Genomic DNA, 55,067 nt, shown 5'->3' with positions numbered 1-55,067 from the left:
CGCGCAAGCTCGGCGCCGAGCTGGTGCTGCGGCTGGACGACACCGATACCGGCCGCAGCAAGGCGGAATTCGCCGATGCAATCGAGGAGGACCTACGCTGGCTTGGCCTCGACTGGGACAGCATGTTCCGCCAGTCCGACCGGCTGCCCCTCTACGCCGCCGCCGCCGAGCGCCTCAAGAAGAGCGGCCACCTCTACCCCTGCCTCGAGACCGAGGAGGAGCTGAACTACAAGCGCGAGCTTCGCCTGAAGCAGGGCCGCCCGCCGATCTACGACCGCGGCGCCCTGAAGATGACGGCCGAGCAGCTGGCCCGCGCCATGGAGAACGGCAAGCGCCCGCACTGGCGCTTCAAGCTCTCCATGACGACGATCGAGTGGCAGGACGGGGTGCTCGGGCGCCGGGGCGTGAAGCTCTCGGCCATCAGCGACCCCGTGCTGATCCGCGCCGACGGCTCGCCGCTCTACACCTTCACCTCCGTGGTGGATGACCTCGAGACGCGCGTGACCCATGTGGTGCGCGGCGAGGACCACGTGACCAATACGGGCGTGCAGCTCGACATCTGGCGCGCGCTCGGCGGCAAGGGGCTGGAATTCGCCCATCTGCCGCTGCTGACCGATGCCGATGGCGGCCCGCTCTCCAAGCGCATCGGCTCGCTCTCGCTCCGCCAGCTGCGGCGGGACGGCGTGGAGGCGGCGGCCATCACCGGCTATCTCGGCGCGCTCGGCACCTCGCACGATCCCTTCCCGGCGCGGCCGAAGGAGCTGCTGGAAGGCTTCGACCTCGGCGCCGTCTCGCATTCCTCGCCGCGCTTCGATCCGCGGCAGATGCTGGCGCTGAACCGCAAGCTGCTGCACGCCATGTCCTTCGAGGAGGCGCGGGCGCAGCTGCCGCCGGGCGCCGATGCCACCTTCTGGGAGGCGATCCGCGAGAACCTCGACCTCATGCCCGAGGCGAAGCATTGGTGGGACGTGGTGCGCGGCCATATCGCGCCGATCGATCAGCCCGAAGAGGCCGGCTTCCTCGCCCAGGCGCGCGAGCTGCTGCCGCAGGAGCCCTTCGACGGCGCCACTTGGACCGCCTGGACCGACGCCGTGAAGGCCGCCACCGGCCGCAAGGGCAAGGCGCTCTTCATGCCGCTTCGCCTTGCGCTGACCGGCGAGGACCATGGCCCCGACCTCAAGACGCTCCTGCCCCTGATCGGGCGGGCGAGGGCCGTGGAGCGCCTGCGGGCCGATTTTCCGGCTTGAACACCGGCCATGTCGTGGCGCATAGGACAGACATGGTCACGGCTCCCTTCTGTCACATCGGCTGACGACCCGCGCGCGGCGCGGGGCTCGCGCCTGTTTTCTCTTCGCCGGATGGACCATCCCGAATGACTCAGCTTCGCTTCCACAACAGCCTGACGCGGCGCGAGGAAGAATTCCGCCCGCTCGATCCGGAGCATGTGAAGCTCTACGTCTGCGGCCCCACGGTCTATGACCTGGCGCATCTGGGCAACGCCCGCCCCGTCGTGGTCTTCGACGTGCTGGCGCGGCTGCTGCGGCGCGTCTATCCGCGCCTGACCTACGCCCGGAACATCACGGACGTGGACGACAAGATCAACGCGCGCGCCCGGGAATCCGGCGAGCCGATCTCGGCCATCACCTCGCGCACCACGGCGGATTTCCACGCCGATATGACGGCGCTGGGCAATCTCCCGCCCGACGTAGAGCCGACGGCCACCAGCCACATCGCCGAGATGATCGCGATGAACGAGAAGCTCATCGCCAAGGGCCATGCCTATGCGGCGGAGGGCCACGTGCTCTTCAGCGTCGGCAGCTTCCCGGATTACGGCAAGCTCTCCGGCCGCAACCAGGACGAGCTGCTGGCCGGCGCGCGCATCGACGTGGCGCCCTACAAGCGAGATCCCGGCGACTTCGTACTCTGGAAGCCGAGCCCCGAGGGCGTTCCGGGCTGGGACAGCCCCTGGGGCCGCGGCCGGCCGGGCTGGCACATCGAGTGCTCGGCCATGTCCTGGAAGCATCTGGGCGAGCAGTTCGACATCCATGGCGGCGGGGCGGACCTGCTCTTCCCGCACCACGAGAACGAGGTGGCGCAGTCGCGCTCGGCCTTCGGCACGCCCTTCATGGCTCATACCTGGCTGCACAACGGCATGCTGCTCGTGAACGGCGAGAAGATGTCGAAGAGCGTGGGCAATTTCTTCACGCTGCGCGACATCCTGGCCCAGGGCCCCTGGGTCGGCGAGGCCTTCCGCGTGCTGCTGCTGCGCACGCATTACCGCTCCGCGTTGGACTACAACCAGGCGGCGCTGGAGGAAGCCAAGCAGGAGCTGGACGACAGCTACGCCATGCTCGGGCGCGCGCCCGCCGTCTCGGAAGCGGCCATCATCGCGGAGATGGCGGCCTGGGCGCTGGAGCCGCTGCATGACGACCTCAACACGCCGCTGACGCTTTCCCGCCTGCGCGACCTGCGCACGCTGGAGAATGCCGCGACGGTGGGCGGCTCGGCCGCCGCCGTGCTGCACCGGATCGGCAAGTCCTGGTCGCTGGTGCCGGGCCAGGCGGCCGCGGCCTTCCGCGAGGCCGCCGCCGTGCTGGGCGTGGCCCAGGGCGAACCCCAGGCCTGGCTGCAGGGCGGCGTGGACCCGGCCGCCATCGAGGCCGCGATCGCCGCGCGCGCCGCCGCCCGCAAGGCGCGCGACTTCGCCGAGGCCGACCGGATCCGCGCGGCGCTGCTGGCGGACGGCATCGTAATCGAGGACAGCGCCGCCGGCACCGTCTGGAAGCGGGCCTGATCCCATGAGGGAAGAGGGCGCCGCGCCGCTCGTGGCGCCGGTGGGCGAGACGCCCATCGTGGTGCTTGTGCGGCCGCAGCTGGCGGAGAACATCGGCACCACCGCCCGCGCCATGGCCAATGGCGGGCTCTTTCATCTGAGGCTGGTTGCGCCGCGCGACGGCTGGCCGAAGGAACGCGCCTGGGCCGCGGCCTCTGGCGCGGACCGCATCCTGGACGCGGCGCAGCTCTTCGACACGGTGGACGCCGCCGTCGCCGATTGCCACCGCGTGATCGGGACCTGCCCGCGCCCGCGCCACGTCGTGGTGCCGGTCCTGACGGCCCGCGCGGCGGCGGCCGAGCTGCGCGCCATCAACGGCCGCGACGAGCGCGTCGCGATCCTCTTCGGGCCGGAGCGCGCGGGGCTGGAGGCCGAGGACCTAGCGCGGGCCGACACGCTGGTGCGCTATCCGCTCAACCCGGAATTCAGCTCGCTCAACCTCGCCCAGGCGGTGATGGTGATGGCCTATGAATGGTGGGTCGCCGCCGACGAGACGCCGCCGCGCCGCCTGCAGACCCACAAGACCGAGGTTGCCACCAAGGGCTCGCTCGACAATTTCATGGGGCATCTGGTCGACGAGCTCGACGCCTGCGGCTTCCTCCGCAACGCGCCCAAGCGGCCGGGCATGATCCGCAACCTGCGCCACTGGTTCCAGCGCGGCGAGGTGACCGAGCAGGAGCTGCGCACGCTGCACGGCGTGGTGGCCGAGCTCTCGCGCGGGCGGATGCGGCACGGCCGGCCGGAGAAGACGGCCGAGCCCGACGACCAGGACTGAGCCTGCGATCAGGATTGGGCCGGCCGCACCTGGTCGAGCAGCCAGCCGCGGAAGGCCTGGAAGGCCGGGTCGGCGGCGAGTGCGGGCCGATAGGTGAGGTGATAGCCGGCCTCCCGCCGCAGCACGGCCGGGACGGGCTCGAAAAGCGTGCCTGCCGCGAGGTCCCGCGCCAGGTGGCGGCGCTGGCCCAGGGCGATGCCATGCCCGGCCTCGGCCGCCTCATAGGCGACGCTCAGTTCTTCGAAGACGCTGCGCGGGCGGGGCGGCGCCCCCGCCAGGCCGGCGCTGGCCCACCATTCGGGCCAGTCGCGCGGGAACCAGCGCAGGGCGATCAACGGCAGGTCGCGCAGGATCTCGGCCGGGTAGGGGGCGCCCTTCGGATCGAGCAGCGCGGGCGAGCAGACGGGGCAGAGCTCGTCGCGGAACAGCAGGTCGGCGGCCTCGCCGCGCCAGGGCGCGCGACCGTAGCGGATCCGCGCGTCGAAATCGGCGGCGCCGGGGCCGGACCGGTCATGCGCCGAGGCAAGGCGGAGATCGACCTGCGGGTGCAGGGCGTGGAACGCCGGCAGGCGCGGCAGCAGCCAGCGCGAGGCGAAGCCGGAATAGGCCTGGAGCAGCAGGACGCGGCCGCCCGCGCGCTGCGCCGAAAGCGCGGCTGCCGCCTCGGACAGCCGGTCCAGCTGGGTGCCGACCTGCCGTGCGAAGGCGGCGGTGCCCTCGCAGGGGCGCAGGCCGCTGCCCGTCCGCTCGAAGAGCGGAAAGCCGAAATGGGCCTCCAGCGTCGCGACGGCGCGGCTGACCGCGCCCTGGGTCACGCCCAGCTCCTCGGCGGCGCGGGTGAAGCTGCGATGACGCGCCGCCGCCTCGAAGACCCGCAGCGGATTGAGCGGGGGAGGGCGGCGGAACGTATGAGTTTTCCTCATGATGGGCTGACTATTACTGGTTTGCAGCCGTCGGCAAGGGGTCTCAGAAACCTCTCGGCGACGCGGCCGCCGAACCGGGCGCGGGCCGCTGCCCGAGGAGGGAACGAGAATGAAACGGCGGACCATGATGGCGGCTGGCCTGGGGACGCTCGCCGCCCCTTCGCTCGCCGGGGCGCAATCCGCGCCGAGCCTGCGGCTGATCGTGCCCTATGCTGCCGGAGGGCCCACCGACATCCAGGCGCGCATCCTGGCGGAACAGATGGTGGCGCCGCTGGAGCAGCGCGTCGTGGTCGAGAACCGCACCGGCGCCGGTGTGATGGTCGGCACCGAGGCCGTGGCAAAGGCCGCGCCGGACGGCAGCACGGCGCTGCTGACCACGGTGGCGCATGCGGTGAACCCTTCGCTCTTCCCGAACCTGCCCTACGACACCGAGCGCGACTTCGCGCCGGTGGCGCTGATCGCGAAGGTTCCGCTGGTGGTGCTGGTCCGCAAGGACCTGCCGGTGGCCGACATGCGCGGCTTCCTCGACTGGCTGCGCGCGCGCAATGGCCAGGCGGTCTACGGCTCGGCGGGCGTCGGCAGCGCGCCGCATCTGGGCACCGCCCTGCTGCTGATGATGGCGGGGCTGCAGGCGGTCCATGTCCCCTATCGCGGCTCCGCGCCGGCCATGACCGACCTCGCGGCGGGGCGGATCGACTTCTACCTCGATGCGGCGGCGAGCGGCCTGGCCCAGGTGCGGGCCGGCAACGGCCGTGCCCTCGCCTGGTCGATGCGGACGCGCGGCGCGGTGGCGCCCGATCTGCCCACGGTCGCCGAGAGCGGCGTGCCCGGCTACGAGGCCTATACCTGGAGCGGCGTCTTCTTCCCGGCGGCGACGCCGCCGGCAGCGGTGCAGCGGCTCAACGCCGCTTGCCGGCAGGCCATGGGACATGCGGGGCTGCGCGCGCGCTTCGCGGAGCTCGGCGCCGAGCTGGCCGAGCCCGCCCCGCCCGAGGCGCTGGGCGAATTCCTCCGCGCCGAGATCGCCAAGTGGCGTGAAGTCGTCCGCCAGTCAGGTATGAGCACCCAATGAGCACCTCCGAGACCCCCTTCGATCCCCGCCAGCACCGCATGGTGGCCGAGCAACGCTGGTTCGAGGATTTCGTCCTGGGCGAGCGCTTCCCGCTGCCCAGCCGGACCATGACCAGCGCCATCTTCCTCGCGTTCCAGGCGGCGAGCGGCGACAACCACCCGATCCATTACGATCGCGAATTCTGCCGGGCCCATGGCCTGTCGGACATGCTGGCGCATGGCTACCAGATCGCGATCCAGACGGCAGCGGGGGCGGGGATCTTCCCGCATCTGGTGGAGGATTCGCTGAAGGCCTTCCTCGAGCAGTCGAGCCGCTTCCTGCACCCGGTGGTGCTGGGCGACACGCTCTACCCCTGCCTCGAGGTGGACGAGCTGACCAGCAACCGCACCACCGGCGTCGTCGGGCTTCGCAGCACCGTTCACAACCAGAATGGCGTGCAGGTGCTGGACGGCCGGCACCGCTATCTGCTGCGCCGCCGCGTGCCCCTGGCGCCGTGACCCGGGGGACGCGACCCGCGCTCAGCGGAGCGGGCGGCGGTCCTCGTTCTCCGGCTTCCTGGTCAGCTTGCGCGCCAGCAGATAGCCCAGGCCGCCGCTGACGGGCGCCGCGGGCAGGACCAGCAGCCAGCCCATGTGGATGCCTTCCGCCACGGCGATGAGACCGAGGCCGAGCATCAGGCCCCCCACCAGGCTGCCGACGATGCCGGCCGTCAGGCCGAGGATCAGGATTTCTTCGCGCGTGACCATGGGGCGGGAGTAGGGGGGCGGCCCCTGGTTTGACAAGCCCGCCTCCCCCCCCTATCACCCGGCCCATTCCTGGGAACGAGGACGCGCCTTCGGGGCGTGCGCCCGCTTTGCCCACCAGGGCACGGACTACCGGGACAACCCGCAGACCTGAGAACGGGTCGGCACCAAAGAAGGTCCCGCGCCGAAAGGCTGCCGGGAAAGCCGCGCATGACCAAGCGCCTCGCTTCCAAGTACAAGATCAATCGCCGCCTGGGTGAAAACCTCTGGGGCCGCGCGAAGAGCCCCGTCGCCAAGCCCCGCAAGGGCGAGCAGGGTGCCCGCACCTACGGCCCCGGCCAGCATGGCCAGCGCCGGAAGAACAAGCCGACCGACTTCGGCATCCAGCTCATGGCGAAGCAGAAGCTGAAGGGCTACTACGCCAACATCGGCGAGAAGCAGTTCCGCAAGTATTACGACGAGGCCGTGCGCCGTAAGGGCGACACCTCCGAGAACCTGATCGACCTGCTGGAGCGCCGGCTGGACACCATCATCTACCGCCTGAAGTTCGCCGTGACGCCCTTCGCCGCGCGTCAGTTCGTGAACCACGGCCATGTGCTGGTGAACGGCAAGCGCCTGAACATCGGTTCCTACTCGGTGAAGGACACCGACGTGATCGAGGTCAAGGAGAAGTCGAAGCAGCTGACGATGGTGCTCGACGCCGCGCAGGAAGCCGGCCGCGACGTGCCGGAGTACCTCGAGGTCGATCACCGCGCCATGAAGGGCCGGATCCTGCGCACGCCGAAGTTCTCCGACGTGCCGTACCCGGTCCAGATGGAACCGAACCTGGTCGTCGAGTTCTACTCGCGCTAATCCGGGTCATACCGAAGAAGCCTCCCTCGGGAGGATGGGCGGTGCGAGGGGAGACCTTCGCACCGCTTTTTCTTTATCCGCCGCGTCAGAAGGTCATGCGGAAGCGGCGCCCTTTGAGGGGCGGTGTGCGGCGATGAAAGCTTGTGGGGTGGAGAGGCCGGGTGCGGCAGCGCGAAGGCCCTCCAGGGGCCTGTCAGCGGCTTTTCAGGCGTCCCAGTGGCGGAACGCCCCCGGTCACGCGGCACCGCATGACCGGGTAAGGATGCGCGGGGAGCGAAAGCTCCCCGGCGAGGCTCAGGCCTCGGCCTTGGTGGCGATGCCCTTGTCCTGCAGCAGGGTCTGCAGCTCGCCCGACTGGAACATCTCCATCACGATGTCGCAGCCGCCGACGAACTCGCCGTCGACGTAGAGCTGCGGGATGGTCGGCCAGTTGGTGTAGGCCTTGATGCCCTCGCGGATCTCGGGATCCTCGAGGACGTTCACGCCCTTGAAGGGCACCCCCACATGGCTGAGGATCTGCACCACCCGGGCCGAGAAGCCGCACTGCGGGAAGACCGGCGTGCCCTTCATGTAGAGCACCACGGGGCTCGCCTTGATCTCGGACTCGATGCGCTCGGTAACGGTCGTCATCTGCTGCTTCCTTGTCGAATGATCTACTCGGGCGCGCTGGTCTGCAGCGCGAGGGCATGCAGCACCCCGCCCATGCGGCCCTGCAGGGCCGCGTAGACGAGCTGGTGCTGCTTCACGCGCGACAGGCCGCGGAAGGACTCGGAAATGACCGTGGCGGCGTAATGATCACCGTCGCCGGCCAGGTCCTCGATCGCCACCTGCGCGTCTGGCATGGCGGATTTGATCAGGGCCTCGATTTCGGCCGGCTGCATCGGCATAAGTTCACGTCCCTCGCATCAGTTCCGGCAACGTCGCTTCGTTCGCTGCCGTGAGTTCATCCACCGATATGGCATCGCCACCCGGAATCTCCAGAGTGTTCCCGCCCGAACGCCCGAGGGCAAGGGCCGGCACGCCAGCCGACTTCGCAGCTGCGAGAAGCGCCGCGCCGTCCGTCACCGCCAGCACGTAGCGGGACTGGTCCTCGCCGAACCAGAAGCCGTGGTCGCCGGTGGGCGTCAGCCTGGCGCCGACGCCCGAGGCCATGCACATCTCGGCCACCGTCACCAGCAGGCCGCCATCGGCGCAGTCGTGGCAGGCGCCGACGCGCCCGGCCAGGATCTCGGTGCGCACGAAGTCGCCGTTGCGGCGCTCGGCAGCGAGGTCCACCGGCGGGGGCGCGCCCTCCTCGCGGCCGGCGATCTCGCGCAGCCAGAGGGACTGGCCGAGCCAGCCGGCCGTCTCGCCGATCAGCACCAGATCGGCGCCCTGCGGCATCGCGAGGCCCACGGCCTGCGCCACATCCTCCAGGACGCCCACGCCGCCGATCGCCGGGGTGGGCAGAATCGCCTTGCCCTCGGTCTCGTTATAGAGCGAGACGTTGCCGCTGATCACCGGGAAGTCGAGCGCGGTGCAGGCCGCCGCCATGCCGCGCACGGCCGAGGCGAACTGGCCCATGATCTCGGGCTTCTCCGGATTGCCGAAGTTCATGTTGTCGGTGATGGCGCGGGGCAGGGCGCCCACGGCCGTCAGGTTGCGCCAGGCTTCGGCCACGGCCTGCTTGCCGCCCGCCTCGGGATCGGCCTGGCAGTAGCGCGGCGTGCAATCCGTGGTCATGGCCAGCGCGCGGACATGGTCCTCGATGCGGACCACGGCGGCATCGGCCTGGCCGGGGCGCTTGGCCGTCTGGCCGCCCACCTGGGCGTCGTACTGGTCCCAGATCCAGCGCCGCGAGCAGAGGTCGGGGCTCGCCACCAGCGTCTTCAGCGCGGCGGCCAGGCCCACGGGGTCCGCCACGTCCTTGGTCACGATCACGGGCAGCTTCGGCGTCTCGGCGGTCGGGCGGCGATAGAGCGGCGCCTCGGATTCCAGCGGGGCCAGCGGGATGTCGGCCTCGACCAGCCCCTTGTGCTTGATGACGATGCGGCCCGTATCGGTCAGCCGGCCGATGACGGCGAAGTCCAGCTCCCACTTGCGGAAGATGGATTCGGCCAGCGCCTCGCGGCCCGGCTTGAGCACCATGAGCATGCGCTCCTGGCTCTCGGACAGCATCATCTCGTAGGCGGACATGCCCTCCTCGCGCTGGGGGACGTGGTCCATGTCGAGCTCGACGCCCATGCCGCCCTTGCCGGCCATCTCGACGCCGGAGGAGGTGAGGCCGGCCGCGCCCATGTCCTGGATGGCGACGATGGCGTCGGTGGCCATCAGCTCCAGGCAGGCCTCGATGAGCAGCTTCTCGGCGAAGGGGTCGCCGATCTGGACGGTGGGGCGCTTCTCCTCGCTGTCCTCGGAGAACTCCGCGGAGGACATGGTGGCGCCGTGGATGCCGTCGCGCCCCGTCTTGGAGCCGACATAGACCACGGCATTGCCGAGGCCCGTGGCGGCGGCGGTGAAGATGCGGTCGGCCTTCAGGATGCCTACGGTCATCGCATTGACCAGCGGGTTGCCGTTATAGGCCGGGTGGAAGTTGACCTCGCCGCCCACGGTGGGGACGCCCACGCAATTGCCGTAGCCGCCGATGCCGCGCACGACGCCATCCATCACCTGCCGCGTCTTGGGCAGCTTGGGGTCGCCGAAGCGCAGCGCGTTGAGGTTGGCGATGGGGCGCGCGCCCATGGTGAAGACGTCGCGCAGGATGCCGCCCACGCCCGTCGCCGCGCCGTTATAGGGCTCGATGAAGCTCGGGTGGTTGTGGGATTCCATCTTGAAGACGGCGGCCAGGCCCTCGCCGATCTCGATGACGCCGGCATTCTCGCCGGGGCCGACGAGAACCCAGGGCGCCTTGGTCGGCAGCTCCTTCAGCCAGACGCGGCTGGACTTGTAGGAGCAGTGCTCGCTCCACATGACGGAGAAGATGCCGAGCTCGGCCAGGGTCGGGTCGCGGCCGAGGATGCCGAGAGCGCGGGCGTACTCGTCGGGCTTCAGGCCGAACTCGGCGGCGAGCTGGCGGGCGCGTTCGGGGGCGAGGGGAGGGACGGAGGCCATGGGGCGGTTTTCGGGTCCGGTGAGGGGCTTGTCCAGCGAGGTTCCGGTCATATCCAGCACGCTTTCACTGCACGTGGGATGGAGCGTCTGCCGGCTATCTGTCGGCGCCGCTCGATCCCGGCGACTGAGGAGAAGGTCCGGGGAAACGGGTTCCCCGGCAGAGGGTGCGGGAGGCGTCGCCTCCCACGGGTCAGGCCGCGGCGAAGCTTTCCGCGAGGCTGGTGAACATGGGCAGCCCGTCGGTCCCGCCCACCAGCGGGTCCACGCAGTTCTCGGGGTGCGGCATCAGCCCGAGCACGCGCAGGTTCGGCGAGAGGATGCCGGCGATGGCGTTGAGGCTGCCATTCGGGTTCTCGCCCTCGTAGCGCAGGGCCACGAGGTTCTCGCCCTCCAGGCGCTTCAGCGTCTCGGCGTCGCAGAAGTAATTGCCGTCGCCATGCGCCATGGTGGCCTGGAAAGTCTGGCCGCGCTGGAAGTGATGGGTGAAGGCGGTGTCCGCCCGCTCGACGCGCATGGTGCAGTTCATCGCCAGGAAGCGCAGCGAGGCGTTCTGCAGCAGGGCGCCCGGCAGCAGGCCGGCCTCGGTCAGCATCTGGAAGCCGTTGCAGACGCCGAGGACGAGGCCGCCGCGCTCCGCATGGGCGCGCACCGCCGCCATGATGGGCGACTGCGCGGCCATGGCGCCGCAGCGTAGGTAGTCGCCGTAGGAGAAGCCGCCGGGCAGCACGACAAGGTCGGTGCCGGCCGGCAGCTCGGCGTCGCGGTGCCAGAGCATGGTCGGCTTGCGGCCGGTCGTGCGCTCCAGGGCGATCGCCATGTCGCGCTCGCGGTTGGTGCCGGGGAAGACGACGATGGAGGCCTTCATGGGGTCAAGTCCTCAAGGCTGCGGGAGCGGAGGGGAAGGGCGGGCGGCATGTCAGCCTCGCCAGACGCGGAGCCAGTGCAGCCCGCCGAGCAGCACGGTGGTTCCGATGGCGGCGATGGCCGCCGAGGTGATCCAGCGGTCCGCCTGGGCGCGCTGCCGGGCGAACCAGCCGAGGCGCGAGGCGGGCTTGGCGATGCTCAACCGCTGGTCGCGCCAGCGCAGGCCCATGAAGACCAGGACCGTCAAGGCGGCCATGAGCAGCACCGAAGCCTTCACCATGGCGGGCAGAGCCAGGAGAGCGGGCTTTGCAGCGCCTCGATGAAGAAGCTGATCGGCCAGAACAGCCCGCCCAGGACGGCCTTGGACAGGTAGTAGGCGATCTGCGTGAGCCTGTGGGGCGGCTCCAGCCCGGGACCGAAGAGGAGCCAGGCGATCGTCGTCATCAGCCGCCAGGCCGTGAAGGCCAGCGAGATGATGACGAAGTAGCGGAGCGATGTTTCGCGCCTGGTCACAGGATCTCCACGGTGAAGCTCTCGATGACGGTGTTGGCGAGCAGCTTGCGCGCCATCTCCTCGCCCTGGGCCTTGGCCCGGGCGGCGTCGGTCTCCGCGACCTCCACGATCATCACCTTGCCGGTGCGGACCTCGCCGACGCCGGCGAAGCCGAGGCCGCCGAGCGCGCGCTCGATGGCCTTGCCCTGGGGGTCGAGAACGCCGGCCTTGGGGAAGACAGTCACACGGAGTTTCATGTCGGAACGCTCGCCTTGCTCAAAGGATCCGGCCGCATGACGGCCGGCGTCGCCAAACCGCCCTCGATGCCCAGGCCGCGGAAGCGGCCGCCCGGCGTCCGAGGGCCGGAAATCATTGCATCTGTTCCGGGCCCTTGACGTCCCGGATGCCGGCCTCGGGCAGGATGCCGAGGCGGCGCGCCACTTCCTGATAGCCTTCCTCGACCTTGCCGAGGTCGCGGCGGAAGCGATCCTTGTCCATCTTCTCGCCGGTGCGGCTGTCCCAGAGGCGGCAATTGTCGGGGCTGATCTCGTCGGCGAGCACGATGCGCATCTCGTCGTTCTCGTAGAGCCGGCCGAATTCCAGCTTGAAGTCCACCAGCGCGATGCCGACGCCGAGCATCAGCCCGGTCAGGAAGTCGTTCACGCGCAGCGCCAGCTGCACCATGTCGTCCAGGTCGTGCGTCGCGGCCCAGCCGAAGGCGGTGATGTGCTCCTCGCTCACCAGCGGGTCCTGCAGCGCGTCGTTCTTGTAGTAGTATTCGATGATGGAGCGGGGCAGGCGCGTGCCCTCCGCGATGCCGAGGCGCGTCGCCAGCGAGCCCGCCGCCACGTTGCGCACCACGACCTCGAGCGGAATGATCTCCACCTCGCGCACGAGCTGCTCGCGCATGTTGAGGCGGCGGATGAAATGCGTGGGGATGCCGATCTCGCCCAACCGCGTCATCAGGTATTCGCTGATGCGGTTGTTGAGCACGCCCTTGCCCGTGATGATGCCCTTCTTCTGGGCATTGAAGGCGGTCGCGTCATCCTTGAAGTACTGGACGATGGTGCCCGGCTCGGGGCCTTCGAACAGAATCTTGGCCTTGCCCTCGTAGATCTGGCGGCGGCGAGCCATGGTGGTGGTCCTTCAGGTCGTGACTTGGGCATATAGCAGGCTTGCCCATGCGTGCCACGCACATCAGGGCAGCGTCGCCCTGCGTGCGGGAATGCCCGCCCCGCTTCAGGGCAGGGGGAGGGAGGCGAAGGGCGTCCGGTCGGGCGGGCCGGGGGCGAAGCGCCACTCCCTCCGCCCCGCCGGCCCGAGGGCGAGCAGCGAGGCGCAGACCGTCCCGAAGCCGCCGAGGGGCGGGACGTTCAGGGCCTCGGCCGCCCCGCCCGCCGAATCGGCGAGGAGCGCCGGCCATTCGCCCCAATCCGGCGGTGCCGGCTCCGATGCGGCCCGGAACCGCGGGAGGTGGCGCGCCGTGCGGGGGCTCGTGAGGTCATTGGGCGGATGGGCGGTGACCATGGTGATGCCCTCCGGCAGCGCCGCGACCTCGGGCACACCGGAGCCGAGCCCCGCGACGAACCAAGCCGTCTCGGCATCGGCGATGACGAGGTTGAAGGTCCGATAGAGCCCGGCATCAAGCCGCCCGATCGCCTGCGCGGCTTCGGCGGCGGAGCCAGCTTCGAGGGCCAGGAGAGGAAGCTCGCCGCGGGAGCGCTTGTCGGGCGCCGGGCCCAGGCTGCCGGGGCGGTTCAGCACCGCGGCCATGACGCCGGCCCGGTTGAGGGCCATCCAGGTCCCGCCCGCCGTCGCGTCGCGGCCGCCGAGGATGCCGGGCCAGTACTCGGCCGGCGGGTCCCAGCGGCGATCGAGCCGCTCGTCGCGATTGGCGGCCAGGAGCAAAGGCCAGGCGGCACCGGGACGGCGCAGCAGGATCACGGTGCACATGCACGAGCCATAGGACAGAAAGCGCCGGCGCGGTATCGGGGCAGCGGCGCGGGGCGCGTGCTACCAGCGGCGATAGTGCGGCCGGTAGTAGGGGCGATAGCCGTAGTAAGGCCGCGGCCCGTAATAGGCTGGCGGGCCGTAATAGCGGGGCGGCGCCACCACGACCGGCGGCACATAGACCGGCGGCGGCACGTAGACAGGCACCGGCGGCGCGTAATAGCGCGGAGCCGGCACATAGACCGGTGGCGGCTTCTCCATCCACTGGGCCTGCGCCGAGCCCATGCCAGCGCCGAGCGCCGCAAAGCCCGCGATCATCACAGTCCGGAAAATCCGCATGGGACTGCCCTCCTTCATGCCGCCGAATGTAGCGCAGGATTGGTGGCGGAAGCGTGGCAAATTGTCACGTCAGTGACGGCCGTGCCGGCCACCACCGCCGCCGCCCCGCTGGCCGCCGCCGGACTGGCCGCCATACTGGCGCTGGATGTTGGTGAAGATGTCTCCGCCGCCACCCCCGCGTCCGCCGCCGCCACCCCCGCCACTCCAGTTCCCGCCGCGACCGCCACCGCCACCGCCACCGCCTCCGCCGCCGCTCCATCCACCGGACCGGCCGCCGCCCCAGCCATAGGCGCGCGGGGGCGGGGCGTAGCGGGCAGGGGGCGCGTAGTAGCGCGGGGCGGCATAGCCGCGGCCGTAATAGCCCCCGGCATAGGCCGGCCGGCCATAATAGCCGCCACCGCCGACATAGGCGGGGCCGCCGTAGTAGCCGCCGCCGCCATAGACCGGGGTCGAATAATATCCGGGCGTGCAACCGGCGAGCAGGGCCACGAGGCCCACGGCCGTGAGTGCGCGAAACATTCGCATGGCAGCTTCCCTCCGGTTTGCGGTGCCTGCCGATCGGCCCGGGGCGGGCTGGCGGCAGGCCATCACATCATGAACGTTTGGAAACCCTGCCGGTGTCACGTCTTCGGTGAGGATCTCCTGAGCGTCCAGAAAACCCCGGCCGCGTGGCGGAACCGCGCCAGGATTGCGCCCGAAAAATGATTTCGTCAGAAGCCGCCGGGGGGGATGCGCATTCGCGGCGCCGGACCCCGCTGCGCGGCGAGCAGCAAGGTGTCGAGCGTGGAGAGGAAGCGCGAGCGGTCGGCCTGGGTCATCGCCGCGGGGCCGCCGGTGGTCTGCCCCGTGGAGCGCAGATGCTCGGCCACGGCCCGCCCGGCCAGGGCGCCCCCGATATTGTCGTGGGTCCAGGGGCGGCCCTTGGAGTTCAGGGCGGCGGCCCCCTTTTCCAGGCAGCGCGCCGCGAGCGGGATGTCCTGCGTGATGCAGACGTCGCGGGCGGTGATGCGATCGGCGATCCAGTCGTCGGCCACATCGGCGCCCTCGGTCACGATCACCTGGTGCAGGAGCGGATGCTCAGGCACCCGCAGGCCCCGTGCGCCATTGGACACGATATGGACATGGACGCCGATCCGCAGCGCGACCTTATAGGCCTCGTCGCGGACCGGGCAGGCGTCGGCATCGATATAGAGCTCGGTCACGCGGGCGGGGCCGCGTGACCATGGCCCGGACGGGCGGGGAGCGGGCTCAGCCGAAGACCCGCGCGAAAATGGTCTCCACGTGGCGGAAGTCCCGCTGCGGATCCATCGCGGCGTCGAGCTCGGCGCCGCTCATCACGGCCGAGACCTCGGGCTGCACCAGCAGGTTCTCGCGGAAGCGCTGGGCGTCCGGCTTGCCGAGCTTCAGCCAGGTGGCCATCGCCGCCTGCTGGACCGCCGAATAGGCGCCCTCGCGCGACATGCCCGCCTGCGTCAGCGCCAGCAGCACCTTCTGGCTGTGCACGACGCCGCCGAGGCCCTCCAGGTTCTCGTCCATCCGCTCCGGATAGACGGTCAGCTTCTCCATCATGCCGGCCAGGCGCATGAGCGCGAAGTCGAGCGCGATGGTGGCGTCCGGGCCGATGACCCGCTCCACGCTGGAATGGCTGATGTCGCGCTCGTGCCAGAGGGTGATGTTCTCCAGCGCCGGCATGGCATAGCCGCGCACCAGGCGGGCGAGGCCGGTCAGGTTCTCGGAGAGCACCGGATTCCGCTTGTGCGGCATCGCGGAGCTGCCCTTCTGGCCCTTGTGGAAGAACTCCTCCGCCTCGCGCACCTCGCTGCGCTGCAGGTGGCGGACCTCGGTGGACAGCCGCTCCACCGCGCCGGCGACCACGGCCAGGGTGGCGAAAAAGGCGGCGTGGCGGTCGCGCGGGATGACCTGCGTGGAGACCGGCTCCACCGCGAGGCCGAGCTTGGCCGCGACATGCTCCTCCACCCGCGGATCGACCGAGGCGAAGGTGCCGATGGGGCCCGAAAGGGCGCAGGTGGCGACTTCGGCCCGGGCCGCGATCAAACGCTGCCTGTTGCGGGAAAACTCGGCATAGTGGTTGGCGAGCTTGAGGCCGAAGGTGGTGGGTTCCGCATGAATCCCGTGGCTGCGACCGATCGTGGGCGTGAACTTGTGCTCAAGAGCACGCGTTTTCAACGCGCTCATGACGGATTCGACATCCGCGATCAGCAAATCCGCCGCCCGTGTCATCTGGACGGCGAGGCAGGTGTCCAAAACGTCACTGCTCGTCAATCCTTGGTGCATGTAGCGGGCGTCTTCGCCGATGCCCTCGCCGAGCCAGGTGAGGAAGGCGATGACGTCATGCCGCGTCACGCTCTCGATCTCGTCGATCCGGGCGACGTCGGCGGCGCCCATGGCGGCGACCTTGGGGCCGCCTCCGGCACGGATCGCGGCGGCGGCGCCGGCCGGGATTGTGCCGAGTTCCGCCATTTTCTCGGCGGCGAGGGCCTCGATCTCAAACCAGATGCGGTAGCGCGCCTCGGGCGACCAGATCTCGGCCATGGCGGGGCGGGTGTAGCGGGGGACCATCGCAGCCTCTCTAGGAACTTGGGGCGTCATGTCGCGCGTCATGACAGCCGCTGCAAGCGGGCTTGGCGCGGCACCCCGTTTCTGTCAAACGTGCAATGATTGGGGGTAGAAGCCCCCTCCAAAACGACTTCAACGCGAAGGAAACCGCTGATGCCGGAATGGGTAGTTCCACTCCTACAGGTACTGATGATCGACATCGTCCTGGCGGGCGACAATGCGATCGTCGTCGGCATGGCGGCAGCGGGTCTACCCGCGGAACAGCGACGCAAGGCCATCTTCTGGGGCATCGTCGCCGCGACCATTATGCGCATCGGCTTCGCCAGCATCACGGTCCAGCTGCTCTCGATCGTGGGCATCACCCTGGCCGGCGGCGTGCTGCTGCTCTGGGTCTGCTGGAAGATGTACCGGGAGCTGCGTGACGGCGGCCAGCACGATCACGGGAACGAGGAAGAGGGGAGCCTGAACGCCGATGGAACCCCGCGCAAGACGATGCGCCAGGCCATCACGCAGATCCTCGTGGCCGACATCTCGATGAGCCTGGACAACGTTCTCGCCGTCGCGGGCGCCGCCAAGGACCATCCCTATGTGCTCATCGTCGGCCTGGCCATCTCGGTCGTGCTGATGGGCGTGGCGGCGACGCTGATCGCCAACCTGCTGAACAAGCACCGTTGGATCGCCTGGGTCGGCCTGCTCATCATCCTCTACGTCGCCGGCGACATGATCTGGTCCGGTACGCATGAGGTCGCCGAGCGCGTGCCCGGCTCCTATGCCTTCCTGCTGCTGCCGCTGGGCTACCTGGCGATGCCGGGCGTCTTCCCGGCCTGGCTCTGGGCGGGGGCGACGATGCTGCAGGTCGCGGTCCTGGCCATCGTGGTAACGCTGGTGGCGGATGCGGTCCTCAGGGCCGTCCGCCGCACTGCTCCTCCGCCGGCCGTGGCCGTGGTGCCGGTAGCTGCACCGCAGGAACCGGGCCATTAGGTGTCCGAAACATTACTGAGGTGAAAAGACAGGGCGGGCCGGGACGACTAGCGTCCCGGCTCCACCCCTGGAGACCACCTAGTCATGGACCTCGCCTCTTTCACTGCGAGTTGGAACTGGTTGACGCTGTCGGAAATTCTCGGCGTCAACCTCATCCTTTCGGGCGACAACGCCGTTCTGATCGCCCTTGCGGCGGCCGGGCTTCCTGCCGCGCAGCGCGGCAAGGCCATCCTCTTCGGCATGGTTCTCGCCGTCTTCCTCCGCATCATCCTCAGCCTCGGCGCGGTCTACCTGCTGGCCATTCCCGGCATCATGCTGGCCGGCGGCCTCGTGCTGCTCTGGATCGCCTACACCTTCTTCAAGGAGCTCCGCGCCAAGGATAAGGACGCGGAAGACGGCCATGTCGACAATGCGCCGAAGACCATGGCGGTCGCCCTGCGGCAGATCGTGATCGCCGACGTGTCCATGAGCCTGGACAACGTGCTGGCCGTCGCCGGCGCGGCGAAGGGCAACATGGAGATGCTGATCATCGGCCTCGCCATCTCGATCCTGCTGATGGGCGTCGCGGCCACGCTGATCGCCAAGCTGCTCGAGAAGTTTCCGGTCATCGCCTATATCGGCGTGGCGCTCATCGTCTATATTGGCGTGGAGATGATTTACCACGACATTCAGCACTTCACCGCCCACGCCGCCGAGGCGCCGATCGGCCTGATGGCCCCCGTCGCTTCCCCGGTGCCCCTCACCTGATGCGGGGGCTCGCGCTGCTCGCAGCCCTCGGTCTCGGGGCCTGCGCGATGGATGGAGCGACCCCGGAAGGGGGCGCCTCCGCCCCCGCGCCGGTCCCCGTCGTTTCCGCGCCCGAGGCGCTGGCTCAGCGCTTGCCCTCCCAGGCGGCTGGCTTCCAGAGGGGGGCCACCGTGCCGACCTCCCAGCCTCTGCCAGGTGTGGAGGTGGCCTATGCGACGCCGAGCCGCACCGCGGCCGGCTTCGTGCAGGTTCTTCGCGCACCTTCCCAGGTGACGGACGGAATCGGCTCTCCCGCCGTGGAGGCCGAGTACCAGCGTTCCATCGCCGATGCCGCGCGGGGCGCGGGGCCGCACCGGCGGCTCCAGGTCGTCCGCGAGGCCAACCGGCCGGAGGGCGGCGCGCTCTTCCGCTGCGCGGACCTCGAGGGCACCTATGGCCGCCAGCCGGTCCAGAGCACGATCTGCGTGGGCGCGGCGGGCGGGCAGCTTCTGCGCCTGCGCGTCTCCATGCCGCGCCGCGACCCGGCGCCCGCCGATGCCCGCGGCTTCCTGAACGAGATCGTGGCGGCGCTCAGGACCGCCCCCTGATCCTCTCGTAGATCGGCTTCAGCAGGAACGGGCTGAGGAAGAGCGGGAACTGGAACAGCACGAAGGTCAGGATGATGTGCGGGTCCGCCGTGGCGGGGATCACCGCCAGGTAGAGCGCCATGTTGCGGTTGCCCGCCATCAGCCCGGCCGAGAGCGTCACCCGGCGGCCGAAGCCCGCGAAGGCGGCCGCCGTCATGGCATTCATCGCGAGTGAGCCGGCGAAGGCCGTGAGGATGCCGCCCAGCACCAGCGCCGGCCGGGCGAGGAGCTGGCCCAGCACCCCGTCCATCACCCCGAAGCCGTAGAGCACCACCAGCAGCACCACCGCGCCGTCCACCGCGCGGCCCCAGCGCTCGAGAACCGCGGGGCCCATCAGCCGGCGCAGGCCGATCGAGATGATCAGCGGCAGGCCGACCAGCAGCGCCAGACGCAGCATCAGCCCCGGGATGGAGATGGCGAGGTCGATGCCCAGCAGCCCCAGCGCCAGCGGCGGCGCGGTGAAGGGCAGGATCAGCGTGGAGAGGATGGCGACCACGAAGGCGATCTCGCCGTCCAGCCCGACCAGCCGGGCGAAAGCCGGCGAGGAGGTGGCCGCGCAGCCGGTCGCCACGATCACCAGCCCGGCCGCGAAGGGATGCGTGATGCCGAGCGACCAGAGCACGGCCCAGATGATCAGCGGGCTCACGATCAGCAGCCAGGCGAGCAGCGCCGTCACCAGCGCCGGCCGGCGCAGATAGGCGATCACCTGCCCGAGATCGACCCGCAGCAGCACCAGCACCATCAGCAGGAAGACGATCGGGGTGATGATGTCGCGCGCGGCGGCGGCCAGGGGCGGGACGAAGAGCCCCGCGAAGATGCCCCCGGCAAGGAGCGCGGCGCCGCGCAGGGCCGACCATTCGAGAAAACGACGAATCCGGTCCAAGGGCCGCGTACCCATCCCCATTCATCGCGCGAGGCCTGCGGAGCCCGCGGTTGGTTGGCCTGAGGTGATGTTCTATAGGCTGATGGGTGTCCGTACCATCAGCACCTCCCCCGCCCGGCGACTATCTCGCGCGGCTGAATCCTGAGCAACGTGCCGCCGTCGAAACGCTGGACGGGCCGCTGCTCGTGCTCGCCGGCGCCGGCACGGGCAAGACCCGGGTGCTGACGACGCGCTTCGCCCATCTGCTCGTCACCGGCCGGGCGGCGCCGCATCAGGTCCTCTCCGTCACCTTCACCAACAAGGCCGCGCGCGAGATGCGCGAGCGGGTGGGCGCCATCCTGAACCGCCCCGCTGAGGGGCTGTGGCTCGGCACCTTCCACGCGCTGGCGGCCCGCATGCTGCGCCGGCACGCCGAGCTGGTGGGGCTGACCTCCTCCTTCACCATCCTGGACACGGATGACCAGACGCGGCTGCTGAAGCAGGTGATGGAGGCCGAGGGCATCGACCTCAAGCGCTGGCCGCCCAATGGGATGATGGCCATCATCCAGCGCTGGAAGGATCGCGGCCTGACGCCGGACCGCATCCCCGTCGCGGAAACCACGGACTACGCCAACAACAAGGGCGAGAAGCTCTACGCCGCCTACCAGGCCCGGCTGGTCGCGCTCAACGCCTGCGACTTCGGCGACCTGCTGCTGCATGTGACCGAGATCCTGCGCACCAATGCCGAGGTGCTGGAGCGCTACCACAACCTCTTCCGCTACATCCTGGTGGACGAGTACCAGGACACCAACCTGGTGCAGTACCTCTGGCTGCGGCTGCTGGCGCAGGGGCACAAGAACATCTGCTGCGTCGGCGACGACGACCAGTCGATCTATTCCTGGCGCGGCGCCGAGATCGAGAACATCCTCCGCTTCGAGCGCGACTTTCCCGGGGCGGCCATCGTCCGCCTGGAGAGCAACTACCGCTCCACCCAGCCCATCCTCAACGCGGCCTCCGGCCTCATCGCCCGCAACGAGGGCCGGCTCGGCAAGACCCTGCGCTCCGGCCGCCAGGATGCCTCGGGCGAGCGCGTGCGCGTCGTCTCCCTCTGGGACAGCGAGGAGGAGGCCCGCATGGTCGGCTCCCGCATCGAGGAGGCGCGGCGCGGCGGCCAGAACCTCGGCGAGGTCGCCATCCTGGTCCGCGCCGGCTTCCAGACCCGCGCCTTCGAGGAGCGGCTGATCACGCTCGCCATCCCCTATCGCGTCTATGGCGGCGCCAAGTTCTACGAACGGCTCGAGATCCGCGACGCCATCGCCTATTTCCGCGCCCTCTCGCAGCCCAATGACGACCTGGCCTTCGAGCGCATCGTGAACACGCCCAAGCGCGGCCTGGGCGATACCGCGATGGCCGCGCTGCACCGCCTGGCGCGCGAGGAGCAGCTGCCGCTGCGCTTCGCCGCCGCCCGGCTGATCGAGACCGACGCCATCCGCCCCCGCCCGCGCGCCGCCCTGCGCGAGCTGCTGGAGGGCCTGGCCCGCTGGAGCGCCGGCCTCGAGAAGGAAGGCCATGTCGTCACCGCCGCCCAGGTGCTGGAGGAGAGCGGCTATATCGACATGTGGAAGGCCGACCGCAGCCTGGAGGCCCCCGGCCGGCTCGACAACCTGAAGGAGCTGCTCCGCGCCATGGCGGAGTTCCCCACGCTCGGCGCCTTCCTGGAGCACATCGCCCTCGTCATGGACACCGACGACGCGGCGGAGGGCGAGAAGGTCAGCCTCATGACGCTGCACGCGGCCAAGGGGCTGGAATTCGACATGGTCTTCCTCCCCGGCTGGGAGGAGGGGCTGTTCCCCAGCCAGCGCAGCCTCGACGAGGGCGGGGCAAAAAGCCTCGAGGAGGAGCGCCGCCTCGCCTATGTCGGCATCACGCGCGCCAAGCGGCTCTGCACCATCAGCCATGCCGCCAACCGGCGCATCTACGGCAACTGGACCAGCAGCATCCCCTCGCGCTTCCTGGACGAGCTGCCGGAATCCGAGATCCTGCGCGAGGGCGGGGTGCAGCAGGCGCCGCGCATTCCCTCCTCGGTCTTCGGGGCGGGCGCGCTCACCAGCACGCGGCGCCCGCGGGTGATCGAGGCCGGCGCCTGGGAGGTGGACCAGCGCCCCGAGCACGAGAAGGGATTCTCGCGCGGCATGCGCGTCTTCCACCAGAAATTCGGCTATGGCCGCATCACCGGCGTCGACGACGACAAGCTGGACATCGAATTTGAAAAGGCCGGGGCAAAGCGCCTCTTCGCCCGCTTTGTGGAGCCCGCATGAAGAAGCAGCCCGCCCAGCTCGAGACCCTGGTGCTCGATCAGCTGCCGGAGGAGGCCGTGCCCTCCTACGAATCCGCCCTGCTGGCGGTCAGCGCCACCGTGGCCCTGTTCCGCGACGAGGCGACGGACACCTGGCGCATCGAGGCCGTGCGCGAGGCGCTGGCCGACCAGGACGCGCTGACCACGGCCCTGGCGCTCGCCGCCGGCCTCTCCGGCTACGAGGCGGTGCTGGAGCGCGCGCCGGTGGAGGCGGAGGGCTGGCTGGCCCGCACCGTGGAGGCCTTTCCGGAGCAGGAGATCGGCCGGCGCTTCCTCATCCGGCCGACGCATGTGGAGCCGCGCCTGACCTATGGGCGCATCCCGCTGACCCTGGATGCGGGCCTGGCCTTCGGCTCGGGCGAGCATTCCTCGACCCAGGGGTGCCTGATGGCGCTGGAGGGGCTGCACCGCCGGCCGCGCTACGTGCTGGACGTGGGCTCGGGCAGCGGCATCCTGGCCATGGGCGCGGCCAAGATGTTTCGGGGCGCCCGTGCGCTCGCGACGGATATCGAGCCCTGGTCGGTGCGCGTGGCGGAAGAGAACGTCACGATGAACGGGCTGAAGCGGCGGATGCGGGTGATCCTGGCGGATGGGTACCGGCATGCGGCGATCCGCACGGGCCAGCCCTTCGACCTGATCTTCGCGAATATTCTGGCAAGGCCGCTCTGCGCGATGGCGGCGGATCTGGGCGCGCATCTGGCGCCGGGGGGGCGGGCGATTCTGGCGGGGCTGCTGGGGACGCAGGCGCGGATGGTGCTGATCGCGCATCGGCGCGCGGGCCTGGTGCTGGAGAGGCGGATCGATCTGGCGCCGTGGTGCACGCTGGTGTTGAGGAAGGATTCCTGATCGGAATTCGTTTCTTCGATTGGTTCGTTGCTAAAAATAAAGCCGTAAAGTCAAGTTGATCAAATATCGCAACCTCTTCTGCTGAGTATTTTGATGGCATCGGCAATGCAACGCGCCCGCACCCTCCACATCGCCCCCGGCATCCTCCCACCCGGCCCGCTCAACGCCATCACCGACGTCGCCGGCGTCACGGTCGGCCATGTCACGCTCATCGAGGGTGACGCCGTCCGCACCGGCGTCACCGCCATCCGCCCGCACCCCGGAAACACTTTCCAGGACAAGACCCCGGCCGGCTTCGTCTCCGGCAACGGCTACGGAAAATTCGCCGGCTCCACTCAGCTGCTCGAGCTCGGCGAGATCGAGACGCCCGTGATCCTGACCAACACCCTCTCCGTCGCTGAGGGCATGGCGGGCCTTGTGGAATGGACCCTGGCCCAGCCGGGCAACGAGCGCGTCCTCTCCGTCAACGCCGTGGTGGGCGAGACCAATGACGGCGTCCTCAACGACATCCGCGGCCGCCACGTCACGAAGCAGCATGTGCTCGACGCGCTGGCCGCCTGCGCCCCCGGCCGCGTCGCCGAGGGCTGCGTCGGCGCCGGCACGGGCACCCAGGCCTTCGGCTGGAAGGGCGGCATCGGCACCAGCTCGCGCGTACTGCCGCGCGGCCTCGGCGGCTACACGCTCGGCGTGCTGGTGCAGACCAATTACGGCGGCGTGCTGACCGTGAACGGCGCGCCGGTCGGCCAGGCGCTCGGGCAGTACTACCTGAAGGACCGCCTGGACGACCGCGGCGGCGACGGCTCGATGATGATCGTGCTGGCGACCGACGCGCCCCTGTCGGACCGCAACCTCACCCGCCTGGCGCGCCGCACCTTCCTCGGCATCGGGCGCACCGGCTCCTCGATGTCGAACGGCTCGGGCGACTATGCCGTGGCCTTCTCGACGGCCGAGGCGGTGCGCCGCACGCCGGCCCAGCGCCGGGGCGTGGCAGCGGTGCTGGACCTGCCGAACGAGCAGATGTCGCCGCTGTTCCAGGCGGCGTCCGAGGCGACGGAGGAGGCGGTGTACAACGCCATGCTCCAGGCCGTGACCATGACCGGCCATGGCGGCCGCAGGCTGGAGGCGATCCCGGCCGAGGAGGTGGCGCGGCTGATCCGCCACCACCGGCTCGAAGCGCCGCGCTGAGGCGGGTGCGCCCGGCGCCGTGGGGCGCCGGGGCGGCAGGCGTCAGTAGGGCAGCTTGCCGCTGAGCGCCTTGTAGATCTTCTCGCAGGCGACGGGGTCGAGCTTGCGGAAAGCCCTCCGCAGGAAGATGGGGCTGTCCGGCATCCCCTTGTCGTCGATGTGCATGAAGCCGCAGACCTGCCACCAGGGGATGGGGCCGTAATGCGCGATCTCGGATTCCGCCGTTCCCCACTCGACCTCGTTCCTCGAGGCATGCGGCACGACGTAGCCGCCGAAGACCCGGGTCACGTAGAGCCAACCCGGCGTGAACTGAAAGTTGGCGAATTTGACTGAGACATCCAGGCAGCGCGCCGTCGAGATCCAGGCCTTGAGCAGCTCGTTGTCGACCATGCGGCCGAGATGCGCCGATTCCTTTCTCACGATCGACAGCCAGACGATGTACTCGTTCAGGATCTCCTTGGCGTCGGGCGTCACCAGCCCCTTATCCACCACGGCCAGGAAGAGGTGCTGGTCCAGGGGGCGATTGAACCGCCGCTGCATGTAGTTGTTGAAGCCCTGGTAGATGTTCTTCTCGAGATAGGCGCGATCCTTGCGGCTCGCCGGCGGGTGGAAGCCGTCGGCGCGCTGGATCTCCACCGGGCTGCGCTTGTCGCCCCGGTAGGTCACGGCATTCGTGCGGACGAGGTCCATGGAGAGGGCCCAGTCCGAGGCGATGGCGGCGTCATTCCCCTGCTTCACGACGACGGGCTGCGTCGGGCGGACCTGCGGGTTGTAGCCCCCCGGCCGCACGAGCTGATTGGCCGGGCCCTGCGCCATGCCCCGCGCGCCGATGACGATGGAGTTCGGATTTCCCGTGCCGGCATGGGTGCGCACCGCGCCGTCCCGGGGCTCGACCTGCTTCCAGTCGATCGAGACCATCTTGCGGATGATCTCGGGCAGCTCCTTCGGAACCGGCGGCCCACGGTCCGGGACGATGATGGGCCACTCGTGGGACCTGTCCCGGTTGGCGTCGCCGTTGCGGTTCTTCCAGTTGTAGTTCGAGTAGGGGAGGAAGCCCTCGAAGTCGCCCTCCATGTTCGCCGGCTCCCACTCCGGGTGGTTGGCGACCTGCTTGGGCCAGCCTGCCCGGGTGACGTGCCTGTAGGTCAGCAAGATCTTTCTCCTTCTGGATGGATGTCCGCCGGCGTCTCGCCGCGGCCTATGGGGGGAAGCGATGGGAAATCGGCGGGCGGGCCGGCCTCGAGGGCGGTCGGCGCCATTCCCGTCTCGTCGGAGGCAACCGCGGAGGGTTGCGGGGACTTCATGTCCCGGGACCGCGCCGCGCGGGGCGCGCGATCCGCCATGGAGAGAGGGTTGCCGCCATGCATGTCGCACTCATCGGCGCCACCGGTCAGGCCGGTTCGCGCATCCTGGCGGAGCTTGCCCGGCGCGGGCACCGCGTCACGGCCATCGCCCGGGACATCGCGAAGCTGCCCGCCTTGCACGGCGTCACCACCCAGGCAGGCGATGTCTTCGACGAGCCCGGCCTGGCGCGGCTGCTGGCCGGGCACGACGCGGCCATCAGCGCCGTCCGCTTCACGGGCAGCGATTCGCGGCTGCTGATCCAGGCGGTGCGGGCCTCGGGCGTGCGGCGCTATATCGTGGTGGGCGGCGCCGGCAGCCTGGAGGTGGCGCCCGGCACGATGCTGGTCGACACGCCCGATTTTCCGCCGGCCTATCGGCCCGAGGCCGCGGCCGGCACCGCCTTCCTCGACCTGCTGCGCGACGAACGGATGCTGGACTGGACCTTCCTCTCGCCCTCCGCGCTCTTCGTCGCCGGCGAGCGCACGGGCAAGTTCCGCCTCGGCGCGGACCGGCTGCTGGTGAGCCCCGAGGGCAGCCGCATTTCCTTCGAGGACTTCGCCGTGGCGCTGGTCGACGAGCTCGAGACGCCGATGCACATCCGCGAGCGCTTCACCGTCGGCTATTGAACCGCCGGGCCCGTTGGCCGCGAGCGGGCCGCGCCCTAAGCAAAGGACGGAACAAGGAAGGTCCGACCGATGCCGACACGCAGCCACACCGTCACCTGGGATGTCGAGGAGGGGCCGTCGCCCCATGCCGGGCTGCCGGGCCTTGAATCCATGCGCGCGGGGATCGCGGACGGCGTGCGGCGCAGCCCGATCTTCTCGCTGATGGGCATCCGCCTGGCGCGGGCCGAGCCCGGCCTCGCCGTGATGGAGGGCGAGATCGGCGAGCAGCACTACAACAGCATCGGCATCGCCCATGGCGGCTACGCGGCGACCATCCTGGACGCGGCGCTGTGGAACTCCGTGCGGACGACGATCGAGCCCGGCTACGGCCACACAACGCTGGAGCTCAAGGTGAACTACGCCAAGGCCCTGACGGTGAAGAGCGGCCGGGTGAGCTGCGAGGGCAAGGTGGTCCATCGCGGCGGCCGCATCGCCATCGCCGAGGCGCGGCTGACCGGGGATGAGGGCCGGACGCTCTACGCCTATGCCTCCTCCACGCTGATGATCGTGAAGGCCTAGCCGCGCGGGCCCTCGCCGCCAGAGCGTGGCCGGGGAGGGGGCGTTCAGCCCTGCCGCTTTCGCCCCCCCGGATCGCATCCTAGTCGATCCGGACGGCTTCGACGCGGCGGTTCAGTGAACGCCCGGCCTCGCTGGTATTCTCCGCGATCGGCTCGGCCTGGCCGCGGCCATCGGCGCTCAGCCGCGCGGCCGGAACGCCGTTCTGCACGAGCCAGGCCTGCACCGACCGCGCCCGACGCTGCGACAGCGGCACGTTGATGTTCGGGCCGCCCTGGTTGTCCGTGTGGCCGACCAGCCGCAGCTGCAGCGCCGGGTCGGCCTGCATCGCGTCGCGCACCTGGCTCAGCACCGGCGCCGCCGAGATGTCGAGGTCGGCCGAGTTGGTGCGGAAGGTGATGTAGAGCGCGACATGCCCCTGCTGCCGCAGCGCGGCGGCCACGGGCGCCTGCACCGGCGCGCCGGCCGTCACGTTCTGGGCGCCGCGGAAGCGGAAGCCGGCCGGATATTCCTGCCAGTTGGCGCTCGTGACGCCGTTGCGCGTCGTGCCGGGATAGCGAGCCTCGCCGGGCAGCATCTCGAGCTCGACGAGGCCTCCCGTCATCGGCACCACGCCCGCATGCCGCGCCGCACGGCAGGTGCCGCTATCGGCCGTGTAGCTGTTGCTGCCCCAGACGGAGCTGCTGCGCATCACGGCCTCGCCCGTGCACAGGCACTGCAGCACCTCGGTCGAGCCGGCATAGGCGGACATGTTGTCGGGGCAGAGCTGCGGGCCGCTCGCCTCCAGCCCGTCGAAGCGGAAGCTCGCCTCGTAGGCGGGGTAGTTGGTGCTCGCGATGCCGTTGCGCGTGGTGCCGACGTAGCGCGGCAGGCCGGTCAGCATGCGGATGGAGACCGGGCCGCCCTGGCGGCGCACCGCGCCGGCGTGGAGCGCGGCCCGGCACGTCCCGCTGTCGGCGGTATAGGCATCCGTTCCCCAGACCGAGCCGCGCTGCGTGGCCTCGGCCGGGCAGGCGCAGCGGATGACCTCGTCCGAGCCCGCATAGGCCCGCATGTTGTCGGGGCAGGCCTCGCTGCCGGCGGCGGCCGGCGCCTGGCTGCCCGCCACGCGCTCGCCCTCGAAGCGGAAGGTGGCCTCGTAGGCGGGGTAGTTGGAGGAGGAGATGCCGTTGCGCGTGGTGCCGATGTAGCGCGGCAGGCCGCTGCTCATGCGCGCCACCACCGGGCCGCCCTGGCGGCCGACCATGCCGGCGTGGAGCGCCGCCCGGCAGGTCGAGCTGTCGGCGGTATAGGCGTCCGTTCCCCAGACCGAACCGCGCTGCGTGGCCTCGGCCGGGCAGGCGCAGCGGACGACCTCGTCCGAGCCCGCATAGGCCCGCAGATTGTCAGGGCAGACCTCGTTGCCGGAAGAAGCCGGGCTGGCGGCAGTGGCCTGTCCTCCTGCGGCTTGTCCCGGCGCCGCGCCGTCGCCGTCGAAGCGGAAGGTGGCCTCGTAGGCGCCATAGTTGGAGGAGGATATGCCGTTGCGCGTGGTGCCGATGTAGCGCGGCAGGCCGCCGCTCATGCGCACCGTCACCGGCCCGCCCTGGCGGCGCACCGCGCCGGCATGCAGGGCCGCCCGGCAGGTCGCGCTGTCGGCGGTATAGTTGTTCGAGCCCCAGACCGAGCCGCGCTGCGTCGCTTCGGCCGAGCAGGCGCACTGCACCACCTCGTCCGAGCCGCTATAGGCGCTCATATTGTCGGGGCAGATGTCGAGGGCGGGTGCCGCCGGTGCTTGTGCCGAAGCGGCGCCTGACCAGGCGAGCAGGAGCAGGGACAACAGCATTCGGCGCACGGCGGATCTCCCCTTTTCTTGAGCCTCAACATGGATGACGCGAATGATCCGCGACAAGCTTCTGAGGGCTGGGGGATTGTCTTGTCTGTCGCGTGGGCACGCCGCGCCGCCCTGCGTCAGGCGATCATGACGTCGCCCGGTGACCGCGCGGCGGACGCCCCGAACCCGCCGGCGCATCTGCTGCTCGGCCCGGATGCGGTGCAGGCGGTGGGCGTGAAGCTCGCCGCCCTCCAGGCGGAGATCGAGGCCTGGAAGCCGGTCTCGCTCGCGACCGATTTCGATTGAGGCGCGGGCCGCCCGCTTCTCCGGCAGGCGTCGCCCCGGGGCGGGGATTCCGCCCCGAAACGCCTTGCCTCCGGCGCGATCCCAGCGCATGTAGGCCCCTGCCTGTGCATCCCGCGCGGGAGAGAACCCGGTCCCTCGGACCGGGTCGCCGAAGGCGCAACCGGCCCCCGGAAACGCTCAGGCAAAAGGGCCGCGTGGGATTGGGCGCTCTGGAAAGTTCGGCCTCCGCAAGGAGGGCGACGCCGACGGAGTAAGGTGGCCGCGCTTGCGTCCCGTCCCTGGAGGCCGAATGGCCGGAAGGGTGAACGGGCCGCGCAGCACATCCACTGAATCTCTCAGGCTCCGTGGACAGAGGGGGGTCACAAACTCAACGCCGCGCGAAGCGGCAGGGGGATGCGTGACCGACTCCGAAGTTCTGCTCGAAACACCCTTGGCCTCGCTGCACCGTGAGCTGGGCGGCCGGATGGTCCCCTTCGCCGGCTACAGCATGCCCGTGCAATACCCCGCCGGCATCATGGCCGAGCACCTGCATTGCCGCGCCCAGGCCTCGCTCTTTGACGTGAGTCACATGGGCCAGGCCGAGCTCGTCGGCGAGGGTGCGGCCGCCGCGCTCGAGAAGCTGACGCCGGCCGACGTCCAGGCGCTCAAGCCCGGCCGCCAGCGCTACGGCCTGCTGCTGAACGAGGCCGGCGGCATCGTCGACGACTTCATGTTCGCCAATCTGGGCGACCGCCTCTTCCTCGTCGTGAATGCCAGCCGCAAGCACATCGACCTGCCGTTGATCGAGAGCGTGCTGCCCGCCGGCGTCACGCTGCGCCCGCTGCCCGACCGCGCGCTGATCGCGCTGCAGGGCCCGGCCGTCGCCGCCCTGGTGCCGACCACGCTCACCTTCATGGGCATCGCCGAGATCGAGATCGCCGGCATCAAGGTCCTGGCCAGCCGCAGCGGTTATTCGGGCGAGGACGGGCTGGAGATCTCCGTCCCGGCCGACCAGGCCGAGGCCCTGGCCCGTGCGCTGCTCGCCATGCCGGGCGTCCTGCCCGCCGGCCTCGGCGCGCGCGACAGCCTGCGCCTGGAGGCCGGGCTTTGCCTCTACGGCAACGATCTCGACGAGACGACGAGCCCGATCGAGGCAGCGCTCACCTGGTCGATCGGCAAGCGCCGCCGCACCGAGTGGAACTTCCGCGGCGCCGACGTCGTGCGCGACCATCTCGACAACGGCGTGAAGCGCCTGCGCGTCGGCATCCGGCCGGAGGGGCGCCAACCCGCGCGCGGCCATACCGTCATCCAGAAGGACGGCGCCGTGATCGGCGAGGTCACTTCCGGCGGCTTCGGCCCGACGATCGGCGCGCCGGTCGCCATGGGCTACGTGGCCCGCGACGCCGCCGCCGACGGCACCGCCATCGACCTCATCGTGCGCGACAAGCCGCTGCCGGCCCGCATCGCGCCCATGCCTTTCCAACCCCATCGCTACGCCCGCTGAGGACACCTGCCATGACCGAGCTGAAATTCTCCAAGGACCACGAATGGGTGCGGCTGGAGGGTGGCGTGGCCACCATCGGCATCACCGACCATGCGCAGAGCGCGCTGGGTGACGTGGTGTTCGTGGACCTGCCCGAGGTCGGCCGCGCCGTCACCATCGGCGAGGCCATCGCGGTGGTCGAGAGCGTGAAGGCGGCGTCCGACGTCTATGCGCCCATCGCTGGCAAGATCGTCGAGGTGAACTCCGCCCTCGTCGACAACCCCGGCCTGATCAACACCGAGCCCACGGAAGGCGGCTGGTTCTTCCGCATCGAGCTGGACGGCGCCCTGCCGGACGACCTGCTGGACGCCGACGGCTACGCGGCCTTCGTGGACACGCTTGCGTGAGCACGTCCGACCTGAAGCGCACGGGTGCGCTGGCCGAGCTCGCCGCCCTCGAGGACCAGGGCGAGTTCATCCGCCGCCACATCGGCCCGACCGAGGCTGAGGTGGCCTCCATGCTGCAGACCATCGGCTGTGCCGACCTGGAGCAGATGACGGCGCGGACCATCCCCGCCGATATCCGCGGCATGACCCTCGAGGGCCTGCCGGAGCCGATCAACGAAGCCGGCGCGCTGGCCGAGCTGCGCGCGCTCGCGGACCGCAACATCCGCAAGCGCAGCCTGATCGGCATGGGCTATCACGGCACGCACACGCCGCCCGTGATCCTGCGCAACATCCTGGAGAATCCGGGCTGGTACACGGCCTATACGCCCTACCAGGCCGAGATCGCGCAGGGCCGCCTCGAAGCCCTCGTGAACTTCCAGACGATGGTGGGCGAGCTGACCGGCCTGCCCATGGCCGGCGCCTCGCTGCTCGACGAGGGCACGGCCGCCGCCGAGGCGATCACGCTCGCCCACGCCACGCATCGCGGCAAGGGCAGCACGATCGTCGTGGCCAATGACTGCCACCCGCAGACCATCGCGGTGGTGCGCGTGCGCGCCGAGCCCGTCGGCATCAAGGTGGTGCTGGCCGCACCCGCCGATCTCGCCGCCACCATCGCGGCGGAAAAGCCCTTCGCCGTGCTGACGCAGTATCCCGGCACGACGGGCGAGGTGCGCGACATCGCGCCCGAGATCGCCGCGGCCCAGGCGGCCGGCGCCATCGCCATCGTCGCGGCCGACCTGCTGGCGCTGACGCTGCTGACGCCGCCTGGCGAGATGGGCGCGGACATCGTCGTCGGTTCCTCGCAGCGCTTCGGCGTGCCGCTGGGCTATGGCGGCCCGCATGCCGGCTACATGGCGGTGAAGGACGCGCTGAAGCGCTCGCTGCCGGGTCGCCTGGTGGGCGTCTCCATCGACGCGGCCGGTGCGCCGGCCATGCGCCTCGCGCTGCAGACGCGCGAGCAGCATATCCGCCGCGAGAAGGCCACCTCCAACATCTGCACCGCGCAGGTGCTGCTGGCCGTGATGGCGAGCATGTATGCCGTGTGGCACGGGCCGGAAGGCCTGAAGAAGATCGCGCGCCGCGTGGCGCTGCAGGCCCGGCTGGTCGCCGCGGCGGCGGAGGAGGGCGGCTTCCGGCTGCGCCACACCGCCTTCTTCGACACGGTCTGCATCGAGACCGGCGCGAAGACCGGCGCGATCATGAAGGCGGCGCTCGATGCCGGCTTCAACCTGCGCCGGGTGGATGACGGCGCGGTCGCCCTCGCGCTCGACGAGACGGTGAACCGCGCGGAGCTGAAGGCGCTGGTCGGCCTGTTCCACGGCGGCGACATCGCCACGCTGGAGCCCGCCGGCGGCGAGCCCGTCGCGCTGGCGCGCACCACGCCCTTCCTCGAGGCGGAGGTGTTCAACACGCACCACGCCGAGCACGCCATGCTGCGCTACATGAAGCGGCTGGAGGACAAGGACGTCGCGCTCAACCGCTCGATGATCCCGCTCGGCTCCTGCACGATGAAGCTGAACGCGACGGCGGAGATGATCCCGATCACCTTCCCGGGCTTCGCGGACATCCATCCCTTCGTGCCGGTCGACCAGGCGCAGGGCTATATCGCGATGATCCGCCAGCTGGAGGCGTGGCTCTGCGGCGTCACCGGCTTCGCGGCCGTCTCGCTGCAGCCCAATGCCGGCAGCCAGGGCGAGTATGCGGGCCTGCTGGCCATCCGCGCCTATCACGCGGCGCGCGGGCAGGGGCATCGCGACATCTGCCTCATCCCCGCCTCGGCGCATGGCACCAACCCGGCCTCGGCCGTGATGGCGGGCATGAAGGTCGTGGTGGTGGCGAGCGATCGCGACGGCAGCGTCGACCTCGCGGACCTGCGGGCGAAGGTGCAGCAGCACGCGGCGAACCTCTCCGCGCTGATGATCACCTATCCGTCCACGCATGGCGTCTTCGAGGAGAGCATCCGCGAGATCTGCGAGCTCATCCACGGCCAGGGCGGGCAGGTCTACATGGACGGCGCCAACATGAACGCGCAGGTGGGGCTGACCTCGCCGGCGTCGATCGGCGCCGACGTCTGCCACCTCAACCTGCACAAGACCTTCTGCATCCCGCATGGCGGCGGCGGGCCGGGCGTGGGGCCGATCGGGGTCGCGGCGCACCTCGCGCCGCATCTGCCCAACCACCCGCTGGTGGCGGAAGCCGGTCCGGCCACGGGCTTCGGCCCGGTCTCCTCCGCGCCCTTCGGCTCGGCGGCGATCCTGCCCATCAGCTACACCTATATCCGCATGATGGGCGGCGAGGGGCTGACGCGTGCCACGCAGGTCGCCATCCTCAACGCCAACTACATGGCGGTGCGGCTGCGCGACCACTTCCCGATCCTTTACCGGGGCGGGCAGGGCATGGTGGCGCATGAGTGCATCCTGGACTGCCGCGGCTTCCAGCAGGGCGGCGGCGTGATGGTCGAGGACATCGCCAAGCGCCTGCAGGATTACGGCTTCCACGCGCCGACCATGAGCTGGCCGGTCACCGGCACGCTGATGGTGGAGCCGACGGAGAGCGAGACCAAGGCCGAGCTGGACCGGTTCTGCGAGGCCATGATCTCCATTCGCGGCGAGATCCGCGCGGTGGAGCAGGGCCGCATGGACCGTGCCGACAACCCGCTGAAGAACGCGCCCCACACGGCCGCCGAGGTGCTGGCGACCGAATGGACGCATCCCTACACGCGGGAGGAGGCGGCCTTCCCGCTGCCCTACGTGAAGGCGCACAAGTACTGGCCGCCGGTGAAGCGCGTGGACAACGTCCATGGCGACCGCAACCTGGTCTGCACCTGCGCGCCCCTGGAAGCCTATGCCGAAGGCATGCAGCTCCAGGCTGCCGAGTAGCGTGAAATGCGGGAGGGCTATGCCCTCCCGCGCCCCCCGGGGCCAAGGCTTCCACCCGGTGCCTTCTTCTTGTGCCGCCGGCCGCGGGCCGGATAGGCTTTCCTCTCCGCGATCGCACCGCTGCCGATCGAAGCATCGGGCAGTCCGGAACGGGGAAAGCGGCGCATGGCCATGCGCCTCGAGGCCCAGCTGGGCCCGCGTACCTTCTCCGTCTTCAACGAAGGAGGTCACGATGAGCAGCCAGACCACGATGCCCCCGCCCGCGGGTGCCGCGCCCGTCAAATTCGCGATGGCGACCGGGGAGAATACCGCCTTCGTTCCGGGGCGGCGCCCCTTCTTCAAGTACCGGGATCTCGGCGTCGCGGAGGCCACGAACGGGCGGATGCGCGCCCAGGTGATGACGGCGATCACCGGCATGACGGAGCCCACCGGCTGGCATGTCCATATCTGCGACGCGCAGTTCGTCTACGTGCTACGGGGCTGGGTGGAGCTGGGCTTCGAGAACGGTGTGCGCCGGCGCTTCGGGCCGGGTGACGCCGTGCTCATTCCCGGCGGCATGAAGCACAACGAATTCGCGACCTCGGATGATGTCGAGATTCTCGAACTCTCGATCCCCGGGCCGATGGACACCAAGCCCTGCGATCCGCCGCCGGCGGGATGAGAGATCCGATCGTGGCCCAACGGGGCCACGGTCGGTCTTCCGCGGAGAGGCGGGCCTCTCCGCGACGTCGGTCAGGCCGGCGGGCGGACGAAGGCCTGGCGGGCGAGAAGGCGCCAGTTGCTGCCCTGCTTCGTCCAGACCTGCAGGATGCCGATGCGCACCGGGGTCACGCGGCCGCCGCCGGTGGTGTTGCCCGTGAAGTTGTGGCGCACGATCGCCTGGTCGCCCACGATGGCGATGGTCTGGTCGCTGATGTTGATCTCGCCGAACGGATTGCTCCGGCTGACGAGGTTGTCGACGAACTGCGCCTTGGTCTCGATCCGACCGGCCGAGTGGCCGTAGCTCAGTGCGTCATGCGCCAGCGCGTCCAGCGCGGCGCGGTCGGGGTTCAGCATGGCGCGGGTCAGGGACTCCACGGCATGCGCGACGGCCCTGTCATCGGCGGTCTGTGCGGCGGCGGGCAGAACGGCGGCCACGGCGACAGCCGTGCCGAGAAGCGCCATGGGGCGACGGCTCAGAATCATTGTATCCTCCCTGGCCGGGGTTGTCCGGCCAGGGGCAGGCTAACACGGGTTTTTGTGACGAAGCATCAGCTCTCGGGCGCTTCGTACAGGGCCCGTGCGACCACGCCGGCGATGAGCGCGCCCGCGATCGGCGCCAGCCAGAAGAGCCACAGCTGGCCGACATATTCGCCCCCCGCGAAGAGCGCCGGCGCCGTGCTGCGCGCGGGATTCACCGAGGTATTGGTGATGGGGATGGAGATGAGGTGGATCAGCGTCAGCGCCAGCCCGATGGGAATGCCCGCGAAGCCGACGGCCGCGCCCTTCGACGTCGTGCCGGTGATGATCATCAGGAAGATGAAGGTGAGGATCAGCTCGGCCAGGAAGCAGGCGGTCATGCTGTAGCCTCCGGGGCTCAGCGCGCCGAAGCCGTTCGAGGCGAAGCCGCCGGGCACCCAGTCCGGCTTGCCGGAGGCGATCGCCCAGAGCGCGGCGGAGGCCACGATGGCGCCCGCCACCTGCACGATGATGTAGGGGATGACGTGCCCGTTGGCGCAGCGCCCCGCGGCCCAGAGCCCCAGCGTTACGGCCGGATTGAAGTGCCCGCCGGAGATATGGCCCACTGCATAGGCCATGGTGAGCACGGTGAGGCCGAAGGCGAAGGACACGCCCAGGAAGCCGATTCCGAGCTGGGGAAAGCCGGCGGCGAAGACGGCGGCGCCGCAGCCGCCGAAGACCAGCCAGAAGGTGCCGATGAACTCGGCCGTCAGCCGGTGTTGCAGCGTTATTTTCATGATCTTCTTGCAGCTCCTTTTCGGTATAAGTAAACGAAAACGAAAACTGAGGGTCGTGTTGGGCGTCACGAAGTAACCACCTGTCGGTAGTTGATTTTTCGTTCAGTTGAAAGAAAAATTCCGGCAATCCCGGGGTGCCCTACCCGGCGCGGCCGCAAGGACCTAAACAGGGCCCATGCGTTACGTTTCGACCCGTGGAGAGGCCGCCCCGCGCGGCTTCGAGGATGTCCTTCTCGCCGGCCTCGCCGAGGATGGCGGGCTCTTCCTGCCGGAAACCTGGCCTGTCCTGACGCCCGAGGAATGGCGCGCCCTGCGCGGCCTGCCCTATGCGGAGCTCTCGGCTCGGCTGATCCACCGCTTCGTCGGCGATGCGCTGACGCTCGACGAGCTTCGGGCCCTGACCACGGAGGCCTATGCCGGCTTCCGCCACCCGGCCGTGGTGCCGCTGGTGCAGCTCGGCACCAACGAATTCGCGCTGGAGCTGTTCCACGGCCCGACGCTGGCCTTCAAGGACATGGCGCTGCAGCTGCTCGGCCGGCTGTTCGACCACGTGCTGAAGAAGCGCGGCCAGCGCATCACCATCGTCGGCGCCACCAGCGGCGACACCGGCAGCGCGGCCATCGAGGCCTGCCGCGACCGCGAGGCGGTGGACATCGTGATCCTGCACCCGGAGGGCCGCACCAGCGAGGTGCAGCGCCGGCAGATGACCACGGTGCTCTCGCCCAATGTCGCGAACATCGCCGTCCAGGGCAGCTTCGACGACTGCCAGGACCTGGTGAAGGCCATGTTCGTGGACGCGCCCTTCCGCGACGAGATGCGGCTGGCGGCGGTCAACTCCATCAACTGGGCCCGCATCGCGGCGCAGATCCCCTACTACGCCTATGCCGCGCTCAGCCTCGGCGCGCCGGATCGCGAGGTGGCGGTCTCCGTCCCCACCGGCAACTTCGGCAATGTCTTCGCGGCCTGGGCCGCCCGGCGCATGGGCCTGCCGATCGGCAAGTTCCTAATCGGCTCCAACCGCAACGACATCCTGGTGCGCTTCCTGGACGCGAACGACATGAGCGCGCGGCCGGTGGAGCCCTCGCTCTCGCCGTCGATGGACATCCAGGTCAGCAGCAACTTCGAGCGGCTGCTCTTCGAGCTGCTGGGCCGCGACCCCGTCGCGACCGCGCGGCAGATGAAGGAGTTCCGCTCCGCCGGCCGCATGCCGGTTCCCGACGCGGCCTGGCGCGAGGCGACGAAGCTCTTCTCCGGCTTCACGCTGGACGATCCCGGCACGCTGGCCGAGATCCAGCGCCTGAACCGGGACGTGGGCTACCTGGCCGATCCGCACACCGCCGTGGCCACGGCTGCGGTGCGCACGCTGATGCCGGACGGCAGGCTGCCCGTGATCATCGCGGCGACGGCGCATCCGGCGAAGTTCCCCGATGCCGTCGAGCGCGCCACGGGCCTCCGCCCCGCGCTTCCGCCGGCGCTGGCCGACCTCTTCTCCCGCGAGGAGCGCTTCACGGTGCTGCCCAACAACCTCGGCGAGATCGAGGCGCGGGTGAAGGCGCATGCGCGGCGGAACAGCGTCGACGCCTGAAGACGACCGCCCGGGCTATCTCGAGGCGATCGAGCGCGTCGGGGTCCTGCGGGCCCTGGCGCCTTTCGACCCGCGCATCGCAGGCACGCCGCCGCTCGGCCTGGATCTGCCGTCGAGCGATATCGATATCCTCTGCCATGCGCCCGATGCCGCGGCTTTCACCCTGGCCGCCTGGGAGGCCTTCGGTGGCTATTCGGGCTTCCTGATCCGGCAATGGACGGGCGCGGACCGCCCGGTCGTCTGCAACTTCACCGCCCAGGGCTGGCCCTTCGAGATTTTCGGCCAGGCCCTGCCGGTCGACCGCCAGCAGGGGTGGCGGCACTTCCTCGTGGAGCGCCGGCTTCTCGAATGGGGTGGGCCGGCCTTCCGCTCGGCCGTCATGATCGCCCGATCGGAAGGCGCCAAGACCGAGCCGGCCTTTGCCGCCGCGCTGCGCCTGCCCGGCGATCCCTACGAGGCCTTGCTCACGCTGGAGGCCGGCCCGGACGATGCCCTGCGCGGGCTCTTGGGCGCCGCGGGCTATCGCGCCTGATAGCTGGCGCCCGCGACGGGAGCGCGGCGCTGCGGCGCCTTCAGGCGTCGGGCAAGGCCATGGGCCGGCATCTCCACCCAGCGGTACATGAGCGCCGCCGCCGGGAAGGACAGCACCACGGCGATCAGCGCCGCGAGCTCGGGCACGCGCTGGTCGCGGAGCAGATGCGTCGCGGCGAGGAGCAGAGGCATGTGGATCAGATAGAGGCTGAAGGAGATCCGCCCCAGCCAGACCAGCGAAGGCCGCCGCATCTGCCAGGCGAATGGGCCGTCCCGCTGCGCCAGCAGGATGAGCAGCACGGAGGCGAGGATCACGCCGTAGTCATGCGCCGCCATGGCCATGACCAGCACCGCGATGCCGGCCGCCCAGGCCTGGGCCGGGTCCAGCCGCGGCACCCGGCCGAGCGCCAGCGCCGCGCCTGCCGCGAAGGCCGGCAGGAAGCCGGCGCTGGCCGCGAAGGTCTTCAGCAGGCTGCTGCCCAGCGCCACGTCGCCCTCCGGCATGCCGGCGAGCCGCGCGATGCCCGCGCCCAGCAGCGCCACCGCCATCAGCAGCGCCAGTCGGCCGCGGAACAGCAGCACGAAGGGCAGCAGCAGGCTGATCCGCCATTCGTGCACCAGGCTCCAGAGCACGGGGTTCAGCTGGAAGCCGTTGCCCGCGCTCAGCAGCAGCGCCTGCTCGGTGAGGCTCTTCCAACTCCACATCTTCGCCCAGGTCGCGACGCCCACGAGGCCGGGCGTCTCGGCGGGCAGGGGGGCTTCCCAGATCAGGAGCTGCAGCGCGGCCGAGACGAGCAGCGAGGCCAGAACGGGCAGGCCGAGGCGCACCGCGCGCTGCGCGGCATAGCCGGCCCAGGCGGGGCCGTTCATCACGCTGCCGGGCTGCCGCTCCTCCTGCGCCGCCAGGGCGCGGGTCAGCACATAGCCGCTCAGCACGAAGAAGAAGATCACCGCCGGCCGTCCCGCGCCGATGAGGCGCAGCGGCGTGGCGTCCAGCGTCCAGTGCACCCAGTCCGGCAGGTAGGGCAGGGAGAGGTAGGCGTGGTGGAGCACGACGATCAAAGCCGCGATTCCACGAAGCGAATCGAGCTCGATCAGCCGGTTTGTGCGTGCCGTCATGGGCTTCCTGATCCGACTGGCCCAAGGCACGACGATGATGCCTTTGCGACCCAAATGGGGCGTGCCCGGCCCTGTGGCGTGTGAGGGGGCGGGCACGCGTCGCGGCCGCCGGCAGGCGCGCGGCGGCGCTTGTGCAACCGCGAAGACGGCGCGCGGTTGCACAGGGCGGATGGCCGGGGAAGGTTGAAAGATTGGGGAGGGCGTTCCGATATCTGGCCCTGCGCTCCGACGCCAAGGTTTCAGCCCGTCCCGAAGCCGGCTAGGACTATTCCCTGCCTGACCAGCCCTGAAAGCCCCCCTCACGACATGACCGACACCGTCCGCGTCACGCGCCTGCCCAGCGGCCTCCTCGTCGCGAGCGAGACCATGCCGCGCGTGGAGACCGTCTCCATCGGCGCCTATGTCCATGCCGGCACGCGCAACGAGACCGCGGCGGAGAACGGCGCCTCCCACTTCCTCGAGCACATGGCCTTCAAGGGCACGGCGCGGCGGGACGCAGCCTCCATCGCGCGCGAGATCGAGAATGTGGGCGGCCACATCAACGCCTACACGGCGCGCGAGCAGACCGCCTATTACTGCAAGGTCCTCAAGGAGGACACGGCGCTGGCGGCCGACATCATCGGCGACATCCTCTGCCACTCCACGCTGATCCCCGAGGAGCTGGAGCGTGAGCGCGGCGTGATCCTGCAGGAGATCGGCCAGGCGAACGACACGCCGGACGACATCGTCTTCGATCACTTCCAGCACGCCTGCTTCCCCAATCAGGCGATGGGACGGCCCACCCTCGGCACCGAGGAGATCATCGAGAAGATGCCGCGCGACGTGCTGTCGACCTACATGGCGCGGCATTACGGCCCCTCGCGCATGGTGGTCGCCGCCGCCGGCGCGGTGGAGCACGAACAGCTGCTCTCGCTGGTGAACCAGCACTTCGCCGACCTGCCGGCCGTGACCCCGCATGAGCCCGAGGCCGCGGTCTATGCCGGCCAGGAATACCGGGAGGAGCGCGACCTGGACCAGGTCCATATCGTGCTCGGCTTCCCCTCGGCGACCTATACCGACCCGGACCACTACCCGGTGCAGCTGCTCTCCACGCTGCTCGGCGGCGGCATGTCCTCGCGCCTCTTCCAGGAGATCCGCGAGAAGCGCGGGCTGGTCTATTCGATCTATTCCTTCGCGAGCCCCTATCACGACACGGGCGTCTTCGCGCTCTACGCCGGCACCGGCGAGGAACAGGTGGCCGAGCTCGTTCCCGTCGCCGTTGAGGAGCTGCGCCGCGTGCAGCTCGACGTCACGCAGGAGGAGCTGAACCGCGCCAAGGCGCAGCTGCGCGCCTCGCTGCTGATGTCGCTGGAATCCACCGGCAGCCGCTGCGAGCAGATCGCCCGGCAGCTCCAGGTGCATGGCCGCATCATCCCGACCGAGGAAACCAAGGCCCGCATCGCCGCGGTGACGGTGGAGGACATCCAGCGCGCGGCGGCGCGGCTCTTCCGCGGCCGGCCGACGCTGGCGACCCTCGGCCCGATCGCGAAGGTGCCGACGCTGGCCGATATCGCGGAGAAGCTGGCGGCATGAGCGGAATTCCGGACGCCGACATCCTGGCCGCGCTGCTGGAGGCCGCGCGCCGCGCCGGCGCCGACCAGGCGGATGCGCTGCTGGTGCACTCGGCCTCGCTCGCGGTGCAGCGCCGCCTCGGCGCCATCGAGCAGCTGGAGCGATCCGAGAGCACGGATGTCGGGCTGCGGGTCTTCCTCGGCAACCGGATGGCGATCGTGAGCGGCACCGACGCCTCGCTTTCTGGCTTTGCCGCGCTTGCCGAGCGCGCGGTCGCCATGGCGCAGGTCGTGCCCGAGGACAGCTACGCCACGCTGCTCGACGCGCCGGAGCCCATCGACGCCGCGTCGCTCGACCTCGCCGACGAGGCCGAGCCCGATGCCGATGCGCTGCTCGCCCGCGCCGCGCTGGCGGAGGAAGCGGCGCTCGGCGTGCAGGGTGTGACCAACAGCGAAGGCGGCTCGGCCGGCTGGTCGCGCGGCTCGCGCGCGCTGGCCACCAGCCGCGGCTTCTTCGGCGCCTATACGCGCTCCTCGCATTCCGTCTCCGCCACGGCGCTCGCCGGCGAGGGCACGGGCATGCAGCGCGACTACGACTATGCCAGCACGGCCTTCCTGTCCGACCTCGAGGATGCGGTCGCCGTCGGGCGCCGCGCCGGCGAGCAGGCGGTGGCCCGCCTGAACCCGGTGCGGCCGAAGAGCACGAAGCTCAGCGTCGTCTATCACCCGCGCGTCGCGAATTCGCTGCTCGGCCATCTGGTCGGCGCCATCAACGGCGCCTCCATCGCGCGCGGCACCTCCTTCCTCAAGGACGCGCTGGGCAAGCAGATCCTGCCCGCCAGCATGTCCGTGATGGACGATCCGCTGCGCCCGCGCGGCATGCGCTCCCGCCCCTTCGACGGCGAGGGCCAGCGTGGCCAGCGCCGGGCGCTGGTGGAGAACGGCGTGCTGACCACCTGGCTGCTGGACGGCCGCAGCGCGAAGCAGCTCGGCCTGACCACCACGGGCCATGCGGCCCGCGGCACCGGCGGCCCGCCGGGCCCCGCGCCGACCAACCTCTGGCTGCAGCCGGGCGCGCTCTCCCCCGAGGCGCTGATGGCCGATATCCGCGAGGGGCTCTACATCACCGAGCTCATCGGCATGGGCGTGAACGGCATCACGGGCGACTACTCGCGCGGCGCGGCCGGCTTCATGATCCGCGACGGCAAGCTGGCCGAGGCGGTGAGCGAGATCACCATCGCCGGCAAGCTGCCGGAGATGTTCCTCGCCATGACCGCGGCCGACGACCTCGTCTACAAGCGTGGCACCGACGCGCCGACGCTGCGCATCGACGGGATGACGCTCGCCGGGGCATGATCCCCCGATGGAAAATACGCGCGTCACCCTGATCGTCGGGGCAACCGGTGCGGCGGGCAGCCGCATCCTGGAACGCGGCCGGGAACAACCCGGCCATACCGTCATCGGCCTTTCGCGGAACAAGCCCGTGGGCGAGGCCCTCTGGCTGGCAACGGACCTGGATGATCCGCAGCAGCTGGCCGAAGCGCTGGCGACGCGCCCGGATATCGGGCGCATCGTCTACGCCTCCCGCGCGCCGCATGACGAGACGGGCGTGGAGGACGTGCCCGGCAACCTGCGCATGCTGCGCAACCTGGTGGACGCCGCCGAGGCCAGCCTGCCGCGCCTCTCGCACATCCACCTCGTGCACGGGGCGAAGTGGTACGGCATGCATATCGGCCCCTACCGCACCCCGGCGCGCGAGGGCGATCCGCGCCACATGCCGCCCAACTTCTACTACGACCAGCAGGACTTCATCGCGGAACGCCAGCAGGGGCGGGACTGGGTGTGGAGCACCAGCCGGCCGAACTTCGTCCTCGACGTGGCGCCCGGCCGCGCGCGCAACATGGTCTCGACGCTCGGCGCCTATGCCGCCCTCTGCCGCGAGCTGGACGTGCCCTTCGATTTCCCGGGCCGGCCCGGTACCTGGAATGCGCTGCACGAGGTGACGGAGGCGAAGTTCCTGGCCGACGGCATCCTCTGGATGCTCGGCGAGCCGCGCTGCGCCAATCGCGCTTTCAACATGACCAATGGCGATGCTTTCCGCTGGGGCGAGCTCTGGCCCTTCCTGGCCGAGCAGTTCGGCTGCCGGCCGGGCACGGTGCGCCCCATGTCGATGGCCCATTGGATGGCCGGCAAGGAGGAGGTCTGGGAGCGTATCCGCGAGCGCCACGGCCTCGCGCTGCCGCTGGACCAGGTCGCGAGCTGGCGCTTCTTCGATTTCTTCATGGGCATGGACTACGACGTGCTCTGCTCGATGACGGCGGCGCGCGAGGCGGGCTTCACCGGCTTTGCCAATTCCTGGGCCGTCTTTGCCGACCAGATCGCCGCCTATCGGGAGGCGCGCATCCTGCCGCCGGCCTGAATTTCTTGCAGCCGGTGCCGCGATGATGATGATCCTTCCCTGAAGACCGGCCCCGGAGAGGGTCGGCCCAGGGAGGAAGACCATTGATCGACGACAAGACGAGGATGACGGCCGCGCGCCGCCCGCTGATGCTCGGGGGCGCCGGCCTGGCCGCCGCCGCCATCTGGCCCGGCGGACGCGCCCTCGCGCAGGCTTCCGACAACGTCGTGAAGATCGGCGTGCTGGACGACATGACCGGCGTCTTCGCCGACCAGCAGGGCATGGGCGACGTGGTGGCCGCCCGCATGGCCGTCGAGGATTTCGGCGGCCGCGTGCTGGGCGCGCCCATCGAGCTCATCTACGGGGACCTGCAGAACCGCCCCGATATCGGCATGGGCATTGCCCGCCGCTGGTACGACCAGGAGAAGGTCGACGCCATCTTCGGCCTCGGCAATTCGGCCGTGGCGCTGGCGGTGCAGCAGCTCACGCGGGAGAAGAACCGCATCAACGTCACCGTCGCGGCCGGCACGACCGACCTCACGGGAACCGCCTGCACGCCCAACGGCCTGCACTGGACCTACGACAACTACGCCCTGGCCCGCGGCACCGTCTCCGCCATGATGGCCGAGGGCAAGCGCAAGTGGTTCTTCCTGACCTCCGACTACGCCTTCGGCCATTCGCTGGAGGCCAATGGCGCGGCCGTGGTGCGCGCCCTGGGCGGGGAGGTCGTGGGTTCGACCCGCGCGCCGCTGAACGAGAGCGACTTCTCGGCCCATCTGCTGCGGGCGGCGCAGTCGGGCGCGCAGGTGCTGGGCCTGGCGGTGGCGGGCACCGACCTGATCAACGCGGTGAAGCAGATGGGCGAGTTCGGCCTGATCCGGCGCGGGCTGCAGCCGGCGGCGCTGCTGTGCCTGCTCACCAACATCCGAGCGATCGGGCTGGAGACCGCGCAGGGGCTGGTCTTCACCGAGGCCTATTACTGGGACCAGACGGACGAGACGCGCGCCTTCTCCACGCGCTTCGCGCGGATCCACGGCCGCCCGCCCACCATGTTCCAGGCCAGCATGTGGGGTGCCGTGACGCATTACCTGAACGCGGTGAAGGCCGCCGGCACCGACGCGGCGCAGCCCGTGATGGCCAAGATGCGCGAGACGCCCATCAACGACTTCATGACGCGCAACGGCCGCATCCGCGAGGACGGGCGCATCATCCGGGACATGTACCTGATGCGGGCCAAGCGGCCGGCCCAGTCGCGCGGCGAGTGGGACCTGCTGGAGGTGGTGCAGACCATTCCCGGCGACCAGGCCTTCCGCCCCGCGGCCGAGAGCGAGTGCCAGGCGCTGCGACGGGGATAGCGCCATTTCAAATGGTGGTTGAAGAATCTCCATTTGGTGATTACTTGATAGGGGATAGGAGATCGTCCCGTGTCCGGTTCCGCGCCCCATCTGCTCCCCGTTTCGCCGCCCGCGCCGCCCCCGCAGACCTTCGTCTCGGAGGCGGAGCGCGCCCGGCTCACCCCCGCCGCGCTGATCGGCCTGCGCAGCCTGGCGCGGGCCTGGAAGCTGACGGGGGGCGAGGCCGCGGCGCTGATCGGCGTCTCGGCCACCACCTGGGACCGCATCCGCTCCGGCGCCTGGAAGCAGGCCTTCTCGCAGGACCAGATGATGCGGGTCTCGGCCATGATCGGCATCTTCAAGGGCCTGCACCTGCTCTTCGCCGACGACATGGCCGACCGTTGGGTGCGCCTGCGCAATGCCGGGCCGCTGTTCCAGCACCTCACCCCGGTCGAGGCGATGATCGAGCGCGGCATCCCGGGCATGATCGAGATCCGCCGCCATGTGGACGCGCTACGCGGCGGGCTCTGAGGCTTGGATTTTCCGATCACGCGCCTCGCGGAGCCGCGCGCCGTCCGCCTCGTCTCCACGGCGCGGCTGCGCGATCCGGTCCTGCACCTGCTGCTGGACGATCCCTCCCTGGCCGGCCGCCCGCCTGAGGAGCTGGCGCAGCTGGCGCGCGACCTCGCCGAGATCGAGGGCGGCACCAGCGCGCGCCTGACCTCCGAGGCGGCCATGGCCTCCGCCTTTCCGGCCGGGCGGCCGCATGCCCATTTCGTGAATGCCGCCTTCGCCTATTTCCGGCCGCGCGAGGCGAACCGCTTCAACGAGCCGGGCTACGGCGCCTGGTACGCGGCGCTGGCGTTCGAGACCTCCCTGGCCGAGGTCGTCTTTCATATCGGGCGCGAGCTCGACCGCGTGCGGGACTGGAACGCCACGATCGAATGGGCGGAGATGTGGGCCAGCTTCGCCGGCGACTTCGTGGACCTGCGCGCGGCGCAGCCCGCGCCCGCCTGCCTCGACCCCGATCCGGCCCTTGGCTACCCGGCCGGCAATGCCCTGGCCCGGGCGGTGCGCGACGCCGGGCTCAACGGCATCCTCTACCCCTCCGTCCGGCAGGCGGGCGGCACCTGCCTCGTCGCGCTCTGGCCGCATGTGGTGCAGTCCGTCGCGCAGGGCGCGATCCTGCGGACGATCTGGGCGGGATCGCGGGAGCCGAGGGTGGAACGGGCCTGACAAGGCGGCAGGGTCGGTTGGCAAGTGGCCGGGCGGGGCCACATGCTGCCCAGCCCCCATCATCCGGAGCCTGCAAGACGATGAGCGACACCTCCGACTACGTCCCCCCCAAGGTCTGGACCTGGAACAAGGCCAGCGGCGGCCAGTTCGCGAATATCAACCGGCCGATCGCCGGCCCCACCCATGACAAGGAACTGCCGGTCGGCCGGCATCCGCTCCAGCTCTACTCGCTCGGCACGCCCAACGGCGTGAAGGTGACGGTGATGCTGGAGGAGCTCCTGGCCCTCGGCCACAAGGGCGCGGAATACGACGCCTGGCTGATCCGCATCGGCGAGGGCGACCAGTTCGGCAGCGGCTTCGTCGGCGTGAACCCGAACTCCAAGATCCCGGCTTTGCTGGATCGCAGCGGGCCCAAGCCGATCCGCGTCTTCGAGTCCGGCGCGATCCTCACCTATCTCGCGGAGAAGTTCGGCGCCCTCCTGCCGACCGAGCCCGCGGCGCGCGCCGAATGCTTCTCCTGGCTGTTCTGGCAGATGGGCAGCGCGCCTTATCTCGGCGGCGGCTTCGGGCACTTCTTCGCCTATGCGCCGACCAAGATGGAATATCCCATCGACCGCTTCTCCATGGAGGTGAAGCGCCAGCTCGATGTGCTGGATCGTCGCCTGGGCGAGAGCGAGTTCATCGCCGGGCCGGACTACACCATCGCCGACATCGCCATCTGGCCCTGGTATGGCGGGCTGGTGAAGGGCTGGGGCTACGAGAACGCGGCCGAGTTCCTGAGCGCCCATGAATACAAGAACGTGAACCGCTGGGCCGACACGATCGGCGCGCGTCCGGCGGCGAAGCGCGGGCGGATGGTCAACCGCCTGCGGGGCGAGCCGTCGAGCCAGCTGCACGAGCGCCACGACGCGAGCGACTTCGAGACGAAGACGCAGGACAAGCTGGCCTCCGCGACCTAGCGAGGCCCGGCGTGAGGGGCCTTTGCCCTCTCACGCCCCTCAGGGGTGCTACTCGGCCGGCACCATCGCGACGCGGCGGCCGCGCCGCAGCTCCTGCACCAGCGACATCAGCACCGCGGCCCCCATCAGCGCCGCCGCGATCACGAAGACCGAGAGCGGTTGGCCATGGTCGAGCAGCCAGCCGAAGCCCAGCGGCCCCACGATCCCGCCGACGCTGAAGCCCGTGCTCACCAGCCCGAAGGCCGCGCCCGCCTGGCCCGGAGGTGCGGCCGCGCGGACCATCATGTCCCGCGAGGGCATGATGAGGCCCGAGAGGAAGCCCGAGGTGGCCATGACCAGCGTCAGCGCCACGGGAGCGAGATCGGCGAGGCCGCCGACCAGGATCAGTACCGCCGCGGCCGCCAGCCCCACCGCGGCGACAAGGCCGTGCCGCTTGGTGCGGTCGGCCACATAGCCGCCAGCCAGCACGCCGATCGCGCTCAGCGCCAGCCAGGCCGTCAGGGCGACATTGGCCGAGGCCAGGGAGATCCCGTGCGCAGCCTCCCAGGAGGAGACGGCGAAGCCCTGCACCGCCGTGTTGCCGAAGGCGATGAAGGTGAAGAACACCAGGAGCGAGAGCACCGCTGCGTTCAGCAGGCGCGGGCCGTCCTTGGTGGCGCCCTTGGCCCGGCGCGCGGCCGGCTTCTCATCCCGTGCCTCGCGCAGCAGGGGGAGGGCGGCAATGGGGCCCAGCACGCCGGCCAGGATCAGGGCGCCGGAGACGCCCGAGAGGCTGGCCATGCCCAGCATCAGGAACGGCGCGACGGCGCCGCCAGCATAGCCCGCGAAGGTGTGCAAGGAGAAGGCGCGGCCGACATGCTCGTCGTCGATCGCGCTGCCCAGGATGGCGTAGTCGGCCGGGTGGTAGACGCTGTTCGCGAGGCCCGCGAGCGCCGCGCCGACCAGCAGCCAGGGGTAGCTTCCGCCGATCCCGGCCAGCACGAAGGCGATCCCGCCCAGCAGCAGCCCCGCCACCAGCGTGCGCCTGGCGCCCACCCGATCCACCAGCAGGCCCATCGGCGCCTGGGTGAAGAAGGTGACCAGGTTCAGCAGCGTGAGGGCGAAGCCGAGCTCCAGGAAGGAGACGCCCATCGTCTCCCGCAGCAGCGGGAAGAGCGGCGGCAGCGCCAGGATGTGAAGGTGGCTGATGAAATGGGCGCCGGAGACGGAGACGAGGATCCGCCTCTCCTCCCGCGAGAAGTTGGACGACATGATTTCAATGCGCCTCCGCCCAGGAGGCGCCTTGTCCGACTTCGACCAGCAGGGGGACCCGCAGTTCGGCGACGCCTTCCATGACTTTTCTTATCGTTGCTCCGGCGGCCTCGACCTCGGCCTCCGGCACCTCGAAGACCAGTTCGTCATGCACCTGGAGGAGCATACGGGTCTTGAGCCCGGCCTCGCGCAGGGCGCGGGGCGTGCGCACCATGGCGCGCTTGATGATCTCGGCCGCACCGCCCTGGAAGGGCGCGTTGATGGCCTGGCGCTCGGCCCCCGCGCGGCGCACGGGATCCTTGGCGCCGATATCCTGGATCCAGAGGCGGCGGCCGAAGGGCGACAGCACGTAGCCCTTCATCCGCGCCTCGTCCTTCAGGCGCTCCATCTCGTTCCGGATGCCGGGATACTGGGCGAAATAGGCGTCGATGATGCCGCGCGCCTCGCCGGCGGGAATGCCGAGGCGGCCGCCCAGGCCGAAGGCGCTCATGCCGTAGATGATGCCGAAGTTGATCGTCTTGGCGCGGCGCCGCGCCTCCTTGTCCACATTCGCGGGGTCGAGGTGGAAGATCTCGGCCGCGGTGCGGCTGTGGATGTCCTCGCCCTTCTCGAAGGCTTCCCGCAGGGTCGGCACCTCGGCGAGATGGGCGAGCAGCCGCAGCTCGATCTGCGAGTAGTCGGCGCTCATCAGCACATGGCCCGGCTCCGCCACGAAGGCGCGGCGGATCTTCATCCCCTCCTCGTTGCGGATGGGGATGTTCTGGAGGTTGGGCTCGGTGGAGGCGAGGCGGCCCGTGCTGGTGCTGGCCAGCGAATAGTCCGTGTGCACGCGCCCATCGGCCGCGATTTGCGCAGTCAGGCCTTCCACATAGGTGGACTTCAGCTTCGCGAGCTGGCGGTGCTGCAGCACCACGCGCGGCAGCGGATTGCCCTGCGCGGCCAGATCCTCGAGCACGCTGGCATCGGTGGAATAGGCGCCGGTCTTGCCCTTCTTGCCGCCCTTCAGTCCCATCTCGTCGAAGAGGACCTCGCCGAGCTGCTTGGGGCTGCCGACGTTGAAGGCGCGGCCGGCCAGGCGGTGGCACTCGGCCTCCAGCACGACCAGGCGTTCGCCGAAATCGGTGCCGATGCGGGCCAGCTCCTGCCCGTCGACCTTCACGCCGGCCTGCTCCATGGCGGCGAGGACGGGGATCATCCGCCGCTCCACCTGCTCGTAGAGCGCCAGCGCCCGAGCCTCGCGCAGGCGCGGCTTCAGCGTGTGCCAGAGGCGCAGCGTGACGTCGGGATCCTCGGCCGCATAGGCCGTCGCGCGGTCGAGCGGGACATGCGCGAAGGGGATGCGCGCGCGTCCGGTGCCGGTCACCTCGTCGAAGCTGATCGGCTTGTGGCGGAGGTGGAGCTGCGAGAGCTCGTCCATGCCATGCCCATGCGCGCCGGCCTCCAGCGCGTAGGAGATCATCATCGTGTCGTCGAGCGGCGCAACCTGGATGCCGCCGTTCTTCGGATTGGCGAGGACTTCCAGGTCGTATTTGGCGTTGTGCAGCACCTTGAGGACCGCGGGGTCCTCGAGCAGCGGGCGCAGCGCCTCGATCGCCGCTTCGGCCGGGATCTGCGCCGGGCTTTCGGTCAGCAGGTCCGCGCCGGCATGGCGCAGCGGGATGTAGCAGGCCTTGCCCGGCGCCACGGCGAGGCAGATGCCCACCAGGTCGGCGGCCAGGGCGTCGAGGCTGTTGGTCTCGGTGTCGAGGCCGATGACGCCGGCGGCCCGGCCCTTCGCGACCCAGGTCTTCAGCGTCTCCAGATCGGTGACGCAGTCGTAGTTCCCGAAGGGGATTTCCAGCGGATCGGCCGGTTCGTCCGCGAGGGGCGCGGCGACGGGGCGGGGACGGTTCGGCGGCGCGCCGTCGCCCAGGCCCAGCCGCGCCAGCAGCGTGCGGAAATTATTCTCGGCGAGGAAGGCGGCGAGGCGCACCGGCTCGGGCGAGCGTGCGACCAGCGTCTCCACCGGCAGGGGCAGCGGCGCGTCGCAGTCGAGCGTCACGAGGCGCAGCGAGATGCGCGCCTGCTCCGCATGGGTCAGCAGGAGCTCGCGCCGCTTGGGCTGCTTGATCTCGCCGGCGCGGGCCAGCAGGCTCTCGAGGTCGCCGTATTCGGTAAGCAGCGTGGCGGCGGTCTTGATGCCGATGCCCGGCACGCCGGGGACGTTGTCCGTCGGGTCGCCGGCCAGGGCCTGCACCTCGGCCACCTTGTTCGGCGGCACGCCGAACTTCTCCAGCACCTCGGGCTCGCGGATGGGCTTCTGCTTGATCGGGTCCAGCATGATGACCCGCTCGCGCACGAGCTGCATCAGGTCCTTGTCGGAGGAGACGATGGTCACGCGCCCGCCCTCGGCCTCGAAGGCCTTGGCGTAGCAGGCGATCAGGTCGTCCGCCTCGTAGCCCGGCAGCTCGACCTGGGCGACGCCGAAGGCCTCCGTCGCCTCGCGGATGAGCGCGAATTGCGGGATGAGCTCCTCGGGCGGCTCCGGGCGGTGGGCCTTGTAGGCGGCGTAGATCTCCTGCCGGAAGGTCTGGCGCGCGCTGTCGAAGACGACGGCGATGTGGCTGGAGCTGTGCTGGTTGAGGAACTTCTCCAGCATCTGCGCGAAGCCGAAGACGGCGTTCACCGGCGTGCCGTCCGGCCGGGTCATGGGCGGCAGCGCGTGATAGGCGCGGAAGATATAGCCGCTGCCGTCGATCAGGATCAGATGCGGGTCGCCGGGCGGCGGGGTCCTCGGCTCGGCCGAGGGGATCACCGACCCATCCAGGGCTGCGCCGTCAATGATGTCCGTCATCGCCCGCGCCTTCCTTCAGGCGGTAGGTGCGCGAGCAGTAGGGGCAGGTGACCTGCCGATCCTCGATGCGGAGATAGACCAGCGGATGGCCCAGCGGGCCGTCGCCGCCGTCGCAGCCGATCTTGCGGGATTCGACCGGGATCACGTCCTCCGGCGTCACGCCGGGGGTGAGGAGGGGAGCATAACCGGTCATCTGCGGATCGCGCATTCGGGGCCTTCATCTTGCCGCGTGGTGACCGCAACATAGGCCCTCGAACCAGGATGGACCAGCCGTATGCCTCCCCCCAGGCCAGGACCGTGAAGCTTCTCGCCTCGCTGCTGCTGGCCGGCCTGTCGCTCGGCGCCTGTGCCCCAGTGATGGTTCCGGCGGGGCCCGTGATCCGGGAGGCGGGGATCGAGCCCTTCGTCGCCCCTCCGCTGCCCTGGACCCTGCGGCCGGCCTACGCCTTCGCGCCCTCGCCGCCCGAGCCGCAGCCTTCCGGGCCGCGCCCCGAATCCATGCTGGTGATGCCCGACGGCGCCCGGCTGCCGCTGCGGGTCTGGCGGCCCGAGGGCGCGCCGCGCTTCGTGGTCGTCGCCATGCACGGGCTGGGCGATCACGGCGGCAACTTCCTCGCCGAGGGCGGGCCGCTGCTCGCCGCGGGGGGGGCGGTCGTCTACGCCTACGACCAGCGCGGCTTCGGCTGGACCTCGCCGCGCGGCTACTGGCCGGGGGTGGATACGCTGGTCTCCGATGCGCGGGAGTCGATCCGGCTGCTGCGCGCGCGGCATCCCGGCCTGCCGGTCTTCCTGCTGGGCGAGAGCATGGGCGGCGCCATCGCGCTCGCCACCTCGCCGCGCGATGTGGACGGGGTGATCCTGTCCTCGCCGGCGATCTGGGGCGGGCCCTACCTGTCGGCTCTCCTGCGGAGCCCGCTCTGGGTGGCGTCGCGGGTGCTGGGGCCGCTGGCCTTGCCGGCCAGTGCGGCGGGCATCACGGCCAGCGACAACGAGGCCGCCCTGCGCCGTTTCGCGCGTGACCCCCTGACGCTGCGGGAGATTCGCTTCGACATGCTGAAGGGCATCGTCGACCTGATGGACGCGGCCGTGGCGCATCTGCGGAGCTGCTGCGGCGAGGTGCCCGTCCTGTTCATGGAGGGCGGCAAGGACCAGGTGGTGCCGGCGCACATCGCGCGGCGGGCGCTGCGCGACGCACAGGCGCCGCGGGTCGCCTTCTATCCGGAGGGCTGGCACCTGCTGCTGCGCGACGAGATCCGGGCCGATATCGCCCGCGATATCCTGGCCTTCATGAGCAATCCCAGGGCCACGCTTCCGGCCGAGGAGGCCGGGCGGGCCTGGATCGCGGCCACGCCGGCGGACCCCTGATCCGCCGCCTCCGGTATTTATTTCATTCTCCTTGCTACTTTTTTCGGCGACGATGATTGAGGGCAGGGCCCGGGACGATCCGGGCAGATTCAATGAAGGCTTTTATGGTTTCCCGCATTCTCCCACCCTTCACGGGCCCTTCCATCGCGGAACCTGCGCTGGCAGGCCGTGGAAGCTTCGCCGCCCTGATGGCGCTACGCCCCTGCGCCAGGGTGTCCGACGATCGAAGGGGGCCGTCGAATGGCACGCCATGACGAGGGCAAGGTGAAGAAACCCGTCAACACGCCGCGCATCCTGCGCACGGCGAAGCTGGACGAGGATAACCACGACTGGAGCGATGCCCTGGCGGCGCTTGCGGCACTGATGGTCCTCGCCAGTGGCAACGCGGCGCTCAGCTACCTGATTTTCCTGCTCTAGGCGGGCCGGCCGCCGCTTGTCAGCGCCGAGGCCTCTTCGGCCGTGAGCCCATCCTGGCCCGAGGCTCCCTGCGCCAGGGCGCAGCCCTGCGCTTCCAGGGCCTCCCTCTGCTCCTCCGGCACGGCACCCTCGGCGGTGACGGCCAGGTCGAGCCCCTGGCCGATGCCGATCAGCGCCCGCACCATCACCGCCGCCTGCCGGTCATGCGCCATGGCCGCGACGTAGCTGCGGTCGATCTTCACGCCGCTCAGCCGCAGCCGGCTGAGATTGGCGAGGTCCGAATAGCCCGTGCCGAAATGGTCGGCGACGACGTTGACGCCGGCCGCCTGCAGGGGCTCCAGCAGGGCGGCCGCCCGGGCGGCATCGCGGGTCAGCGCCCGCTCGTCGATGTCGAGCTGGAGGCGCGAGGGCGGCAGGCCCGCCTCAGCCAGGATCTCCAGGATCCGGGCACCGAAGGCCGTGTCCGGCAGCAGCGCCGCGGGCAGGCCGAAGGCCAGGCGTACCGGCGCGTCCCAGTCGCAGGCGGCCGCGCAGGCCGTGGCCAGCAGCTTCTCGGTGACGGCGGCGAGAAGCCCAGCCTTGGCGGCGATCGGCAGGAAGCGGTCCGGCCCGATCTCGCCCATGGCCGGATGGTCCCAGCGCGGCAGTGCCTCGAAGGCGGAGACCATGCCGCCGGCCTGTCGGCTGGGCCGGTAGCTCAGCGCGAATTCGCCGCGCTCCAGCGCCGGGCCGATGGCACGCTCGAGCTCGTCGCGCTCGCGGAGATGCTGGTCCATCTCCTCCTCGAAGAAGCGCAACGAGGATTCGCGCTTCGCCTTCGCCCGGTACAGCGCGACATCGGCCTTGCGGAGCAGCTCCTGCGCCTCCGTGGCATCGGCAGGCCCCATGGCGATGCCGATGGCGGTGCCGACCTGATGGCGCGCCTGGCCGATGGCGATCGGCGGCGCCAGCTCCTCGATGACGCGGAGCGCGACATTGGTCGCGTCCTCGGCGCCGGCGACGTTGCGCGCGAGGATGACGAATTCGTCCCCGCCGAGCCGGGCCACGAGGTCCCCCTCGCGCACGGCGCGAAGCAGGCGCGCGCCGACATGGATCAGCACCTGGTCGCCCGTCGGGTGGCCGTAGACGTCGTTGATCTTCTTGAAGCCGTTGAGGTCGAGCAGCAGGACCGCATGGGCCTCGGGCGGGACGGGAAGCTCCGCCAGGGCCGCGCCGATGGCCTTGTCGAAGCGGCGGCGGTTGGGCAGCCCGGTCAGGGGGTCCTGCATGGCGAGATGCAGCACCTCGCTCTCCGCGGCGAGGCGGAGGTCGTTCTCGTGGCGATGCTCGCGGGCGCGGCGCCATGCGTAGAAGAGGATGCCGCACATCAGCAGCGTCGTGAGGCCGAAGAGCTCGTCGACCTCGATGGTCTGCTCCTGGGTCGGCCCGCTAACGTTGCGGAAGAGGTCCACCTGGAGGGCGACCCAGGCGAAGACGGCGATGACGACGAGGACGAAGCCGGCGTCGAAGATCCTGACGCGCTGCCTCACCAATCCGGCGCTGCTGATGTCCATCTCGCTATCCTAGGACGCGTTGGCCGGAGTCGGCATCTCTGGACGCCGCGGCGCGCGGCGTGAGACGATCCCCGAAACAACCATACGGGGAAACGAATGTTCAGACGTCAAGCGCTGGCCTGGGGTGCGTCCGCGGTCCTGGCCACGCCCAGCCTGGTGCGCGCCCAGGGCGCCGCCGCGGGATATCCGGACCGCCCGATCCGCTTCATCGTGCCCTTCCCGGCCGGCGGCGGCACGGACACCTGGGCCCGCATCGCGGCCGAGCCCATGCAGGCGGAACTCGGCCAGCCCATCGTCATCGACAATCGTGGCGGCGCGGGCGGCATGGTCGGCACGGAGGCCGCCGCGAAGGTGCCGCCGGACGGCTACCAGCTGCTCTTCACCATCACGACGCATATCCAGAGCCCGGTCGTGATGAACCGCTTTCCCTATGACCCGGTGGCGGATTTCGCGCCGATCGGGCGCCTGGGCACCACGGCGGTCAACTTCGTGGTGGGCCCGAAGGTGCCGGCCTCGGTGACGACGATGGCCGAGTTCGTCGAATGGGCGCGGCCGCGGGACGTCTCCTTCGGCAATTATGCGCCTGGCTCCACCGGCCATGCCTTCGGCCTGATCCTGGCCCGGGAGGCGCGGCTGAACGCCACGCAGGTTGCCTATCGCGGCGAGGCCCCGATGCTGCAGGACATCCTGGCCGGCTCCATCGAGGGCGGCTTCCACAGCATGGCCGCGTCCGGCGAGATGGTGCGAGCGGGCCGGGTGCGGCCGCTGGCCGCCAGCGGCGCGCGGCGCTCGCCCACCCTGCCGGAAGTGCCCACGCTCATCGAGCTCGGCTATTCCAACCGCTTCGACTTCGACGGCTTCTCGGGCCTGCTGGCCCCGGTCCGCACGCCCCGGCCCATCGTCGACCGGCTGGTCGAGGCCTTCCGCAAGGCAGCCGAGGCCCCGGCGACGCTGGAGCGCCTGCGCCGCATCGATACCGTGCCCGCTTATCTGGGGCCGGACGAGTTCGGCAGCTTCATCGCGACCAAGCTGCGGGACTGGACGAACCTCGCCCGGGATCTGGATCTGCGCGTCGAGAGCTGAGCCGCCTCAGCCGATCCGGCTCAGTCTGAGTTGCCCTTGGTCACCTTCAGGAACAGGGTCAGCACCCCGATCATCAGGGCGATGGCCAGGGCGAGGTGGATCAGATCCGCCTCGCCCGCGCGCTGTACCGCTTCCTGCAGGAAGAGCACGGCGAGAACCGCGACGATGACGCTGACGAGCTGGCCCTTGAGGTCGTCCAGGTTGCGGACGCTGAACCATTTCGGAATGGGCGCGGTGCCGTCGACGAAGAGGACATAGAGCCCGATGCTGGTGATGTAGGCGACGATGGCGATCAGGAAGACGTCGATGGCCTCGATCAGGCTGGCTGCCAGGGCCTTTGAGGCTGTCGGCGCG

Annotated in this window: 57 protein-coding genes and 2 riboswitches (2 of these 59 cut by a window edge); of the genes, 31 read left to right on the top strand and 26 right to left on the bottom strand. The window is 70.2% G+C overall.

Annotated elements, in window-relative coordinates; translation table 11 throughout:
* The 3 genes from KHU32_RS01585 to KHU32_RS01575 form a co-directional block, all read left to right on the top strand.
* A protein-coding gene (locus KHU32_RS01585; protein WP_213668295.1) for a glutamate--tRNA ligase crosses the window boundary here: on the top strand, positions 1–1,247 show its 3' portion. Its footprint begins 82 nt before the window's first position; the window shows 1,247 of its 1,329 coding nt (coding positions 83–1,329); its start codon lies off the left edge, out of view; its stop codon occupies positions 1,245–1,247.
* A gap of 125 nt (positions 1,248–1,372) precedes the next feature.
* Positions 1,373–2,794 (top strand): cysteine--tRNA ligase, encoded by a 1,422-nt coding sequence (cysS, locus tag KHU32_RS01580; RefSeq protein ID WP_213668294.1) that lies wholly within the window; start codon positions 1,373–1,375, stop codon positions 2,792–2,794.
* A 4-nt stretch (positions 2,795–2,798) separates the two neighbouring features.
* The gene (locus KHU32_RS01575; protein ID WP_213668293.1) at positions 2,799–3,608 is read left to right on the top strand and encodes an RNA methyltransferase; all 810 of its coding nucleotides are present in this window, start codon (positions 2,799–2,801) and stop codon (positions 3,606–3,608) included.
* Positions 3,609–3,616: 8 nt separating this feature from the next.
* Here KHU32_RS01575 and KHU32_RS01570 read toward each other — a convergent pair whose 3' ends face one another.
* Positions 3,617–4,531: a LysR substrate-binding domain-containing protein gene (locus KHU32_RS01570; protein ID WP_213668292.1), complete on the bottom strand. Its 915-nt coding sequence runs from the start codon at positions 4,529–4,531 to the stop codon at positions 3,617–3,619.
* Between the two features lie 109 nt (positions 4,532–4,640).
* On the opposite strand from KHU32_RS01570, the gene KHU32_RS01565 reads away from it, so the two are divergent.
* Positions 4,641–5,603 (top strand): tripartite tricarboxylate transporter substrate binding protein, encoded by a 963-nt coding sequence (locus tag KHU32_RS01565; protein ID WP_213668291.1) that lies wholly within the window; start codon positions 4,641–4,643, stop codon positions 5,601–5,603.
* Positions 5,600–6,100: a MaoC family dehydratase gene (locus KHU32_RS01560; RefSeq protein ID WP_213668290.1), complete on the top strand. Its 501-nt coding sequence runs from the start codon at positions 5,600–5,602 to the stop codon at positions 6,098–6,100. Before KHU32_RS01565 ends, KHU32_RS01560 begins: the two co-directional genes overlap by 4 nt.
* Before the next feature lie 21 nt (positions 6,101–6,121).
* On the opposite strand, the gene KHU32_RS01555 is transcribed toward KHU32_RS01560, so the two are convergent.
* Complete coding sequence (locus KHU32_RS01555; RefSeq protein ID WP_249680478.1) at positions 6,122–6,385, bottom strand: hypothetical protein; 264 nt, start codon at positions 6,383–6,385, stop codon at positions 6,122–6,124.
* 171 nt (positions 6,386–6,556) lie between these two features.
* Here KHU32_RS01555 and rpsD point away from each other — a divergent pair, with 171 nt between their 5' ends.
* The gene (gene rpsD / locus KHU32_RS01550; protein ID WP_213668289.1) at positions 6,557–7,198 is read left to right on the top strand and encodes a 30S ribosomal protein S4; all 642 of its coding nucleotides are present in this window, start codon (positions 6,557–6,559) and stop codon (positions 7,196–7,198) included.
* Between the two features lie 294 nt (positions 7,199–7,492).
* Here rpsD and grxD read toward each other — a convergent pair whose 3' ends face one another.
* The 13 genes from grxD to purB all read right to left on the bottom strand — a co-directional run bounded on the left by grxD (position 7,493) and on the right by purB (position 16,513).
* Positions 7,493–7,828 carry a Grx4 family monothiol glutaredoxin gene (grxD, locus tag KHU32_RS01545; RefSeq protein WP_213668288.1) on the bottom strand — a complete coding sequence of 112 codons (336 nt, stop codon included), beginning with the start codon at positions 7,826–7,828 and terminating at the stop codon, positions 7,493–7,495.
* 23 nt (positions 7,829–7,851) lie between these two features.
* The gene (locus KHU32_RS01540) at positions 7,852–8,085 is read right to left on the bottom strand and encodes a BolA family protein (protein ID WP_213668287.1); all 234 of its coding nucleotides are present in this window, start codon (positions 8,083–8,085) and stop codon (positions 7,852–7,854) included.
* A gap of 4 nt (positions 8,086–8,089) precedes the next feature.
* Complete coding sequence (purL, locus tag KHU32_RS01535; protein WP_213669618.1) at positions 8,090–10,288, bottom strand: phosphoribosylformylglycinamidine synthase subunit PurL; 2,199 nt, start codon at positions 10,286–10,288, stop codon at positions 8,090–8,092.
* 190 nt (positions 10,289–10,478) lie between these two features.
* On the bottom strand, positions 10,479–11,153 hold the full coding sequence (gene purQ / locus KHU32_RS01530; RefSeq protein ID WP_213668286.1) for a phosphoribosylformylglycinamidine synthase subunit PurQ: 675 nt from the start codon (positions 11,151–11,153) through the stop codon (positions 10,479–10,481).
* 51 nt (positions 11,154–11,204) lie between these two features.
* Positions 11,205–11,432 (bottom strand): hypothetical protein, encoded by a 228-nt coding sequence (locus KHU32_RS01525; RefSeq protein WP_213668285.1) that lies wholly within the window; start codon positions 11,430–11,432, stop codon positions 11,205–11,207.
* Positions 11,426–11,665 (bottom strand): hypothetical protein, encoded by a 240-nt coding sequence (locus tag KHU32_RS01520; RefSeq protein ID WP_213668284.1) that lies wholly within the window; start codon positions 11,663–11,665, stop codon positions 11,426–11,428. Before KHU32_RS01520 ends, KHU32_RS01525 begins: the two co-directional genes overlap by 7 nt.
* On the bottom strand, positions 11,662–11,901 hold the full coding sequence (gene purS, locus KHU32_RS01515) for a phosphoribosylformylglycinamidine synthase subunit PurS (protein ID WP_213668283.1): 240 nt from the start codon (positions 11,899–11,901) through the stop codon (positions 11,662–11,664). The genes KHU32_RS01520 and purS overlap by 4 nt, the downstream gene beginning before the upstream one ends.
* A 112-nt stretch (positions 11,902–12,013) precedes the next feature.
* Positions 12,014–12,778, bottom strand: coding sequence for a phosphoribosylaminoimidazolesuccinocarboxamide synthase (gene purC, locus KHU32_RS01510; RefSeq protein ID WP_213668282.1), 765 nt, complete (start codon positions 12,776–12,778; stop codon positions 12,014–12,016).
* Between the two features lie 105 nt (positions 12,779–12,883).
* Complete coding sequence (locus tag KHU32_RS01505; protein WP_213668281.1) at positions 12,884–13,597, bottom strand: NRDE family protein; 714 nt, start codon at positions 13,595–13,597, stop codon at positions 12,884–12,886.
* A 60-nt stretch (positions 13,598–13,657) separates the two neighbouring features.
* Positions 13,658–13,933, bottom strand: coding sequence for a hypothetical protein (locus KHU32_RS01500; RefSeq protein ID WP_213668280.1), 276 nt, complete (start codon positions 13,931–13,933; stop codon positions 13,658–13,660).
* Positions 13,934–14,002: 69 nt separating this feature from the next.
* The gene (locus KHU32_RS01495; protein ID WP_213669723.1) at positions 14,003–14,452 is read right to left on the bottom strand and encodes a hypothetical protein; all 450 of its coding nucleotides are present in this window, start codon (positions 14,450–14,452) and stop codon (positions 14,003–14,005) included.
* A 191-nt stretch (positions 14,453–14,643) separates the two neighbouring features.
* Complete coding sequence (locus KHU32_RS01490; RefSeq protein WP_213668279.1) at positions 14,644–15,135, bottom strand: YaiI/YqxD family protein; 492 nt, start codon at positions 15,133–15,135, stop codon at positions 14,644–14,646.
* Positions 15,136–15,181: 46 nt separating this feature from the next.
* The gene (gene purB / locus KHU32_RS01485) at positions 15,182–16,513 is read right to left on the bottom strand and encodes an adenylosuccinate lyase (protein ID WP_213668278.1); all 1,332 of its coding nucleotides are present in this window, start codon (positions 16,511–16,513) and stop codon (positions 15,182–15,184) included.
* Positions 16,514–16,663: 150 nt separating this feature from the next.
* Between purB and KHU32_RS01480 the strand changes: the two genes are divergently transcribed.
* The 3 genes from KHU32_RS01480 (at position 16,664) to KHU32_RS01470 (ending at position 18,825) form a co-directional block, all read left to right on the top strand.
* On the top strand, positions 16,664–17,491 hold the full coding sequence (locus KHU32_RS01480) for a TerC family protein (protein ID WP_408887820.1): 828 nt from the start codon (positions 16,664–16,666) through the stop codon (positions 17,489–17,491).
* An 84-nt stretch (positions 17,492–17,575) separates the two neighbouring features.
* Positions 17,576–18,238, top strand: a complete 663-nt coding sequence (locus KHU32_RS01475; protein WP_213668277.1) for a YjbE family putative metal transport protein — start codon at positions 17,576–17,578, stop codon at positions 18,236–18,238.
* The gene (locus KHU32_RS01470; protein ID WP_213668276.1) at positions 18,238–18,825 is read left to right on the top strand and encodes a hypothetical protein; all 588 of its coding nucleotides are present in this window, start codon (positions 18,238–18,240) and stop codon (positions 18,823–18,825) included. Before KHU32_RS01475 ends, KHU32_RS01470 begins: the two co-directional genes overlap by 1 nt.
* Here the strand turns inward: KHU32_RS01470 and KHU32_RS01465 are convergent.
* Complete coding sequence (locus KHU32_RS01465) at positions 18,809–19,747, bottom strand: hypothetical protein (protein ID WP_249680476.1); 939 nt, start codon at positions 19,745–19,747, stop codon at positions 18,809–18,811. The two genes, KHU32_RS01470 and KHU32_RS01465, sit on opposite strands and share 17 nt — an antisense overlap.
* An 86-nt stretch (positions 19,748–19,833) precedes the next feature.
* Between KHU32_RS01465 and KHU32_RS01460 the strand changes: the two genes are divergently transcribed.
* The 3 genes from KHU32_RS01460 to KHU32_RS01450 all read left to right on the top strand — a co-directional run bounded on the left by KHU32_RS01460 (position 19,834) and on the right by KHU32_RS01450 (position 24,113).
* Entirely contained in the window at positions 19,834–22,044 is a 2,211-nt protein-coding gene (locus tag KHU32_RS01460; RefSeq protein ID WP_213668274.1) for an ATP-dependent helicase, read from the top strand.
* A complete protein-coding gene (locus KHU32_RS01455; protein ID WP_213668273.1) occupies positions 22,041–22,928 on the top strand; it encodes a 50S ribosomal protein L11 methyltransferase in 888 nt (295 codons plus the stop codon). Before KHU32_RS01460 ends, KHU32_RS01455 begins: the two co-directional genes overlap by 4 nt.
* 105 nt (positions 22,929–23,033) lie before the next feature.
* Positions 23,034–24,113, top strand: coding sequence for a DmpA family aminopeptidase (locus KHU32_RS01450; RefSeq protein WP_213668272.1), 1,080 nt, complete (start codon positions 23,034–23,036; stop codon positions 24,111–24,113).
* A gap of 42 nt (positions 24,114–24,155) precedes the next feature.
* Here KHU32_RS01450 and KHU32_RS01445 read toward each other — a convergent pair whose 3' ends face one another.
* Entirely contained in the window at positions 24,156–25,265 is a 1,110-nt protein-coding gene (locus tag KHU32_RS01445) for a hypothetical protein (protein WP_213668271.1), read from the bottom strand.
* Positions 25,266–25,474: 209 nt separating this feature from the next.
* On the opposite strand from KHU32_RS01445, the gene KHU32_RS01440 reads away from it, so the two are divergent.
* Positions 25,475–26,083 carry an NAD(P)-dependent oxidoreductase gene (locus KHU32_RS01440; protein WP_213668270.1) on the top strand — a complete coding sequence of 203 codons (609 nt, stop codon included), beginning with the start codon at positions 25,475–25,477 and terminating at the stop codon, positions 26,081–26,083.
* Between the two features lie 69 nt (positions 26,084–26,152).
* On the top strand, positions 26,153–26,641 hold the full coding sequence (locus tag KHU32_RS01435) for a PaaI family thioesterase (protein ID WP_213668269.1): 489 nt from the start codon (positions 26,153–26,155) through the stop codon (positions 26,639–26,641).
* Positions 26,642–26,720: 79 nt separating this feature from the next.
* Here KHU32_RS01435 and KHU32_RS01430 read toward each other — a convergent pair whose 3' ends face one another.
* Entirely contained in the window at positions 26,721–28,463 is a 1,743-nt protein-coding gene (locus KHU32_RS01430; protein WP_249680712.1) for an LCCL domain-containing protein, read from the bottom strand.
* Positions 28,464–28,553: 90 nt separating this feature from the next.
* Between KHU32_RS01430 and KHU32_RS01425 the strand changes: the two genes are divergently transcribed.
* From KHU32_RS01425 to KHU32_RS01405, 5 genes are all read left to right on the top strand, one after another.
* Positions 28,554–28,757 (top strand): Rossmann-fold NAD(P)-binding domain-containing protein, encoded by a 204-nt coding sequence (locus KHU32_RS01425; RefSeq protein WP_213668267.1) that lies wholly within the window; start codon positions 28,554–28,556, stop codon positions 28,755–28,757.
* Between the two features lie 106 nt (positions 28,758–28,863).
* Positions 28,864–28,960, top strand: a riboswitch (glycine riboswitch).
* A gap of 4 nt (positions 28,961–28,964) precedes the next feature.
* Positions 28,965–29,111, top strand: a riboswitch (glycine riboswitch).
* Between the two features lie 43 nt (positions 29,112–29,154).
* Positions 29,155–30,240, top strand: coding sequence for a glycine cleavage system aminomethyltransferase GcvT (gene gcvT / locus KHU32_RS01420; RefSeq protein ID WP_347265490.1), 1,086 nt, complete (start codon positions 29,155–29,157; stop codon positions 30,238–30,240).
* Between the two features lie 11 nt (positions 30,241–30,251).
* Positions 30,252–30,626: a glycine cleavage system protein GcvH gene (gcvH, locus tag KHU32_RS01415; protein ID WP_213668265.1), complete on the top strand. Its 375-nt coding sequence runs from the start codon at positions 30,252–30,254 to the stop codon at positions 30,624–30,626.
* A complete protein-coding gene (gcvP, locus tag KHU32_RS01410) occupies positions 30,623–33,544 on the top strand; it encodes an aminomethyl-transferring glycine dehydrogenase (RefSeq protein WP_408887819.1) in 2,922 nt (973 codons plus the stop codon). The genes gcvH and gcvP overlap by 4 nt, the downstream gene beginning before the upstream one ends.
* A 232-nt stretch (positions 33,545–33,776) precedes the next feature.
* Positions 33,777–34,205 carry a cupin domain-containing protein gene (locus tag KHU32_RS01405; protein ID WP_213668264.1) on the top strand — a complete coding sequence of 143 codons (429 nt, stop codon included), beginning with the start codon at positions 33,777–33,779 and terminating at the stop codon, positions 34,203–34,205.
* A 71-nt stretch (positions 34,206–34,276) separates the two neighbouring features.
* Here KHU32_RS01405 and KHU32_RS01400 read toward each other — a convergent pair whose 3' ends face one another.
* The gene (locus tag KHU32_RS01400) at positions 34,277–34,729 is read right to left on the bottom strand and encodes a nuclear transport factor 2 family protein (RefSeq protein ID WP_213668263.1); all 453 of its coding nucleotides are present in this window, start codon (positions 34,727–34,729) and stop codon (positions 34,277–34,279) included.
* 65 nt (positions 34,730–34,794) lie between these two features.
* On the bottom strand, positions 34,795–35,499 hold the full coding sequence (gene aqpZ / locus KHU32_RS01395) for an aquaporin Z (RefSeq protein WP_213668262.1): 705 nt from the start codon (positions 35,497–35,499) through the stop codon (positions 34,795–34,797).
* Positions 35,500–35,674: 175 nt separating this feature from the next.
* On the opposite strand from aqpZ, the gene thrC reads away from it, so the two are divergent.
* Entirely contained in the window at positions 35,675–37,084 is a 1,410-nt protein-coding gene (gene thrC / locus KHU32_RS01390; protein WP_213668261.1) for a threonine synthase, read from the top strand.
* The gene (locus KHU32_RS01385; protein WP_213668260.1) at positions 37,056–37,616 is read left to right on the top strand and encodes a DUF4269 domain-containing protein; all 561 of its coding nucleotides are present in this window, start codon (positions 37,056–37,058) and stop codon (positions 37,614–37,616) included. Before thrC ends, KHU32_RS01385 begins: the two co-directional genes overlap by 29 nt.
* Here the strand turns inward: KHU32_RS01385 and KHU32_RS01380 are convergent.
* A complete protein-coding gene (locus KHU32_RS01380; protein ID WP_213668259.1) occupies positions 37,604–38,734 on the bottom strand; it encodes an acyltransferase family protein in 1,131 nt (376 codons plus the stop codon). The two genes, KHU32_RS01385 and KHU32_RS01380, sit on opposite strands and share 13 nt — an antisense overlap.
* Positions 38,735–39,040: 306 nt before the next feature.
* On the opposite strand from KHU32_RS01380, the gene KHU32_RS01375 reads away from it, so the two are divergent.
* From KHU32_RS01375 to yghU, 7 genes are all read left to right on the top strand, one after another.
* Positions 39,041–40,306, top strand: a complete 1,266-nt coding sequence (locus KHU32_RS01375; RefSeq protein ID WP_213668258.1) for a M16 family metallopeptidase — start codon at positions 39,041–39,043, stop codon at positions 40,304–40,306.
* Complete coding sequence (locus tag KHU32_RS01370; RefSeq protein ID WP_213668257.1) at positions 40,303–41,640, top strand: TldD/PmbA family protein; 1,338 nt, start codon at positions 40,303–40,305, stop codon at positions 41,638–41,640. The genes KHU32_RS01375 and KHU32_RS01370 overlap by 4 nt, the downstream gene beginning before the upstream one ends.
* 7 nt (positions 41,641–41,647) lie before the next feature.
* Positions 41,648–42,703: an SDR family oxidoreductase gene (locus KHU32_RS01365; RefSeq protein WP_213668256.1), complete on the top strand. Its 1,056-nt coding sequence runs from the start codon at positions 41,648–41,650 to the stop codon at positions 42,701–42,703.
* Positions 42,704–42,786: 83 nt separating this feature from the next.
* Entirely contained in the window at positions 42,787–44,037 is a 1,251-nt protein-coding gene (locus tag KHU32_RS01360; protein WP_249680473.1) for an ABC transporter substrate-binding protein, read from the top strand.
* 69 nt (positions 44,038–44,106) lie between these two features.
* Positions 44,107–44,547, top strand: a complete 441-nt coding sequence (locus tag KHU32_RS01355; protein WP_213668255.1) for a DUF2384 domain-containing protein — start codon at positions 44,107–44,109, stop codon at positions 44,545–44,547.
* Positions 44,548–44,550: 3 nt separating this feature from the next.
* Entirely contained in the window at positions 44,551–45,252 is a 702-nt protein-coding gene (locus tag KHU32_RS01350) for an RES family NAD+ phosphorylase (protein WP_213668254.1), read from the top strand.
* Between the two features lie 80 nt (positions 45,253–45,332).
* Entirely contained in the window at positions 45,333–46,211 is an 879-nt protein-coding gene (gene yghU, locus KHU32_RS01345; protein WP_213668253.1) for a glutathione-dependent disulfide-bond oxidoreductase, read from the top strand.
* Positions 46,212–46,259: 48 nt separating this feature from the next.
* On the opposite strand, the gene KHU32_RS01340 is transcribed toward yghU, so the two are convergent.
* The 3 genes from KHU32_RS01340 to KHU32_RS01330 are packed head-to-tail and all read right to left on the bottom strand — an operon-like array spanning position 46,260 to position 50,503.
* Positions 46,260–47,462, bottom strand: a complete 1,203-nt coding sequence (locus tag KHU32_RS01340) for an MFS transporter (protein WP_213668252.1) — start codon at positions 47,460–47,462, stop codon at positions 46,260–46,262.
* A gap of 4 nt (positions 47,463–47,466) precedes the next feature.
* Positions 47,467–50,295 (bottom strand): DNA polymerase I, encoded by a 2,829-nt coding sequence (polA, locus tag KHU32_RS01335; RefSeq protein ID WP_213668251.1) that lies wholly within the window; start codon positions 50,293–50,295, stop codon positions 47,467–47,469.
* Complete coding sequence (locus KHU32_RS01330) at positions 50,279–50,503, bottom strand: zinc-finger domain-containing protein (RefSeq protein WP_213668250.1); 225 nt, start codon at positions 50,501–50,503, stop codon at positions 50,279–50,281. Before KHU32_RS01330 ends, polA begins: the two co-directional genes overlap by 17 nt.
* Before the next feature lie 89 nt (positions 50,504–50,592).
* Here KHU32_RS01330 and KHU32_RS01325 point away from each other — a divergent pair, with 89 nt between their 5' ends.
* On the top strand, positions 50,593–51,660 hold the full coding sequence (locus KHU32_RS01325) for an alpha/beta hydrolase (protein WP_213668249.1): 1,068 nt from the start codon (positions 50,593–50,595) through the stop codon (positions 51,658–51,660).
* Positions 51,661–51,900: 240 nt separating this feature from the next.
* Positions 51,901–52,077 carry a hypothetical protein gene (locus KHU32_RS01320; RefSeq protein ID WP_213668248.1) on the top strand — a complete coding sequence of 59 codons (177 nt, stop codon included), beginning with the start codon at positions 51,901–51,903 and terminating at the stop codon, positions 52,075–52,077.
* Here the strand turns inward: KHU32_RS01320 and KHU32_RS01315 are convergent.
* Positions 52,074–53,630, bottom strand: coding sequence for a putative bifunctional diguanylate cyclase/phosphodiesterase (locus KHU32_RS01315; RefSeq protein WP_213668247.1), 1,557 nt, complete (start codon positions 53,628–53,630; stop codon positions 52,074–52,076). The genes KHU32_RS01320 and KHU32_RS01315 overlap by 4 nt on opposite strands.
* A 96-nt stretch (positions 53,631–53,726) precedes the next feature.
* On the opposite strand from KHU32_RS01315, the gene KHU32_RS01310 reads away from it, so the two are divergent.
* Positions 53,727–54,713, top strand: a complete 987-nt coding sequence (locus KHU32_RS01310) for a Bug family tripartite tricarboxylate transporter substrate binding protein (RefSeq protein ID WP_213668246.1) — start codon at positions 53,727–53,729, stop codon at positions 54,711–54,713.
* A 20-nt stretch (positions 54,714–54,733) separates the two neighbouring features.
* On the opposite strand, the gene KHU32_RS01305 is transcribed toward KHU32_RS01310, so the two are convergent.
* Positions 54,734–55,067, bottom strand: the 3' portion of a protein-coding gene (locus KHU32_RS01305; RefSeq protein ID WP_213668245.1) for a YqhA family protein. The gene runs 143 nt beyond the window's last position; the window shows 334 of its 477 coding nt (coding positions 144–477); the start codon falls outside the window, past its right edge; it ends in the stop codon at positions 54,734–54,736.

The sequence above is a fragment of the Roseococcus pinisoli genome, assembly GCF_018413645.1.
GTDB classification, from domain to species: domain Bacteria; phylum Pseudomonadota; class Alphaproteobacteria; order Acetobacterales; family Acetobacteraceae; genus Roseococcus; species Roseococcus pinisoli.
Note: the sequence above shows the minus strand (reverse complement) of the source record. Positions and strands in the feature narration are given on the sequence as shown.

Excerpts from the sequence above, each read along its gene's own strand:
- cysS (WP_213668294.1), top strand. The coding sequence starts at position 1,373 with ATGACTCAGCTTCGCTTCCACAACAGCCTGACGCGGCGCGAGGAAGAA.
- KHU32_RS01575 (WP_213668293.1), top strand. The coding sequence starts at position 2,799 with ATGAGGGAAGAGGGCGCCGCGCCGCTCGTGGCGCCGGTGGGCGAGACG.
- KHU32_RS01570 (WP_213668292.1), bottom strand. The coding sequence starts at position 4,531 with ATGAGGAAAACTCATACGTTCCGCCGCCCTCCCCCGCTCAATCCGCTG.
- KHU32_RS01565 (WP_213668291.1), top strand. The coding sequence starts at position 4,641 with ATGAAACGGCGGACCATGATGGCGGCTGGCCTGGGGACGCTCGCCGCC.
- KHU32_RS01560 (WP_213668290.1), top strand. The coding sequence starts at position 5,600 with ATGAGCACCTCCGAGACCCCCTTCGATCCCCGCCAGCACCGCATGGTG.
- rpsD (WP_213668289.1), top strand. The coding sequence starts at position 6,557 with ATGACCAAGCGCCTCGCTTCCAAGTACAAGATCAATCGCCGCCTGGGT.
- grxD (WP_213668288.1), bottom strand. The coding sequence starts at position 7,828 with ATGACGACCGTTACCGAGCGCATCGAGTCCGAGATCAAGGCGAGCCCC.
- KHU32_RS01540 (WP_213668287.1), bottom strand. The coding sequence starts at position 8,085 with ATGCCGATGCAGCCGGCCGAAATCGAGGCCCTGATCAAATCCGCCATG.
- purL (WP_213669618.1), bottom strand. The coding sequence starts at position 10,288 with ATGGCCTCCGTCCCTCCCCTCGCCCCCGAACGCGCCCGCCAGCTCGCC.
- purQ (WP_213668286.1), bottom strand. The coding sequence starts at position 11,153 with ATGAAGGCCTCCATCGTCGTCTTCCCCGGCACCAACCGCGAGCGCGAC.
- KHU32_RS01525 (WP_213668285.1), bottom strand. The coding sequence starts at position 11,432 with ATGGTGAAGGCTTCGGTGCTGCTCATGGCCGCCTTGACGGTCCTGGTC.
- purS (WP_213668283.1), bottom strand. The coding sequence starts at position 11,901 with ATGAAACTCCGTGTGACTGTCTTCCCCAAGGCCGGCGTTCTCGACCCC.
- purC (WP_213668282.1), bottom strand. The coding sequence starts at position 12,778 with ATGGCTCGCCGCCGCCAGATCTACGAGGGCAAGGCCAAGATTCTGTTC.
- KHU32_RS01505 (WP_213668281.1), bottom strand. The coding sequence starts at position 13,597 with ATGTGCACCGTGATCCTGCTGCGCCGTCCCGGTGCCGCCTGGCCTTTG.
- KHU32_RS01500 (WP_213668280.1), bottom strand. The coding sequence starts at position 13,933 with ATGCGGATTTTCCGGACTGTGATGATCGCGGGCTTTGCGGCGCTCGGC.
- KHU32_RS01495 (WP_213669723.1), bottom strand. The coding sequence starts at position 14,452 with ATGTTTCGCGCACTCACGGCCGTGGGCCTCGTGGCCCTGCTCGCCGGT.
- purB (WP_213668278.1), bottom strand. The coding sequence starts at position 16,513 with ATGGTCCCCCGCTACACCCGCCCCGCCATGGCCGAGATCTGGTCGCCC.
- KHU32_RS01480 (WP_408887820.1), top strand. The coding sequence starts at position 16,664 with ATGCCGGAATGGGTAGTTCCACTCCTACAGGTACTGATGATCGACATC.
- KHU32_RS01475 (WP_213668277.1), top strand. The coding sequence starts at position 17,576 with ATGGACCTCGCCTCTTTCACTGCGAGTTGGAACTGGTTGACGCTGTCG.
- KHU32_RS01470 (WP_213668276.1), top strand. The coding sequence starts at position 18,238 with ATGCGGGGGCTCGCGCTGCTCGCAGCCCTCGGTCTCGGGGCCTGCGCG.
- KHU32_RS01455 (WP_213668273.1), top strand. The coding sequence starts at position 22,041 with ATGAAGAAGCAGCCCGCCCAGCTCGAGACCCTGGTGCTCGATCAGCTG.
- KHU32_RS01450 (WP_213668272.1), top strand. The coding sequence starts at position 23,034 with ATGCAACGCGCCCGCACCCTCCACATCGCCCCCGGCATCCTCCCACCC.
- KHU32_RS01440 (WP_213668270.1), top strand. The coding sequence starts at position 25,475 with ATGCATGTCGCACTCATCGGCGCCACCGGTCAGGCCGGTTCGCGCATC.
- KHU32_RS01435 (WP_213668269.1), top strand. The coding sequence starts at position 26,153 with ATGCCGACACGCAGCCACACCGTCACCTGGGATGTCGAGGAGGGGCCG.
- KHU32_RS01430 (WP_249680712.1), bottom strand. The coding sequence starts at position 28,463 with ATGCTGTTGTCCCTGCTCCTGCTCGCCTGGTCAGGCGCCGCTTCGGCA.
- gcvH (WP_213668265.1), top strand. The coding sequence starts at position 30,252 with ATGACCGAGCTGAAATTCTCCAAGGACCACGAATGGGTGCGGCTGGAG.
- KHU32_RS01405 (WP_213668264.1), top strand. The coding sequence starts at position 33,777 with ATGAGCAGCCAGACCACGATGCCCCCGCCCGCGGGTGCCGCGCCCGTC.
- KHU32_RS01400 (WP_213668263.1), bottom strand. The coding sequence starts at position 34,729 with ATGATTCTGAGCCGTCGCCCCATGGCGCTTCTCGGCACGGCTGTCGCC.
- aqpZ (WP_213668262.1), bottom strand. The coding sequence starts at position 35,499 with ATGAAAATAACGCTGCAACACCGGCTGACGGCCGAGTTCATCGGCACC.
- thrC (WP_213668261.1), top strand. The coding sequence starts at position 35,675 with ATGCGTTACGTTTCGACCCGTGGAGAGGCCGCCCCGCGCGGCTTCGAG.
- KHU32_RS01385 (WP_213668260.1), top strand. The coding sequence starts at position 37,056 with ATGCGCGGCGGAACAGCGTCGACGCCTGAAGACGACCGCCCGGGCTAT.
- KHU32_RS01380 (WP_213668259.1), bottom strand. The coding sequence starts at position 38,734 with ATGACGGCACGCACAAACCGGCTGATCGAGCTCGATTCGCTTCGTGGA.
- KHU32_RS01375 (WP_213668258.1), top strand. The coding sequence starts at position 39,041 with ATGACCGACACCGTCCGCGTCACGCGCCTGCCCAGCGGCCTCCTCGTC.
- KHU32_RS01370 (WP_213668257.1), top strand. The coding sequence starts at position 40,303 with ATGAGCGGAATTCCGGACGCCGACATCCTGGCCGCGCTGCTGGAGGCC.
- KHU32_RS01365 (WP_213668256.1), top strand. The coding sequence starts at position 41,648 with ATGGAAAATACGCGCGTCACCCTGATCGTCGGGGCAACCGGTGCGGCG.
- yghU (WP_213668253.1), top strand. The coding sequence starts at position 45,333 with ATGAGCGACACCTCCGACTACGTCCCCCCCAAGGTCTGGACCTGGAAC.
- KHU32_RS01340 (WP_213668252.1), bottom strand. The coding sequence starts at position 47,462 with ATGTCGTCCAACTTCTCGCGGGAGGAGAGGCGGATCCTCGTCTCCGTC.
- polA (WP_213668251.1), bottom strand. The coding sequence starts at position 50,295 with ATGACGGACATCATTGACGGCGCAGCCCTGGATGGGTCGGTGATCCCC.
- KHU32_RS01330 (WP_213668250.1), bottom strand. The coding sequence starts at position 50,503 with ATGCGCGATCCGCAGATGACCGGTTATGCTCCCCTCCTCACCCCCGGC.
- KHU32_RS01320 (WP_213668248.1), top strand. The coding sequence starts at position 51,901 with ATGGCACGCCATGACGAGGGCAAGGTGAAGAAACCCGTCAACACGCCG.
- KHU32_RS01315 (WP_213668247.1), bottom strand. The coding sequence starts at position 53,630 with ATGGACATCAGCAGCGCCGGATTGGTGAGGCAGCGCGTCAGGATCTTC.
- KHU32_RS01310 (WP_213668246.1), top strand. The coding sequence starts at position 53,727 with ATGTTCAGACGTCAAGCGCTGGCCTGGGGTGCGTCCGCGGTCCTGGCC.